Origin of the sequence: Pseudomonas asplenii, from assembly GCF_001293465.1 — a bacterium.
Classification (GTDB): Bacteria; Pseudomonadota; Gammaproteobacteria; order Pseudomonadales; family Pseudomonadaceae; genus Aquipseudomonas; species Aquipseudomonas fuscovaginae_B.
This window is the reverse complement of sequence record NZ_JSYZ01000007.1, coordinates 1-55,971: the sequence shown is the minus strand read 5'-3', so window position 1 is coordinate 55,971 and position 55,971 is coordinate 1. Positions and strand designations below refer to the sequence as shown.

48 protein-coding genes, 1 tRNA gene and 1 pseudogene (1 of these 50 only partly in view) are annotated in these 55,971 nt (G+C 65.2%); 35 read left to right on the top strand and 15 right to left on the bottom strand.

Annotation, left to right across the window (positions count from 1 at the left end; genetic code table 11):
- Both PF66_RS10000 and rtcR read right to left on the bottom strand, forming a co-directional pair.
- Positions 1–31, bottom strand: partial view of a CBS domain-containing protein gene (locus tag PF66_RS10000; protein WP_054056475.1) — the 5' portion only. It extends 413 nt beyond the left edge of the window; 31 of the gene's 444 nt are visible here — the first part of the coding sequence; its start codon is at positions 29–31; its stop codon lies beyond the left edge, outside the window.
- Positions 32–205: 174 nt separating this feature from the next.
- Positions 206–1,813 (bottom strand): RNA repair transcriptional activator RtcR, encoded by a 1,608-nt coding sequence (gene rtcR, locus PF66_RS09995; RefSeq protein ID WP_054062577.1) that lies wholly within the window; start codon positions 1,811–1,813, stop codon positions 206–208.
- A gap of 204 nt (positions 1,814–2,017) precedes the next feature.
- Here rtcR and PF66_RS09990 point away from each other — a divergent pair, with 204 nt between their 5' ends.
- The 4 genes from PF66_RS09990 to rtcA all read left to right on the top strand — a co-directional run bounded on the left by PF66_RS09990 (position 2,018) and on the right by rtcA (position 7,130).
- On the top strand, positions 2,018–3,565 hold the full coding sequence (locus tag PF66_RS09990) for a TROVE domain-containing protein (RefSeq protein ID WP_054056477.1): 1,548 nt from the start codon (positions 2,018–2,020) through the stop codon (positions 3,563–3,565).
- A 390-nt stretch (positions 3,566–3,955) separates the two neighbouring features.
- Positions 3,956–5,182 (top strand): RtcB family protein, encoded by a 1,227-nt coding sequence (locus tag PF66_RS09985; protein WP_054062576.1) that lies wholly within the window; start codon positions 3,956–3,958, stop codon positions 5,180–5,182.
- Between the two features lie 127 nt (positions 5,183–5,309).
- Entirely contained in the window at positions 5,310–6,098 is a 789-nt protein-coding gene (locus PF66_RS09980) for a nucleotidyltransferase domain-containing protein (RefSeq protein ID WP_054056479.1), read from the top strand.
- A 12-nt stretch (positions 6,099–6,110) separates the two neighbouring features.
- Positions 6,111–7,130: an RNA 3'-terminal phosphate cyclase gene (gene rtcA, locus PF66_RS09975; RefSeq protein WP_054056480.1), complete on the top strand. Its 1,020-nt coding sequence runs from the start codon at positions 6,111–6,113 to the stop codon at positions 7,128–7,130.
- A 232-nt stretch (positions 7,131–7,362) separates the two neighbouring features.
- Here rtcA and PF66_RS09965 read toward each other — a convergent pair whose 3' ends face one another.
- A complete protein-coding gene (locus tag PF66_RS09965) occupies positions 7,363–7,677 on the bottom strand; it encodes a hypothetical protein (protein WP_054056481.1) in 315 nt (104 codons plus the stop codon).
- A gap of 196 nt (positions 7,678–7,873) precedes the next feature.
- Here PF66_RS09965 and PF66_RS09960 point away from each other — a divergent pair, with 196 nt between their 5' ends.
- The 3 genes from PF66_RS09960 (at position 7,874) to PF66_RS09950 (ending at position 10,253) form a co-directional block, all read left to right on the top strand.
- The gene (locus PF66_RS09960) at positions 7,874–8,176 is read left to right on the top strand and encodes a hypothetical protein (protein ID WP_054056482.1); all 303 of its coding nucleotides are present in this window, start codon (positions 7,874–7,876) and stop codon (positions 8,174–8,176) included.
- A gap of 193 nt (positions 8,177–8,369) precedes the next feature.
- Entirely contained in the window at positions 8,370–9,344 is a 975-nt protein-coding gene (gene hemB / locus PF66_RS09955; protein ID WP_054056483.1) for a porphobilinogen synthase, read from the top strand.
- 66 nt (positions 9,345–9,410) lie between these two features.
- Positions 9,411–10,253 (top strand): PhzF family phenazine biosynthesis protein, encoded by an 843-nt coding sequence (locus tag PF66_RS09950; protein ID WP_054062574.1) that lies wholly within the window; start codon positions 9,411–9,413, stop codon positions 10,251–10,253.
- On the opposite strand, the gene PF66_RS09945 is transcribed toward PF66_RS09950, so the two are convergent.
- The 3 genes from PF66_RS09945 to PF66_RS09935 are packed head-to-tail and all read right to left on the bottom strand — an operon-like array spanning position 10,248 to position 12,035.
- Positions 10,248–10,763, bottom strand: a complete 516-nt coding sequence (locus tag PF66_RS09945; RefSeq protein ID WP_054062573.1) for an NUDIX hydrolase — start codon at positions 10,761–10,763, stop codon at positions 10,248–10,250. The two genes, PF66_RS09950 and PF66_RS09945, sit on opposite strands and share 6 nt — an antisense overlap.
- An 8-nt stretch (positions 10,764–10,771) precedes the next feature.
- Positions 10,772–11,488, bottom strand: coding sequence for an NUDIX hydrolase (locus PF66_RS09940; RefSeq protein ID WP_054059125.1), 717 nt, complete (start codon positions 11,486–11,488; stop codon positions 10,772–10,774).
- 1 nt (position 11,489) lies between these two features.
- A complete protein-coding gene (locus PF66_RS09935) occupies positions 11,490–12,035 on the bottom strand; it encodes an adenylyltransferase/cytidyltransferase family protein (protein WP_054059124.1) in 546 nt (181 codons plus the stop codon).
- 168 nt (positions 12,036–12,203) lie between these two features.
- On the opposite strand from PF66_RS09935, the gene PF66_RS09930 reads away from it, so the two are divergent.
- From PF66_RS09930 to nadE, 3 genes are read left to right on the top strand one after another with little or no spacing between them, the layout of a single operon-like run.
- Positions 12,204–12,857 carry an isochorismatase family protein gene (locus PF66_RS09930; RefSeq protein ID WP_054059123.1) on the top strand — a complete coding sequence of 218 codons (654 nt, stop codon included), beginning with the start codon at positions 12,204–12,206 and terminating at the stop codon, positions 12,855–12,857.
- A gap of 3 nt (positions 12,858–12,860) precedes the next feature.
- Positions 12,861–14,090, top strand: a complete 1,230-nt coding sequence (gene pncB / locus PF66_RS09925) for a nicotinate phosphoribosyltransferase (protein WP_054059122.1) — start codon at positions 12,861–12,863, stop codon at positions 14,088–14,090.
- Between the two features lies 1 nt (position 14,091).
- Positions 14,092–14,919, top strand: a complete 828-nt coding sequence (gene nadE / locus PF66_RS09920) for an ammonia-dependent NAD(+) synthetase (protein WP_054059121.1) — start codon at positions 14,092–14,094, stop codon at positions 14,917–14,919.
- Positions 14,920–14,925: 6 nt separating this feature from the next.
- Here the strand turns inward: nadE and PF66_RS09915 are convergent, their stop codons facing one another.
- Positions 14,926–15,522 carry an NUDIX domain-containing protein gene (locus tag PF66_RS09915; RefSeq protein ID WP_054059120.1) on the bottom strand — a complete coding sequence of 199 codons (597 nt, stop codon included), beginning with the start codon at positions 15,520–15,522 and terminating at the stop codon, positions 14,926–14,928.
- A 169-nt stretch (positions 15,523–15,691) separates the two neighbouring features.
- Positions 15,692–16,894 (bottom strand): MFS transporter, encoded by a 1,203-nt coding sequence (locus tag PF66_RS09910; RefSeq protein WP_054062572.1) that lies wholly within the window; start codon positions 16,892–16,894, stop codon positions 15,692–15,694.
- Between the two features lie 341 nt (positions 16,895–17,235).
- Here PF66_RS09910 and PF66_RS09905 point away from each other — a divergent pair, with 341 nt between their 5' ends.
- The 6 genes from PF66_RS09905 to PF66_RS09880 all read left to right on the top strand — a co-directional run bounded on the left by PF66_RS09905 (position 17,236) and on the right by PF66_RS09880 (position 23,659).
- Positions 17,236–18,027 carry an enoyl-CoA hydratase/isomerase family protein gene (locus PF66_RS09905; protein ID WP_054062571.1) on the top strand — a complete coding sequence of 264 codons (792 nt, stop codon included), beginning with the start codon at positions 17,236–17,238 and terminating at the stop codon, positions 18,025–18,027.
- An 18-nt stretch (positions 18,028–18,045) separates the two neighbouring features.
- Positions 18,046–19,206: an acyl-CoA dehydrogenase family protein gene (locus PF66_RS09900; RefSeq protein ID WP_054062570.1), complete on the top strand. Its 1,161-nt coding sequence runs from the start codon at positions 18,046–18,048 to the stop codon at positions 19,204–19,206.
- A 20-nt stretch (positions 19,207–19,226) separates the two neighbouring features.
- Positions 19,227–21,314, top strand: a complete 2,088-nt coding sequence (locus tag PF66_RS09895) for an acetate--CoA ligase family protein (protein WP_054062569.1) — start codon at positions 19,227–19,229, stop codon at positions 21,312–21,314.
- 128 nt (positions 21,315–21,442) lie between these two features.
- A complete protein-coding gene (locus PF66_RS09890; RefSeq protein WP_054062568.1) occupies positions 21,443–22,144 on the top strand; it encodes an NAD(P)H-dependent oxidoreductase in 702 nt (233 codons plus the stop codon).
- 47 nt (positions 22,145–22,191) lie between these two features.
- Positions 22,192–22,824 (top strand): TetR family transcriptional regulator C-terminal domain-containing protein, encoded by a 633-nt coding sequence (locus PF66_RS09885; protein WP_054056935.1) that lies wholly within the window; start codon positions 22,192–22,194, stop codon positions 22,822–22,824.
- A gap of 127 nt (positions 22,825–22,951) precedes the next feature.
- On the top strand, positions 22,952–23,659 hold the full coding sequence (locus PF66_RS09880) for a winged helix-turn-helix domain-containing protein (RefSeq protein WP_054062567.1): 708 nt from the start codon (positions 22,952–22,954) through the stop codon (positions 23,657–23,659).
- Position 23,660: 1 nt separating this feature from the next.
- Here PF66_RS09880 and PF66_RS09875 read toward each other — a convergent pair whose 3' ends face one another.
- Positions 23,661–29,297, bottom strand: coding sequence for a membrane-targeted effector domain-containing toxin (locus PF66_RS09875; protein WP_054062566.1), 5,637 nt, complete (start codon positions 29,295–29,297; stop codon positions 23,661–23,663).
- 277 nt (positions 29,298–29,574) lie between these two features.
- Here PF66_RS09875 and PF66_RS09870 point away from each other — a divergent pair, with 277 nt between their 5' ends.
- From PF66_RS09870 to PF66_RS09850, 5 genes are all read left to right on the top strand, one after another.
- Positions 29,575–31,206, top strand: a complete 1,632-nt coding sequence (locus tag PF66_RS09870; RefSeq protein ID WP_054062565.1) for a 5-guanidino-2-oxopentanoate decarboxylase — start codon at positions 29,575–29,577, stop codon at positions 31,204–31,206.
- Positions 31,207–31,356: 150 nt separating this feature from the next.
- Complete coding sequence (locus tag PF66_RS33665; protein ID WP_054060976.1) at positions 31,357–33,360, top strand: aminotransferase class I/II-fold pyridoxal phosphate-dependent enzyme; 2,004 nt, start codon at positions 31,357–31,359, stop codon at positions 33,358–33,360.
- Between the two features lie 27 nt (positions 33,361–33,387).
- A complete protein-coding gene (locus PF66_RS09860; RefSeq protein WP_054060975.1) occupies positions 33,388–34,170 on the top strand; it encodes a transporter substrate-binding domain-containing protein in 783 nt (260 codons plus the stop codon).
- Between the two features lie 167 nt (positions 34,171–34,337).
- Entirely contained in the window at positions 34,338–35,051 is a 714-nt protein-coding gene (locus PF66_RS09855; protein WP_054062564.1) for an ABC transporter permease, read from the top strand.
- Between the two features lie 5 nt (positions 35,052–35,056).
- Complete coding sequence (locus tag PF66_RS09850; RefSeq protein ID WP_054060973.1) at positions 35,057–35,755, top strand: ABC transporter permease; 699 nt, start codon at positions 35,057–35,059, stop codon at positions 35,753–35,755.
- Between the two features lie 41 nt (positions 35,756–35,796).
- On the opposite strand, the gene PF66_RS09845 is transcribed toward PF66_RS09850, so the two are convergent.
- A complete protein-coding gene (locus tag PF66_RS09845) occupies positions 35,797–36,432 on the bottom strand; it encodes a TetR/AcrR family transcriptional regulator (RefSeq protein WP_054060972.1) in 636 nt (211 codons plus the stop codon).
- A gap of 210 nt (positions 36,433–36,642) precedes the next feature.
- Here PF66_RS09845 and PF66_RS09840 point away from each other — a divergent pair, with 210 nt between their 5' ends.
- On the top strand, positions 36,643–37,659 hold the full coding sequence (locus tag PF66_RS09840; protein WP_054062563.1) for a succinylglutamate desuccinylase/aspartoacylase domain-containing protein: 1,017 nt from the start codon (positions 36,643–36,645) through the stop codon (positions 37,657–37,659).
- Positions 37,660–37,668: 9 nt separating this feature from the next.
- On the opposite strand, the gene PF66_RS09835 is transcribed toward PF66_RS09840, so the two are convergent.
- On the bottom strand, positions 37,669–38,805 hold the full coding sequence (locus tag PF66_RS09835; RefSeq protein WP_054062562.1) for an aKG-HExxH-type peptide beta-hydroxylase: 1,137 nt from the start codon (positions 38,803–38,805) through the stop codon (positions 37,669–37,671).
- A gap of 405 nt (positions 38,806–39,210) precedes the next feature.
- Between PF66_RS09835 and lexA the strand changes: the two genes are divergently transcribed.
- Genes lexA through PF66_RS09815 form a run of 4 tightly spaced genes read left to right on the top strand, consistent with a single transcriptional unit; the run spans position 39,211 to position 44,951 of the window.
- A complete protein-coding gene (gene lexA, locus PF66_RS09830) occupies positions 39,211–39,831 on the top strand; it encodes a transcriptional repressor LexA (RefSeq protein ID WP_054062561.1) in 621 nt (206 codons plus the stop codon).
- Positions 39,831–40,448: a translesion DNA synthesis-associated protein ImuA gene (gene imuA / locus PF66_RS09825; protein WP_054062560.1), complete on the top strand. Its 618-nt coding sequence runs from the start codon at positions 39,831–39,833 to the stop codon at positions 40,446–40,448. Before lexA ends, imuA begins: the two co-directional genes overlap by 1 nt.
- Positions 40,449–40,455: 7 nt before the next feature.
- Positions 40,456–41,874: a Y-family DNA polymerase gene (locus tag PF66_RS09820; protein ID WP_054062559.1), complete on the top strand. Its 1,419-nt coding sequence runs from the start codon at positions 40,456–40,458 to the stop codon at positions 41,872–41,874.
- The gene (locus PF66_RS09815; protein ID WP_054062558.1) at positions 41,871–44,951 is read left to right on the top strand and encodes an error-prone DNA polymerase; all 3,081 of its coding nucleotides are present in this window, start codon (positions 41,871–41,873) and stop codon (positions 44,949–44,951) included. The genes PF66_RS09820 and PF66_RS09815 overlap by 4 nt, the downstream gene beginning before the upstream one ends.
- 70 nt (positions 44,952–45,021) lie before the next feature.
- Here the strand turns inward: PF66_RS09815 and PF66_RS09810 are convergent, their stop codons facing one another.
- A complete protein-coding gene (locus tag PF66_RS09810) occupies positions 45,022–45,246 on the bottom strand; it encodes a YgdI/YgdR family lipoprotein (protein ID WP_054061542.1) in 225 nt (74 codons plus the stop codon).
- 132 nt (positions 45,247–45,378) lie between these two features.
- On the opposite strand from PF66_RS09810, the gene PF66_RS09805 reads away from it, so the two are divergent.
- Positions 45,379–46,077, top strand: a complete 699-nt coding sequence (locus PF66_RS09805) for a glutathione S-transferase N-terminal domain-containing protein (protein WP_054061541.1) — start codon at positions 45,379–45,381, stop codon at positions 46,075–46,077.
- 24 nt (positions 46,078–46,101) lie between these two features.
- Here the strand turns inward: PF66_RS09805 and PF66_RS09800 are convergent, their stop codons facing one another.
- Positions 46,102–46,941 (bottom strand): NAD-dependent protein deacetylase, encoded by an 840-nt coding sequence (locus PF66_RS09800; protein WP_054062557.1) that lies wholly within the window; start codon positions 46,939–46,941, stop codon positions 46,102–46,104.
- A gap of 141 nt (positions 46,942–47,082) precedes the next feature.
- Here PF66_RS09800 and PF66_RS09795 point away from each other — a divergent pair, with 141 nt between their 5' ends.
- A complete protein-coding gene (locus PF66_RS09795) occupies positions 47,083–47,538 on the top strand; it encodes a GNAT family N-acetyltransferase (protein WP_054057944.1) in 456 nt (151 codons plus the stop codon).
- A 5-nt stretch (positions 47,539–47,543) separates the two neighbouring features.
- On the opposite strand, the gene PF66_RS09790 is transcribed toward PF66_RS09795, so the two are convergent.
- Positions 47,544–47,888 (bottom strand): FKBP-type peptidyl-prolyl cis-trans isomerase, encoded by a 345-nt coding sequence (locus tag PF66_RS09790; RefSeq protein WP_054057945.1) that lies wholly within the window; start codon positions 47,886–47,888, stop codon positions 47,544–47,546.
- Positions 47,889–48,272: 384 nt separating this feature from the next.
- On the opposite strand from PF66_RS09790, the gene PF66_RS09785 reads away from it, so the two are divergent.
- The 4 genes from PF66_RS09785 (at position 48,273) to PF66_RS09770 (ending at position 52,756) form a co-directional block, all read left to right on the top strand.
- The gene (locus PF66_RS09785) at positions 48,273–49,349 is read left to right on the top strand and encodes a sensor domain-containing diguanylate cyclase (RefSeq protein ID WP_054057946.1); all 1,077 of its coding nucleotides are present in this window, start codon (positions 48,273–48,275) and stop codon (positions 49,347–49,349) included.
- Between the two features lie 152 nt (positions 49,350–49,501).
- Complete coding sequence (locus PF66_RS09780) at positions 49,502–50,521, top strand: branched-chain amino acid aminotransferase (protein ID WP_054062556.1); 1,020 nt, start codon at positions 49,502–49,504, stop codon at positions 50,519–50,521.
- A gap of 157 nt (positions 50,522–50,678) precedes the next feature.
- Positions 50,679–51,899, top strand: coding sequence for a putative DNA modification/repair radical SAM protein (locus tag PF66_RS09775; RefSeq protein WP_054057948.1), 1,221 nt, complete (start codon positions 50,679–50,681; stop codon positions 51,897–51,899).
- Positions 51,896–52,756 carry a TIGR03915 family putative DNA repair protein gene (locus PF66_RS09770; RefSeq protein WP_054057949.1) on the top strand — a complete coding sequence of 287 codons (861 nt, stop codon included), beginning with the start codon at positions 51,896–51,898 and terminating at the stop codon, positions 52,754–52,756. Before PF66_RS09775 ends, PF66_RS09770 begins: the two co-directional genes overlap by 4 nt.
- 25 nt (positions 52,757–52,781) lie before the next feature.
- Here PF66_RS09770 and PF66_RS09765 read toward each other — a convergent pair whose 3' ends face one another.
- The gene (locus PF66_RS09765) at positions 52,782–53,438 is read right to left on the bottom strand and encodes an oxygen-insensitive NAD(P)H-dependent nitroreductase NfsB (protein ID WP_054057950.1); all 657 of its coding nucleotides are present in this window, start codon (positions 53,436–53,438) and stop codon (positions 52,782–52,784) included.
- Between the two features lie 106 nt (positions 53,439–53,544).
- On the opposite strand from PF66_RS09765, the gene PF66_RS09760 reads away from it, so the two are divergent.
- The 3 genes and pseudogenes from PF66_RS09760 to PF66_RS09750 all read left to right on the top strand — a co-directional run.
- Positions 53,545–54,462: a LysR family transcriptional regulator gene (locus PF66_RS09760; RefSeq protein WP_054057951.1), complete on the top strand. Its 918-nt coding sequence runs from the start codon at positions 53,545–53,547 to the stop codon at positions 54,460–54,462.
- A gap of 261 nt (positions 54,463–54,723) precedes the next feature.
- Positions 54,724–54,810 (top strand) — tRNA-Leu (locus PF66_RS09755).
- Positions 54,811–55,131: 321 nt separating this feature from the next.
- Positions 55,132–55,914, top strand: a pseudogene (locus PF66_RS09750) (IS256 family transposase); the annotation flags it as partial.
- Between the last annotated feature and the right edge of the window lie 57 nt (positions 55,915–55,971).

Here is a 55,971-nt window from a genome sequence, read left to right as displayed (position 1 = left end):
TGAGTTTCAACAGTTCTGCGACGGTCTTCATGGATGGCTCTCTCTTGCGGTTTTCATCTGGTTCTTGTGTCGCGGCCACACTCCATGGCGACCGGTCTTACAGAATCGTAGACTGATCCCGCGAGGACGATACAGAAAGCGGCCTCCAGACGCGAAAAAACGTCATTTTCCGCTCATTTGAGCGCCTTTATCCCACGCAATGCCCTCAAGCGTCGTCCTTCAGCTGTTTCCAGTCCAGGTCAAACCGTGCCAGGTACTTGCGCAGGCGGTCGGCATCGTTCGGGTTGGCCTTGGCCTGGCGCGAGGCGTTGAACAGTTGTCGGCCGGCATCCGAGAGGCTGCTGGCACGGCGGCAGACCTCGATCACCGCCTTCAGTTGCAGGCGGTCGAACAGGTCGATATCCCCGGCGCCCTCGCCGAGCAGGCGCTCCACGGCGTCCGTGGCTTCCCTCAGGCCCCAGGCGCGGCGCAGGCGGCCGATCTCCTCCTCGACGCGGGTTTCGTCGATACGCCCGCTGTCGGCCAGGGTCGCCATGCGGGTGATCGAGGCCGACAGCTCGCGAAAGTTGCCCAGCCAGCTCGCTTCGCTGGAGCAGGCGAAGGCCAGGTAGCGGCGCCGCGCCTGCACGTTGAAGCGCGCCAGGTGGCCCTGTTCGCGGGCGTGGCGCTCCAGCTCGAAATCCAGGTTCGGCTCGATGTCTTCGCGGCGGTCCGCCAGGCCGGGCAGGTCGAAGGTCCAGAGGTTGATGCGGGCGTACAGGTCCTCGCGGAACAGGCCTTCGGCCACCCGGCTGCGCAGGTCGCGATGGGTGCCGGCGATGATCAGGAAATCGCTGTCGACCTCCTTGTCCGAGCCCAGCGGGAAGAAGCGTTTCTCCTCGATGGCCTTGAGCAGCATCGCCTGTTCGTCCAGGCCCAGCTCACCGATTTCGTCGAGAAACAGCAGGCCGCCATCGGCTGCCCGCAACAGCCCCTCGCGACTGTTCTGCGCGCCGGTGAACGCGCCCTTGGTGTGGCCGAACAGCGCCGACATGGCGCCATCGCCACGCAGGGTGGCGCAGTTGACCTCGACGAACCGGCCCTCGACCTGATGCCGGTTGCGCTTGAGTTCATAGATGCGTCGGGCGAGAAACGACTTGCCGGCTCCGGTCGGGCCAATCAGCAGCATTGGTGCACGTGAGCGCACGGCGACCCGCTCGATCTGCTCGATGGTGCGGTTGAAGGCGGCGTTGCGGGTGGCGATCCCGGACTTGAGAAAGGCCAGGCCCTCCAGGCGCCTGTCGCTGAAGCGCTTGGCGATCCGGTCGTAGCGCGACAGGTCGAGGTCGATCAGGGTGTGGGTGCCGGTGGCCCGGGCCTCTTCGTCCAGGCGTCGGGCCGGCGAAGTCTGCACCAGGCGTGCCGGCAGGTAGCGCGCTTCGGTCAGCAGGAACCAACAGATCTGCGCCACGTGGGTGCCGGTGGTGATATGCACCAGGTACTCCTCATGCTCGGTATCGAAGTGGTAGGCGTTGGTGAAGTCGTCCAGCGCGCCGTACACCTCCTCGAAATCCCAGGGGTTGCGCAGGGTCATGGGGTGCAGGCGCACCTCGGTTTCCGGCGATACCTGGCGGATGTCGTTGCGGATCCGCTCGGCCAGGCTGACATCGCGGGCATCGGTGCCGTGGATCAGTTCGAAGCGATGGACCAGCAGGTCGGGCTGCTGGCACAGGCCGATGCTGGGCCGCCAATGCCCCCAGCGGTTGGCGCCCTTGCCGACGCGATCGAGGTTGGAACCGATGAAACCGATGGTGACCGTACGCTTGCTGGACATGTTTATCTTTTTGGATAAATGACGATATCCAATGATAAATAAAAATCACGGGGTCGTCGGGTCATTGAGTTGGATTTTTTTGGGTTAAAATATTTTTATCAATAAAATCAATTGTTTATAAAAATATTGGGCGGGTTCTGGAAAGCTGGCACGTGCTCTGCAATATCTCTGGCAACGAACGAGACAACAGAGCGAGAAGCCAAGATGGCCAACACCCAACTGTTCCAGACCCGCACCCAGCCTGTGGCCTGTGATACCCACAATGCCTCCGGTGCTGCGGCATACGCCTACACGGCTCGCCATGCCCTGGCACAGTTGGCGGTGACCGGTTGCCTGAACCAGACCTACCATGCCAGCGCACAAGGTCAGCTGGACGAAGTGCTCAAGCGGGTGGCCGAGGTCGACAGTGCCTTCGTCGCCAAGGCGGCGATCTACGCTCGCCAGCACGGTCACATGAAGGATATGCCGGCCTTGCTGCTGGCAGCCCTGGCGGCCCAGCGGTCGGTGATGCTGCCGGTGGTATTCGCCCAGGTGGTGGACAGCGGCAAGATGCTGCGCAACTTCGTGCAGATCCTGCGCAGCGGTGTCACCGGGCGCAAGTCGCTGGGCTCGCAGCCCAAGCGATTGGTCCAGGAGTGGCTGAACAACGCCAGCGAGCGACAGTTGCTGCAGGCTTCGGTGGGTAACCAGCCGTCCCTGGCCGACGTGCTGAAGATGGTTCATCCCAAGCCGGCAGAGGCCTGGCGCGAGGCATTCTTCGCCTGGGTGATCGGCAAGCCGGTGGCGTTCGATGCCTTGCCGCCGCTGACCCGATCGCTGCTGGAGTTTCGTGGCGGGGCGAGCCGGCAACTGCCGCAGGTACCGTTCCAGTTGCTGGGCAACGAGGCACTGGACCCGCAGCAGTGGGCGGAGCTGGCGATGAACATGGGCTGGCAGGCCCTACGGATGAACCTGAACACCCTGGCCCGCCACGATGCTTTCAAGGTTGCGGGATGTGCCGCGGCGGTGGCCGCGCGGTTGTCGAGCCCGGAGGAGGTGGCCAAGGCGCGGGTTTATCCGTACCAGTTGCTCGCGGCCTACCGGATGATCGGCGAGGAGGTGCCGGCGGTGATTGGCGAGGCGTTGCAGGATGCCCTGGAGTTGTCGCTGGACAATGTCCCGGCCTTGCGCGGCTCGGTGGTGGTCTGCCCGGATGTTTCCGGTTCCATGCACAGCCCGGTCACCGGTTATCGCCAGGGGGCGACCACGGCGGTGCGCTGCATCGATGTGGCGGCGATGATCGCGGCTGCCGTGCTGCGCAAGACGCCGCAGGCGAGGGTGATGCCCTTTGAAAACGAGGTGGTGAAGGTGCAGCTCAACCCGCGCGACAGCGTCATGAGCAATGCCCAGAAACTGGCCGCGATCGGTGGCGGGGGAACCTGCTGTTCGGCGCCCCTGGCACAGTTGGTTCGTGAAAAGGCCAGGGTTGATACCCTGATCCTGGTCTCGGACAACGAATCCTGGATCGATGATCGCCGTTATGGCGCCAGTGAAACCCTGTTGCAGTGGGAGCGTCTGCGCCGGATCAACCCCGATGCGCGCCTGATCTGCATCGACCTGCAGCCCGGGGCGAGCACCCAGGCACCGGATCGGCCGGACATCCTCAATGTCGGCGGTTTCAGTGACGCGGTGTTCGATGTCATCGACCAGTTCACCGCCGGCACCTACAGTGCGCGGCACTGGGTGCAGGTGATCGACGAACTGCCGATCTGAACGAAGGAAAGCCTGCTCGCCCGTGATGGGCAGGGCGCGACCCTGTTGAATTTCGCGGCAACCGAATGCCGGTGGGACTACATCCAAAGACGTCTCATCACCCTCTTGTCGGTTGTCACGAAAGGTACGAATGCCAGTGGCTGTACATCTGAATGCCGGTCTGAATCCGGCCCGTGGCAACACGGATCAGTCACTTCCCTTGTCGTACCACCCTTTTGATGATTTACCCGGCGAATGCCGGTGGAACTACAGTACGCCGTGGTCGCGGGTTCGATTCCCGTACACCGCAAGGTGATAGCTCAATGGCAGAGCGTGGTGCAGGTTTCACCCCTCGTTGTCGCCGTCAAACCAGGACAAGGCCGAAGTTGCGGCCATCAGGAAATGAAGAATATGCAAGACCAGACCTACACCTTGCTCGAAGTCGCCAACGGCAAACCGATCAAACTCTGGACCCAGGGGGTTCCGGTCGAGCCCGAGGCTCGCCAGCAACTGATGAACACGGCGAAGATGCCGTTCATCTTCAAGCACATGGCGGTGATGCCCGATGTGCACCTGGGCAAGGGGTCGACCATCGGCAGCGTGATCCCGACGGTGGGCGCGATCATCCCGGCGGCGGTGGGCGTGGATATCGGCTGCGGGATGATTGCTGCCTGCACCTCGCTGACCGCCAGCGACCTGCCGGACAACTTGCAGGGCCTGCGTAGCGCCATCGAGCGGGCAGTTCCCCATGGTCGTACCAGCCCACGCAGTGGCCGTGATAAAGGCGCCTGGGAAGAGGTACCGAGTGTGGCCGACCTGGCCTGGTCGGAGCTGGAGCCGCGGTTCAAGGCCATTGCCGACAAGTACCCGAAACTGAAGAACGCCAACCATCGCAAGCACCTGGGAACCCTGGGGTCGGGTAACCACTTCATCGAGGTCTGCCTGGATGAGGCGAACCGGGTCTGGTTCATGTTGCACAGCGGTTCGCGTGGTGTCGGTAACGCTATCGGCAACCTGTTCATCGAACTGGCCCGTGCCGATATGCGCGGACACATCGCCAATCTGCCGGACCGGGACCTGGCGTACTTCGAGGAAGGCAGCCAGCACTTCGACGACTACGTCGAAGCGGTCGCCTGGGCCCAGGACTTCGCCCGGCAGAACCGTGCGGTGATGATGGAGGCGGTGATCGCCGCCACGCGCCAGGTGATTCGCAAGCCGTTCGACGTGGCGCTGGAGGCGGTGAACTGCCACCACAACTACGTGCAGAAGGAACGGCATTTCGGTGAAGAGGTGCTGGTGACCCGCAAGGGCGCGGTCTCGGCGAAGAAGGGTGAATTGGGGATCATTCCCGGTTCCATGGGGGCCAGGAGCTTCATCGTTCGCGGGTTGGGTAACGAGCAATCGTTCTGCTCCTGCAGCCATGGTGCCGGGCGGGTCATGAGCCGGACCAAGGCCAAGCAGATGTTCACGGTCGAAGACCAGATCCGCGCGACGGCCCATGTGGAGTGCCGCAAGGACGAAGCGGTGATCGACGAGATCCCGATGGCCTACAAGGACATCGACCAGGTGATGCACGCCCAGCGTGAGCTGGTGGAAGTGCTGCATACCTTGCGGCAGGTGGTTTGTGTGAAGGGGTAGGGCAAGGGGATGGGGTTGCCCAGGGGGACTCTGCTCCGTTGCAAAAGAAGGATGAAGATCATGTTGGACGGGGCGGCGCCTGTTGAGTGCATGGGTTGCCAGTGCAACCGGTTGAAAGGATAGGGAAATGGAACACTTCGAACGCCACCCGCTGGATGACGCCATGCGTGCCCGGGTGTTGCAGGAGCTGGCGCGGATAGAGCGCGAGCGCAATGTGAAGGTGCTGTATGCCTGCGAATCGGGCAGCCGCGCCTGGGGTTTTTCCTCGACGGACAGCGATTACGATGTGCGCTTCGTCTATGTGGAAAAGCCGGACTGGTTCATCCAGGTCAACGAGGCACGGGATGTGATCGAGCGGCCGCTGGACGATGAGCTGGATATCGGTGGCTGGGAGTTGCGCAAGACCCTGGGGTTGCTGCGCAAGTCCAACCCGACCCTGCTCGAATGGCTCGATTCGCCCCTGGTGTATCGCCGTGAGGAGGCCGCGACCCGTTCGTTGCGTGAATTGGCCGAGGCGTTCTACAGCCCGCCCGCCGCGCGCAATCACTACCTGTCGATGGCCAGGAAGAATTTTCGTGGCTACCTGCAAGGGGAAACGGTGCGCTTCAAGAAGTACTTCTACGTGCTGCGGCCCCTGCTGGCGGTGCGCTGGATTGACCTGGGACGGGGGCGGCCGCCGATGACCTTCGATGCGCTGCTCGGGACGGTCGACGATCCGATGCTGCTGGCGGAAGTCGATGAGTTGCTGCAACTCAAGCGCAGCGCCGACGAGGCCGCCCATGGCCCGCGTCGCCCGGCGTTGCACGGCTTCATCGAGGCGCAACTGGAGCGGCCGGTGCCGGTCTTGCCGCGCACCCATGAGAACAGTGAACGACTGGACCACTACCTGAGGGAGATGGTCCGTACTTATGCATGATTCAGGAAGCCTATGAAAAAGGACATGATCGAACTGGACGGCGCCATGGGCGGCGGCCAGGTGTTGCGCAGCGGCCTGAGCCTGTCGATGTTGACCGGGCGGGCACTGCGTATCGGTAACATTCGGGCACGGCGCAGCCGGCCCGGCCTGCTGCGTCAGCACCTGACGGCGGTGCTGGCGGCTGCCGAGGTTTGTGGGGCTCAGGTGGAAGGCGCACAGTTGGGTTCGCAAAGCCTGTATTTCGAGCCGGGGGCGATTCGGGGCGGGGATTTCCGCTTTGCCATCGGTACGGCCGGGAGTTGTTCGCTGGTGTTGCAGACCTTGCTGCCGGCCTTGCTGCGGGCGCCGGAGCCTAGCCGGGTGCTGATCAGTGGTGGAACCCACAACCCGTTGGCACCGCCATACGAGTTCCTCGAGCGCGCCTGGTTGCCGCTGCTGCGGCGGATGGGCGCAAAGGTCGAGTTGCAACTGCTGCGCCACGGCTTCGTGCCGGCCGGGGGTGGCGAACTGGAAGTGTTCGTCCAGCCTTCCACCTTGCAGCCCTTGTACCTGACCGAGCGCGGTGAAGTGTTGGCGCGTGATGCGCGGGTGCTGCTCGGCGGTATTGTCGAAGACGTTGCCCAGCGTGAGCTGGCCCGGGTAGCGAAGCGCCTGCACTTGCCCGAAGAGGCCTGTCGCACGGAGCGTATCGCGGCGGACAGCCCTGGCAACGTGTTGTTGCTGGAGTTTCGCTGCGAGCGGTTGAGCGAGGTGTTCTGCGCCTTCGGGCAGTTCAACGTGCGCTCCGAGGCGGTCGCCGATGCGGCGGTCGACGCGGCACGGCATTGGTTGAACAGCAAGGCGGCGGTGGGCGAGCATCTGGCCGATCAACTGCTACTGCCCATGGCGATGGCGGGCGGTGGGAGTTTTACCACGCCGCAGATGACCGGGCACCTGCAGAGCAACATGCGGGTGATCGAAGCCTTCCTGCCACTGGAAATGCGCTGCACGTCAGGCGCGGACGGTGTGCTGCACGTCGAGTGTCGGGCCTGACTAAGCGCGGCTGCCGCTGGCGCCGGAACTGACCGGTGGCAGGCCCTGGGGGCGAAGGCGCGGCCGCCCGTGGGGTTCTCCTCGATGGAATCGGGCCGCAGGTGATCGGCAATGACTTCAGTGTGGAAGAGAGGCGCTACGCTGAGCTGGGCAAATCCGGCAGGACTCTGGATTTTTGCACGTCGGTGGGAGTGAGCCCACCCATCATGGGTGGGCTCGATGGCTCAGGCCGTCAGGCGCTCTTGGCCAGCGCGTGATGGTGGGAGGCCCATTCGGCCTTCAGGGACTGCATGACGCGGCCCATGAAGTCCTTGTCCGCCGCCGCCTTTTTCCCGGTGTAGCCCTGACCGCGACGGTACATCACGAGGCAGGCCAGCAGGTTGGGCTGGGCGCGGCTGAAATGCTGCTCGTCGACATGGGACGCGCGGCGATCGAGCCTTACCTCTCCGGTTTCGCTGATCCAGAGGATATGGTCGTCGTGGCTGTCCTTGCGGGATGCGAACAGTTCAGCCAGTTGATCGAGAGTTGGATGATTGTTCAGATTCATGTTAAAGCCCCTTTGACCACTCGTTAATCTGTCTGGTTTACGCGTGTATCGTTGCCAAGACGGCGAATTGCTGAGGTGCCGCATGCGGGCAATACTGCCCGTGGAATGTGGCGCCAGCCCTGGTGATGATTCGTGTAGCGTGGGTTCAGGCCCGCTACACAGGACGTCTCGACGAAAAGAAGCAGCAGCGCGATCCTTGAACGGCGCCGACGACAGTAACGAAGTCAGCCACAAGCATTTTGAGGATGTTAGGCCGGTGCTTCTCGCCCGTTGGGACGATCACGACAGGTCAGCTTCATCAATCTGCCTTGTGGGCAGTACAGATCCGGAACAGCTCGACGGCTTGTCGAGCCTGTTGTCACAACAGCTTTTGCAGCACTCCCGATCGGGGAGTGGCTTCATCATGCAAGGGCAAAAAGCGCCCGTCAATGGTTTTGTAGTGATTTTTTTATCGCACTACATGTTGCAAATTCACCACCGCTGGCGGTTTGGCCAATAGGCCGGATGGCCGGAAAATGACCGGCAAGTCTTGATTTCGCGGTGAAAACCGCTGGTGCCGCGGGTCTTGTGGGCGGCAGACTGTTGCAGGGGGTGCAATAGAGCTTTCCTGATCTGCCGGTGTAAACCGCTGGTCGATTGACCTAAGCTCGGCAGCCTCTGAATCCGTCTCTGAATCTGCTTTGGGAAATTCCATGTCACAGCTATTCCCGACCACGCGCCTGCGTCGCCTGCGCCGTAACGAAAGCCTGCGCGGCCTGTTCCAGGAAACCGAGTTCAGCCTCAACGACCTGGTCCTGCCGATCTTCGTCGAGGAGGGCATCGATGATTTCGTACCCATCACCAGCATGCCCGGGGTGATGCGGATTCCCGAGAAGAAGCTGGCGAGCGAGATCGAGCGCTACGCCCGTGCCGGGATCAAGTCGGTGATGACTTTCGGGGTGTCTCACCACCTCGACGCGGATGGCAGCGACACCTGGAACGAGCAGGGCCTGGTGGCGCGCATGGTGCGGATCTGCAAGGATACCGTGCCGGAAATGGTGGTGATGTCCGATACCTGTTTCTGCGAGTACACCTCCCACGGTCATTGCGGCGTGCTGCATGGCGATGCGGTGGACAATGACGCGACTCTGCGCAATCTCGGCCGCCAGGCGGTGGTCGCGGCCCAGGCGGGGGCCGATTTCATCTCGCCGTCCGCGGCGATGGATGGCCAGGTCCAGGCCATCCGCGGTGCGCTGGATGCCGCCGGCTTTCTCGATACCTCGATCATGGCCTATTCGACCAAGTTCGCCTCGGCCCTCTACGGGCCGTTCCGCGAAGCCGGTGGCACCGCGCTGAAAGGTGATCGCAAGGCCTACCAGATGAACCCGATGAACCGCCGCGAAGCGGTGCGCGAGTCGCTGCTGGACGAGCAGGAAGGCGCTGACGCGCTGATGGTCAAGCCGGCCGGGGCCTACCTCGACATCATCCGCGATATCCGCGAAGCCTCGCGCCTGCCGCTGGCGGCCTACCAGGTCAGCGGTGAATACGCGATGATCAAGTTCGGCGCCCAGGCCGGTGCCGTCGACGAGCATCGCGTGGTGCGCGAGAGCCTGGGGGCGATCAAGCGCGCCGGCGCCGATATCATCCTGACCTACTTTGCGATGGACATTGCCCGCGACGGGATTTGAACGAGGGTTGTGTGTTGAAATGGCGCACTGACCACCGATCACGTTCTTTCGACAGGGAGTAGCGCCATGAGCCAGCACGATTTCAAGCAACTGGATGTGTTCAGTCGCCAACCCCTCAAGGGAAATCCGCTGGCCGTGGTGTTCGCCGCCGATGCGTTGACCGACGAGCAGATGCAGGCCTTCGCGACCTGGACCAACCTCAGCGAAACCACCTTCCTGCAGGTACCCCGCGACCCGCGGGCGGACTATCGGGTGCGGATCTTCACCTCCACCCGGGAACTGCCCTTTGCCGGCCACCCGACGCTGGGCAGTTGTCATGCCTGGCTGGAGGCCGGCGGTGTCCCCAGGGGCGACGAGATCATCCAGGAGTGTGGCGTCGGCCTGGTACGGATTCGCCGCCAGGGCGAGGACCTGGCGTTTCTTGCGCCACCGCTGCTGCGTGCCGGCCCGGTCGAGCCGGAACTGCGCGAGCGGGCCCGACTGGGCCTTGGCCTGGCGCCTGAAGACGTGCTCGAGGCCCAGTGGGTCGACAACGGGGCGGACTGGATGGTGCTGATGTTGCCCAACCGGAGGCGGGTGCTGGCGATCAGGCCCGACTACGTGCAACTGGCAGGCTTGACCGTGGGTGTCGTTGCGCCCTGGCATCCGGAACTCGATGGCGATGAGTGCCAGTTCGAGGTGCGGGCCTTCATCGCCGGCGACGGCATGCCCGAGGACCCGGTCACCGGCAGCCTCAACGCCGGCATCGCCCGCTGGCTGCTGGGCGAGGGGCGGGCGCCGCAGTCCTATCGGGTCAGCCAGGGTACGGCGATGGGGCGTGCCGGGCGGGTCCGGGTGGAGCAGGTCGGCGACGAGATCTGGGTCGGCGGTGCCGCCGTGACCTGCATCAGCGGCAGCGTGACGCTATAACGTCGGGCCGGGAGCCTGGGCGACCAGCATCATGGCGGCCGACAGGGTGTGGCCGTCGGTGATCCTGCCCGCGGCGATCATCGCCATCAGTTCCTGTCGGGTGACGAACAGTACCTTGTCGACTTCGCCATCGGTGCTTTCGCTGGCCGCCCCCTCGATGTCCACTTTGCACACGGCCACTGCGCTGGCGATCAGTGAGGTGTTGCTGTGCAGCAACCCCAGCTCCGTGACATTGCGCGCCGGCCAGCCCGTCTCCTCCAGCAGCTCGCGGGCCGCGGCATCGCGGGCGGTCTCGCCCGGGTCGATCGCGCCACGGGGAAACTCGATGGATTGCGCGCCGATGGCCCGGCGCTGCAGCACCGCCAGCATCAGGCGTCCGTCGGGCATCACCGGGATCGCCACCACGCCGTTGATGGCCTGGCGTTCCTTGACGATGAAATAGCCGCCTTGCTTGACCACGTCGAAGTAGGGCGTGTGCAACAGGCATTCGGATTCGGTATCGGGCTTCATGCGGGCTTTCACTCCAGGAAACAGCGGTCGAACAGGTAGAGGGCACCGGGCTTGAGGTTTTCCAGGGTGGCCTGCGGGCGGCCGCCGTCCCCCTGTTTCTTGCGCCCGGTTTCGCGCAGGTAACCGGCTTCGGTCATCTTCAGCAGGCGCTGGCGGGTGCTGGTCTTGAGCACCGGGCGCGCCAGCACCAGCGAAAAGATCGCAGTGGCCTCGGGGGCGCTGAACTCGGCGCCGAGGAAGGTCAACGGCAGGCTGCTGTAGAGCGACTTGGACAGCAGGCGTTCCTGGGTCGCCGCCACCAGCGTGTTGTGATCGAACGGCAGGCGCAACGAGCCGTCGGCAACGCTGTCGAGGGCGAACCAGGCCTGGTGTTCGTTCAGGCTCGGCGGTTCGGCGACGATCGCCAGGTAGTAGGTCGAGGAGGACCAGCAGCGGGGATCGCGGAAGGCATCGCCGACGGTACCGACCTGTTCGATCCAGGCCAGCGGCAGGTTGACCTTGTCGCTGGCGCGCAGGCGTTCCACCGCGTCGGCCAGTGTCAGGTCGGGCACCGCGCCGTTGACCACCAGGCCGGGCAGCGCCCAATGGCCCTGGAACGGCTCGGCCTCGCGCTTGTGCAGCAGGATCTGCAGCGCCTGCGTCTCGCGGCAGTAGAAAAGCACGCACAGGTCGACGGTGTGCAGGTAGTCGCTTTTCTTCGGTGAGCTGGGGATCGGGTCCGGCATGTCAGTTCCTGTGTGCGGCATAGAGTCCGTAGTCTACCGGATTCATCCCCGGTGCCATCCAGTGGGCGGGCAGTGTCTCGCCCAGGGCCAGCCGTTCGCGCAGCAGGGTGCTGCGCACTCCCACCTGTTCATCCACGCACAGCACCGAAAACCGTTCGAGCAGTTGCGTACCCAGATGGAAGTCCGGCAGTTGCGCGGCGACGTCATGCCCGACCACCAGGGCGATCTGTCGGGTTGGCAGTCTGGTGATGTCGGCCAGGGTGCAGAGCAGCCCATAGCTGTAGATCGGTGCGTCGGTCAGTCGGGCCAACTGTTGCTCGATCCGGCTCACCGAGATCGCCGAGGCGCAGGCCGGCCGCACCTGTTCGACGATTGCCTGCAACCAGCCCAGGCGCCGCTCGTATTCGGCCATGCGCTTGCCATGGGGGTGCCTGAAGGAGGGCACCACCCACACTGAACGTGCATGGCGCGAAGCCTCGATCATGACCTGGGCGTGACCGGCGTGGGGCGGGTTGAAGGCGCCGCCATAAATTGCGAGCTCGTACATGGAAGGTATCTCCTTTTTCTTAAAAGTACTTGTCATGTACTTATTGGTCAAGAAGGGTTCCTCGCGGTTTGTAGCTTTTAAATGGGTGATCTGAATATTTTTGAAATCGGGCTTGATTTGAAAGTACATGACATGTACCTTTGTCTCATCGCAAAGGGAGAACCTGCCATGACTGCTCAAGTGATCACGACCGCCGCCTTCGATGTCGATGCCCAAAAGGGCTTCACGCCACTCTGCCCGGATGAACTGCCGGTCGTCGGTGGCCACCTGATCGGTGCCGAGCTGAACTTCATGGCCTCGCTGGCCGGGATCCGCGTCGGCAGCAAGGACGCCCACAGTCCCCAGGCGCCTTGGGTGGTCGAGTCCCACGAGGACATGCTCAAGCCCACCGGCCTGGAACATGCCGACCTGACCTGGGTCAGCCACTGCGTCCCCGGTACCGAAGGTTTCACCCTGCTTGACGAACTGCCGGCGCCCCAGGACTACGACTACTTCGTCTGGAAGGGCGTGGAGCCGGCGCTGCACCCCTACGGGGCCTGTTTCCATGACCTCTACCACCAGCTCTCCACGGGGGTGATCGAGTACCTCAATGCCCGCGGGGTCCAACAGGTGATCGTCGGCGGCCTGGCCCTGGACTTCTGTGTCAAGACCACCGCGCTGCAACTGGCGGGGGCCGGTTTCAAGGTCATCGTCTACCTGCCGGCCTGCCGGGCCATCAGCGCCGAGGGCGCGCAGCAGGCCATCCACGACCTGCAGCAGGCGCGTATCGAAGTCGTCAACAGTCGCGAACAACTGGTCCGTGCGACCGGCCACAAGGAGTAATTCATGGAAAGCGCATTCAACCGCGAAGGCGGCGTCATCCAGGGCTTGCTGGATACCGACTACTACACCTTCACCATGATGCAGGCGGTGTTGCACCAGCACCCCAACGTCGAGGTGGAATACCAGTTCATCGTCCGTTCCCGGGAGAAGCTCGGCCACCTGATTCCCGAAGTGCGCACCGAGCTGGAAAAGCTCGCCGGCCTGCAGATGCGCGAAGGCGAGCTGCGCTTCCTGTTCAACCGGCGGTTTCGCGAGTACCTGACGGCGGACTTCGAGCAGTTCCTCGGCCTGTTCCGCTTCAACCTGCGCTACATCCACGTCAGCGAAGTGGATGGGCAACTGGCTATCCGCGTCCGCGGGCCAATGCTGCACTGCATCATGTTCGAGCAGCCGGTGCTGGCCTTGGTCAGCGAGTTGCGCAACCGCGAGAAGTACCCGGATGTGCTGCTGGAGGACGTCAGCCGCAAGCTCTACCAGAAGTTCGAATGGCTGGAGAAGAACCTCAGCCGCGAGGAACTGGCCGACCTGCGGGTGTCGGACTTTTCGACCCGCCGGCGGCTGTCGTTCCGCGCCCAGCGCGAGGTGGTGGACATCATGCGCCGCGACTTCCCCGGGGTGTTCGTCGGGACCAGCAACGCCCATCTGGCCTACGAGTTCGACCTGCCGCTGATCGGCACCATGGCCCACCAGTGGCTGATGGTGCACCAGCAACTCGGTCGCCTGCGCGAAAGCCAGAACGCAGCCCTGGAAAACTGGGTACGCGAGTATCGCGGCCGGCTCGGGATCGCCCTGACCGACTGCATCAGCACCGACTTTTTCCTCAAGGACTTCGACCTGTACTTCGCCAAGCTCTACGACGGCCTGCGGCAGGACTCCGGTGATCCGCTGGTCTGGGCCGACAAGGTGCTGGCGCGCTACCGGCAGTTGGGCATCGATCCGATGAGCAAGGAACTGATGTTTTCCGATGGCCTGGACTTCGAGAAGTGCCTGCCGATCATGCGCCATGTGCGGGGCAAGGCACGTTTCGGCTTCGGCATGGGCACCAGCCTGGCGTGCGACGTCGAGGGTGTCGAACCGCTGAGCATCGTGATGAAGCTGGTGCGGGTGCACGGCGAACCGGTGGTGAAGTTCTCCGACGACCCGGTGAAGAACGTCTGTGAAGACCCGTCGTTCCTGCGCTACGCGGCGCAGGTGTTCAAGGTGACTGAAATCAATCGGCAACTGGAGGTGTGAGATGGGAACCGCGACTCAGGATCGTATTGCCCAGGCACTCGGCGTGAACCGGCAACTGGCCGGTGGTGACGAGGCCGTGGAACTGGCCCGGCGTATCGACTTCATCAAGGCGACGCTCAAGCGTTCCGGCTGCCGGGCGTTGGTGCTCGGCATCAGTGGCGGGGTCGATTCGCTGACCGCCGGCCGGCTGTGCCAACTGGCGGTCGAGCAGTTGCGCGAGGAGGGCGTGGCGGCACGTTTCATCGCCATGCGCCTGCCGTACCGGTCCCAGGCCGACGAAAGCGATGCCCAGGCGTCCCTGGCGTTCATCCGGCCGGACGAGATCAGCAGCGCGAATATCTCGGCCTGTGTCGAGGGGCTGATGGACAGCCTCGACGTCGAGGCGTTGCAAGCCAGCCCGGCCCGGGTGGATTTCGTCAAGGGCAACGTCAAGGCCCGGGCGCGGATGATGACCCAGTATGCGCTGGCCAATTTCGTCGACGGGCTGGTGGTGGGCACCGATCATGCCGCCGAGGCGCTGATGGGCTTCTTCACCAAGTTCGGTGATGGGGCCTGCGACCTGGCGCCGCTGTCGGGCCTGACCAAGGGCCAGGTGCGTCGGCTGGCGTCGGCCATGGGCGCACCGGAGCACCTGGTGTTCAAGACGCCGACGGCGGACCTGGAGGAGCTGGTGCCGGGCAAGCCGGACGAAGCCGCCTATGGCTGCACCTACGCCGAGATCGACGCCTACCTGTTGGGCGAGCCGGTGGCGGCGCAGGTCAGTGCAATCATCGAAGCGGCTTACGCCCGGACCGCGCACAAGCGGGCCTTGCCGTACTCGCCGGTCTGAGGTGGATCAGCGCGGGGTATCGAGGGTGTTGTTCAAGGCCACGTACTGCAACAGCATGATGGTCTTGGCATCGACGATTTCCCCGCGCCTTACTGCCGCCAGGGCATCTTCCAGGGACAGCTCCAGGACCTCCAGGTCTTCACCCTCGGCCTCCAGGCCGCCGCCATGGCCGACCTTGCTGTCGCCGTCATACTCGCCCAGGAAGAAGTGCAGCTTTTCGGTGACCGAGCCGGGGCTCATGTAGGCCTCGAAGATCTTCTGCACATGCTGCACCCGGTAACCGGTTTCCTCCTCGGCCTCGGCGCGAATCCGCTCTTCGGGCGAGGCGTTCTCCAGCAGGCCGGCGGCGGCCTCCACCAGCATGCCGTCATGGCCGTTGACGAACACTGGGAAGCGGAACTGGCGGGTCAGCACCACGCTGCGTTTTTCCCGGTTGAACAGCAGGATGGTCGCGCCATTGCCACGGTCATAGGTCTCGCGGCTCTGGCGTTGCCAGGTGCCGTCGCTGCGCAGGAAATCGAAGGTGGTTTTCTTCAGCAGGTACCAGTCGTCGGAGAGGACGGTGCTGTCGACGATGCGAACCCGGTCTTTCGTTGCGGTCATGATCCACGCCCTGTGGTGAGCAAAATGTCGATCATACTTGGATTCGGTGGTGGCTGTGGGGGGGCGCCTTCGCGAATGACGTGCCGAGCCCAAATCCTGTGTGCGCCACAAAACCGGGAGCCGGATTCATCCGCGAAAGCCAAAGACCGGTCACCACCAATCCCGATGGTCAGGCCACCGCAGCCAGCCGTTTCTGCCGACCGGCCACCACCAGGAAGCTCAGCAGCGCCACCAGCGGCAGGGCGCTGCCCAGCGCCATGATCGCCGCCCAGCCACCTTGCTCGTACAAACTGCTGGCCACTGCCGAACCGATGGCACCGCCGATGAAAATGCTGGTCATGTACAGCGCATTGAGCCGCCCGCGGCTGGCCGCATCCAGGGCATACACCGAGCGCTGGCCGAGCACCATGTTCATCTGCACGGCGAAGTCCAGCAGCACGCCGGTCACGGCCAGGCCGATCACGCTATAGGCCGGGTGAACCAGCGCCGGAACGAAGCTCAGGGTCGCCAGCAGCATCGCCAGCAGTGAGGCGCGGTGGGTGTGTCCGGCATCCGCCAGGCGCCCGGCCAGTGGCGCGGCAATCGCGCCCATCGCGCCGACCAGGGCGAACAGCGCGATCTGCGACTGCGACAGGCCATGGACCCGTGACAACTCCAGCGGCACGGCGGTCCAGAACAGGCTGAAGGTGGCGAACATCAACCCCTGGTACCAGGCCCGCTGGCGAAGCACCGGCTGGTCACGGAACAGCTTGCCCAGTGAACCGAGCAGTTGCCCGTAGGTGGCGCTGTGGCTGGGTTGGCGCCTGGGCATGGTGGTCAGGATCACCAGCATGATGAACAGCATCAACACCGCGGCACCGATGAACACCGTGCGCCAGCCGAAGTGGTCGGCCACCACGCTCGACAGCGGCCGGGCCAGCAGGATGCCCAGCAGCAGGCCGCCCATGATCCCGCCGACCACCCGCCCGCGGGACGCCTCCGGGGCCAGGTGCGCGGCCAGGGGAATCAGGATCTGCACCGACACCGAACTGAAGCCGATCAGCAGCGACACCATCAGGAACACACCGGGCTGTCGCGACAGGCCGGCGGCCACCAGGCTGAGGGTCGAGACCACCACGGTGGCGATCATCAGCTTGCGGTTCTCCAGCAGGTCACCCAGCGGCACCAGGAAGAACAGCCCCAGGGCATAGCCGATCTGGGTCAGGGAGACGATCAGGCTGGCGCTGTGGGCGGAGATGCCCAGGTCCGGGGCGATCAGTTCGATGATCGGCTGGGCGTAGTAGATGTTGGCCACGATGGCACCGCAGCAGAAGGCGAACAGCATCACCAGGGCGCGGGTCATCACGGGCGTGGCGTGGGGGTGGGTCGACATGGTCGGGAAGCTCTGGAACGGGACGGGTAGGGCAGTTTAGTGATTGGGCCGAGGCGGTGTAAGGCGGTGGCAGGAATAGTTGATATCAGCGGTGTTGATGTTCTTTGGTCTGCTGCTGACGGCCCCCGGTCAACCCCTCCAGCGAGTTGTTCGAAGATGTAACAACTTCCCCTGCCGGCAGGCTTTTTCATCAAGATAAATTCATATAAATCAATAGATTGATGAATATTCCAAGAAATTGAATGAAGGACTTCAAGCGATTGCGACTCTACTGAACACTTGTTTAGTATCGCCCTCAATGTTCCACCTCACACCCAAGAACAATAAGCCGAGGGCCTTTCATGAGCTCCCAACCGACCCTGCTCGATACGGTGGAGGCCGGCATCGCCCGGATCACCCTCAACCGCCCCGAGCAACGCAATGCGTTGGACATCCCCACGCTCAAGTCGCTGATCGATCTGCTCGACCGGCATGCCGCCGACCCGGCGGTGCGGGTACTGCTGCTGACCGGCCATGGCCGCAGCTTCTGCTCTGGCGCCGACCTCGCCGAATGGGCCGACGCCGAACGCCGCGGCATCCTCGAAACCTATGGCTGGACCGAAACCGCCCATGTGCTGATGAGCCGCCTGCACGGTTTCGCCAAGCCGACCATTGCCGCTGTCAACGGCACGGCCGTCGGTGCGGGCATGGATTTGAGCCTGTGCTGCGATTTCCGCCTGGCCGCGCAAACCGCGCGGTTCAAGGCCGGCTACACCGGCATGGCCTACTCGCCGGACGCCGGGGCCAGCTGGCACCTGCCACGGTTGATCGGCGCGGAACAGGCCAAGCGCCTGCTGTTCCTCGACGAACTCTGGAGTGCCGAGCGGGCCCTGGCCGCCGGCCTGGTCAGTGAAGTCTGCGCCGATGAGCAACTGGCCGGCGCCGCCAATGAACTGGCCGCGCGGCTGGCATCCGGCCCGACCTTCGCTTTCGCCCAGACCAAGGCGCTGCTGCGCGAGGGCGCCGCTCGCAGCCTGGCCGAGCAACTGCAGGCCGAACAGGCCGCCGGCCTGCTCTGCGGCCGCAGCCGCGATGGCGTCGAGGCGCTGCGGGCCGCCGTGGAAAAACGTGCTCCCCACTTCATTGGCCAGTAACCGGACAGCAGGTAACCCATGAATTTCCAACTGACCCAAGAGCAGGACATGCTGGTCGAAGCGGTGCGCAGTTTTGTCGAGAAGGAACTGCTGCCCCACGAAGATGCGGTCGACCGCGCCGATGCCGTGCCGCCGGAGCTTGCCGCGCAGATCCGCGCCAAGGCCATCGCCGCCGGCTTCTATGCCTTCAACATGCCGGAGCAGGTCGGCGGTGGCGGCCTCGACTACCTGTCCCAGGCGCTGATCGAACGTGAGCTGTCCAAGGTCTCCTGGGCCCTGCACGTCTTCGTCGCGCGGCCGTCGAAGATCCTCATGGCCTGCCAGGGCGCGCAGATCGAGGACTACCTGCTGCCCTGCGTGCGCGGCGAGAAGATCGACTGTTTCGCCCTGACCGAACCCGGTGCCGGCTCCGACGCCAATGCGATCAAGACCCGCGCGGTGCGCGAGGGCGATGAGTTCATCCTCAACGGCAGCAAGCATTTCATCAGCCATGCCGGGCACGCCGACTTCGCCATCGTCTTCGCGGTCACCGACACCTACGAGCACAACGGCCGCCGGCGCAATGCCGTGACGTCCTTTCTGGTCGACTGCGACACCCCTGGCATGACCATCCGCCGTGGCCCCAAATGCGTGAGCAACCGTGGGTATCACACCAGCGAGATCTTTTTCGACGACTGTCGCGTCCCGGCGTCCAAGGTGCTCGGTGAGGTGGGCAAGGGCTGGGAAGTCGCCAACGCCTGGCTCACCGCCGGCCGGGTGATGGTCGCCGCCAACTGCGTCGGCCAGGCCCAGCGCGCGCTGGAGGCGGCCCTGCAGTGGGCGGCCGACCGCCGGCAGTTCGGCCAGCCCATCGGCAGCTACCAGGGCGTCTCCTTCAAGCTGGCGGACATGGCCACGGAAATCCGCGCCGCCGAACTGATGACCCTGCACACCGCCTGGAAGATGGACCAGGGCACCCTGACCGACGGCGAGGCCGGCATGGCCAAGCTGTTCGCCAGCGAGGTGCTGGGCCGTGCCGCCGACGAGGCGGTGCAGATCTTCGGCGGCATGGGCCTGATGGACGAGGGGCCGGTGGAGCGGATCTGGCGCAACGCGCGGATCGAGCGGATCTGGGAGGGCACCTCGGAAATCCAGCGCCACATCATTTCCCGCGAGCTGCTGCGGCCGTTGCTGCGCTGAGCGAACCAGGAGAGCACGGCATGTCCATTCGAGACAATCTCAAGCGTCTGCTGGCCCCTCGGCACCTGGCGTTCGTCGGTGGGCGCAGCATGGCGCGGGCGCTCAAGCGCTGCGCCGAAGGCGGCTTCCAGGGGCCGATGTGGCTGGTCAACCCGCAACATGCCAGCCTCGACGGAATTCCCTGCGTGGCTTCGGTCGCGGAATTGCCTTGCGCTCCCGACGCGGTGTTCATCGCCACCCACCGCGAACTGAGCCTGGCCTGCGTCGCCGAGCTGGCGGCCCGGGGCGCGGGCGGGGCGATCTGTTATGCCTCCGGCTTCGCCGAGACCGGTGCCGAAGGCCAGGCCCTGCAGGCGCAACTGTTGCAGGCGGCGGGCGAGATGGCGCTGCTCGGGCCCAACTGCTATGGCCTGCTCGACTACCTGCACAACGTCGCCCTGTGGCCAGTGGCCCATGGCGGCAAGACGGTGGAGAAGGGGGTGGCGGTGCTGACCCAGAGCGGCAACTTCGCCTACAACCTGTCCATGAGCGACCGTTCGTTGCCGCTGGCCTACCTGGCCTCGGTCGGCAACCAGGCGCAACTGGGCGTGGCCGAGCTGATGGACGTGCTGCTCGACGAGCCACGGGTCACCGCCATCGGCCTGCACCTGGAGGGCCTGAAGAACGTGCCGGGGTTTGCCCGCGCGGCCTGCAAGGCCCTGGAAAAGGGTATTCCGGTGATCGCCCTGAAGACCGGCGTGTCGCAGATCGGCGCCGAACTGGCGTTGAGTCATACCAGTTCCCTGGCCGGCTCCGACGCGCTCTATGACAGCCTGTTCGATCGCCTCGGGGTGATTCGCGTCAGCGGCCCGGTGAGCTTCATGGAAACCCTCAAGGCCGCCGCCTGCGGCAACCTGCCGATGGGGCCGAGCCTGACCGGGCTGGCCTGCTCGGGTGGCGATGCCGGGTTGATTGCCGACTACGCCGAACGCAACGGCCTGAAACTGCCGAAACTGGATGCCGGGCAGCGCGCGGAACTGGCGCAGGTGCTGCCCGGCTACGCCAACCTGGTCAACCCGCTGGACTTCACCACGGCGATCTGGGGCGACCGGGATGCGCTGGAGCGGATGCTCGACACCGCCCTGAGAACGCCGGCCGATGCCGCCCTGCTGGTGCTCGACTATCCGGCCGAGTTCACCGGCGAGCGCCAGGAGTGCGACCTGTTGCTCGAGCTCTACTGCCAGGCGCTCGAGCGTCATGGCAGGACCGGCTTCGTCGCCTCGGCGTTTCCCGAGCTGCTGCCGGCATCGGCTCGTGAGCGCCTGCACGCCCATGGGGTGGCGGCCTTGCAAGGGGTCGAGGACGGCCTGGCGGCCTGGGCACGGATCGCCCATTACCGCTCGCGCCGCGAAGGGCTGCTGGCCGATGGGCAGGCGGCCCTGGTGCCGATCTGCCCGCCGGCCACGGCAGGCTCAGGCCACCTGCTGGATGAGTGGCAGTCCAAGCAGGCTCTGCGGCCGTTCGGCCTGCCATTGCCGCAGGCGCGCATCGGCCATCCGCAGCAGGCGCTGCTGGAGGCCGGCAGCCTGGGGTATCCGCTGGTGCTCAAGGTGGTCAGCGCCGAGCTGCCGCACAAGACCGAGGCGGGTGGCGTCGCGCTCAATCTCCAGGACGAGGTCGCCCTGGCCAGTGCCCTGCAGACGATGCGCGAGCGTCTGGCCCGGCACGCGCCGCAAGTGCGCTTCGAACAGGTGTTGCTCGAACGCATGGCTGCGCCGCCGCTGGCCGAACTGATCGTCGGGGTCAAGCGCGAGCCCGGTTTTGGCCTGGCCTTGGTGATCGGTGCCGGCGGCATCCTGGTGGAATTGCTCAAGGACAGCCGCAGCCTGCTGCTGCCGACCACCGACCAGGCCATCGAGCAGGCCTTGCTGGGCTTGCGTTGCGCGCCGCTGCTCAGCGGCTTTCGCGGCGGCCCGGCGGTGCCGTTGCCGGCGTTGGTCGCGGCGATTCGCGCGGTGGCGGACTACGCCTGCGAGAACGCCGGGCAGTTGCTGGAACTGGATGTGAATCCGCTGCTGGTCAATGCCGAGGGGGCGCTGGCGGTGGATGCGTTGATTCGCCTGGCTTGAGCCGGGTTATGTCTGGACGGGCCCATTCGCGGCGGTGCGGCCTCCCGACAGGCCCGGCTCCCACAGAGTTTTGCGACCATTTTGGCGGCGCTGTTCCGGCCGCTTCGGCATCGCCATGAGGACCTTCCATGAACGTACTGATCATCCACGCCCACCCCGAACCCCAATCCTTCACCGCCGCCCTGCGCGACCAGGCGCTGCAGACCCTGCAGGCTCAGGGTCACAGCGTGCAGGTCTGCGACCTCTACGCGATGAACTGGAACCCGGTCGCCAGTGCCGGGGACTTTTCCAGCCGGGACAACCCCGACTACCTGGTCTATGCCCTGGAACAACGCGTGGGCGTGAAGAACGGCAGCCTGGCCGCGGATATCCGCCAGGAGCTGGAGAAGCTGCTGTGGGCCGACCTGCTGATCCTCAATTTCCCCCTCTACTGGTTCTCCGTACCGGCTATCCTCAAGGGTTGGATCGACCGTGTGCTGGTGTCCGGCCTCTGCTACGGCGGCAAGCGTTTCTACGACCAGGGTGGCCTGGTCGGCAAGAGGGCGCTGGTCACCGTGACCCTGGGCGGGCGCGAGCACATGTTCGGCGAGGGCGCGATCCACGGGCCGCTGGAGGACATGCTGCGCCCGTTGCTGCGCGGCACCCTGGCCTATGTCGGGCTGGACGTGCTGCCACCCTACGTGGCCTGGCACGTGCCCTACATCAGTGCCGAGGCTCGCGAACAATACCTGCTCGGTTACCATCGGCGCCTGGAAAGCCTCGACCAGGACCATCCGCTGGTGTTTACGCGCCTGGCGCAGTTCGACGAGGCGCTGTACCCCATCGGCTGATTCGGGCAGGTACCGTCAGTCATCGACCTTGAGAGGGCAGGAGCACTATGGCCGAGGAAGCACGTTTTCTACGGATGGACCCCCAATTGCGCAAGGCCAACCTGGTGGCCGCGACCTTGCGTTGCCTGAAGAAGTACGGCTTCGTCGGCACTTCGATCCGCAAGATCTGCGCCGAGGCCGGGGTGTCGGTGGGGTTGATCGGCCATCACTACGCCGGCAAGGATGAACTGGTGGCCGATGCCTACCTGCACATCACCGGGCAGGTCATGAGCCTGTTGCGCGAATCGGTGGCCAGGGCGGGCGAGGGCGCCCGTCGGCACCTGTCGGCGTTTTTCGAATCATCGTTTTCCCCGGCCATGCTCGACCCCGAGCTGCTGGAAGCCTGGCTGGCCTTCTGGGGCGCGGTGAAGACTGCCGATGCCATCGACCGCGCCCACGACCATTCCTACGGCGAGTACCGCACCATCGTGGGCAATGCCCTGAGCCTGCTGGCCGAGGAGGAGGGCTGGGAGGGCTTCGACAGCGACCTGGCGGCCATCGGCCTGAGTGCCTTGCTCGATGGTCTGTGGCTCGAATGCGGGCTCAATCCCAACACCTTCACCCCGGCCCAGGGCGTGCAGATCTGCGAGGCCTGGGTCGACGGCCTGCAGATGGGCGGCTACCGGCGTTTTCTGCGCTGAACGAGGATTCAGGGCACCCCGTCACGATTGTTGATCAAGTGTTCAATAGGCGTTAGAGTGCATGCCAGTCCCACCGCTTCGCATGATTCCAAGAACGGCCGCCCGCCGGCCGAACAGGAGCCTGGCAATGAAGAGCATGCCTCGTGTACTGGTGGTCGAGCCCGATCGCCTGATCCGTGAACAGTTGCAGGCCTGTCTCGCCGCCGAGGGGTATGGCGTCGACGGCGTCGCGTCCACCGAGCGGGCCGCGTGCCTGCTCGAGCGCCGGCCGGTGGCGCTGGTGGTGCTCAATATGCAGTTGCCGGCCTGCCTGCAACGGGTCCGTCAATGGCGAGCGAATTCGCAGGTAGGGATCATCCTGGTCGGTGGGCGCAATGACGAGGCCGAGCGGATCGCCGCGCTCGATTGCGGCGCCGATGACTGCCTGGGCAGCCCGTTGAATCCGCGGGAACTGCTGTGCCGCGCGCGCAACCTGCTACGTCGGATACAGCCGGACCAGCCGGCCGACTCCAGCCACCTCGCCCGTTTCGCCGAGTGGACCCTGGACACCGAGCGCCGTCGGCTCAAGGCCTCCGATGGCAGCGAGACGCTGCTCAGTCACGGCGAGTTCCAGTTGCTCAAGGTATTTCTGCGCAACAGTGGCCAGACCCTGAGCCGCGATCAGTTGATGGAGCAGTTGCGCAACCGCGAATGGTTGCCCAGCGACCGCTCCATCGATGTGCTGGTCGGGCGCCTGCGGCGCAAACTGCATGACAACCCGGCCGCGCCGGAACTGATCATCACCATTCACGGCGCGGGTTACCTGTTCACCGCCCGTACCTCGCGGGCGGCGTGAGTCACAGGTCGGTGGATTCGACCCAACGCACCAGCCCTCGTTCGCTCACCAGGGCCTGACTGAGGCTGTCGATGCTGTCGAACAGGCGGGCTTCGCTGAAGCCCCACCTCGGTTGATGGATATAGAACTGCCGGGTCCCGATCTTGATCCTGATGGGCGTGGCCTTCAGCGAGCGATCGACGGAGCGGCTGATCAGCACCGGCCCCTGGGGTGCCGTCTCGATGGTGAACATGCCCGGCCGGGTCAACTGTGGGTGGGTGTCGAGTACCGGCTGGCGCAGGTAGACGGCCAGGTCGTCGAGTTCCACCACCTGCTTCAGGCCGGATTGCTGGAGCCCCCAGGCCAGGTCGGCGAGGCTGTTGTATTCGGTACCGATGAGACGGCCGAGTTCCGGGCGCAACAACCCCGTCGGGTCCTCGATATGGAACACCTCGTAGCTGCGCCCCGAGCTGTGCACACGCCGGCTCTGCACGATGGGCTGGTCGAACACCACGAACGGCTGCGGCATTCCCGGGTCGATCAGGCGCCGGGACAGCCAGACCGCGTGATACTGCCCGCCACGTTGTTCGATCAGGAAGTCCCCTCGTGTTCTCATCAGCGCCCGATGGGGTTTCGGCACCTGTGGCAGGGGCAGGGGGGAGACGTTCACATCCAGTCGGGCATCGGCGCGCAGAAACCACAGCTGGCCGAACCTGTTCCGCGTGGAGTCTCCCGTATCCTGCAGGATCTGCAGGGGCAAGGGCTGCCCGCCGACATCGTTGGCGCGCAGGCTCACCGCGCCCATCAGGTCCGCCAGGCCGGCTTCACCCTTGAGGGTGGCGGCATGGATGTCCTGGACCAGTGCGATCCAGCGGCCCGGCCCGTGCTGCAACTGGTCGGCGTTGATCACTTGCCGGGCGTAGTACTTGAGGGGGCGGGTTCTGTTCGGGTTCGACTGGTTGAGGCCCAGGCGATAGCTGGCGACACAGTCGAGGGCCTGGACCCGGACACCATTTTCATGGGCCTCGCGCAGCAGGCGAAGGATTGACTGCAGGCCCTGGTGGTCGATTCCCTCGAGGATATCCAACTGGCGCAGCTTTTCCCTGAACAGCGGCGACAGGTAGCCGGTGCGGTTGAAGTCATCGAGATGGCTCGCCTGGTCGAGGTCGTTCATCAGGTTTTCCAGGTAGAGGGTCTTGAGCCGGTGGTCCCTGGCCAGTGAACGCATCTGCTCGATCAGGATCTTTCGACCGCCCTTGGCGCCATGGGGCACCCCAAGGACGATGCCGTCCTGGTGTCGATAGGCCCGCTCGAACAGTTGTGTCGCCGACCCGGCGCTCGCCAGGTCGGCGATGGGTGTCCTGGCAGGCAGGGCCGGGCCCTCGGCAAAGAAGCGCTCGGCGTGCGCCACCAATTGCTGGCGGCGTTGGGTGTATTGCAGGGCGGCCTGCCGCTGGCCTGCGGAAAGCCCCGGAGCGTTGGGGTCGATGGCGGCGCCGCTGTCGATGTAGGTGGCGATCGTCTGGCGATGGTCGGCCGGGATCTCATAGCGCGCGGCGCCGACCTGGTCCGACGCCTGGCGCATACCGCCCGACAGGCGGCCCATGGGCTGGGGCTGCCAATGCCTGCCAACCTGGATCAGTTCGATATCCTGCGTCCAATGCTGCTCCATGAGCACGTAGCGCCGGCCGGCACGGGTGCCGGTGCGGTACCACTTGCCCTCCAGTTGGATGTACTGCGTGAGGCGCGAGGCGCGGTCGACGAACAGGCCGTCGCGCAGGTACTCCAGTTCGGGGAGCCTGCGCACTTCATGCCGCCTGAGGTCCGAGGCCAGGTAGCGGATCGGCGTGACCGTCGAGGGCTCGGCGCTCAGTAGCGGTTGGCGCAGGCCGTCCTGGCCGGCCCGGGTGGTCCTGATCAGGCGGGACAGCTTCGAGGGCATCGAGGGAATCTGTCGCAGCAGCGGTTTTAGCGGTTGCAGGGGCAACGGCGCTGCGGCATCGGACAGTGTCCGGATCAGTCCATCGGCCGCTTCCTCATAGTGCCTCAGGGCCAAGGCCTGGCTGGCATGGGCCAGCCCGTACAGGCCGCGCAGCAGGTAGGCCGGCAGGCTCAGTTGCAAGGGGGCCAGGCCCAGCACGATCTCGGCGGCCAGGTGCAGGCCGGCATTGATCCAGTACCAGAGGGTGTCACGGTCCACCCGCTGGTTGCTCGCCGCGAAATATTCCACGCTGGCAATCACATGCCTGATCCGGGCATCGAACAGGGTGCTGAACAGATCGCCGGCGATGGGAAAGTAGCGTACCTGCGGGAACTGGCGCGCGAACAGTTGTTGCGGGTCCCATTGTTCGTTGCGCGCGGCCCGCGAGATGCAGTATTGCTTCCAGCCCGACTCGCGCAGCAAGGCTTCGAGCGCGGCAGGGTTGGCCAGTTCGCGCAAGGCCTTGCCGTCCGGTGCCTGGGGTGCGAGGAACAGCAGCGTGCTGGCTGGCGCGCTGGTGCTGATGACCAGCACTTCGTCCACGCTCATGCCATTGTGTGCCTCGCCGGTGCCGCCGAGCATCAGGTAGTTGGCATGGACTTCATGCCCATCGAGCAGCGGGCGCTTGCTGGCCGAGGGGTACCTGAGCAGATGCTCGATACGCCTGTAGCCGTTTTGTGACGGGCTGTCCTTGTCATCGAGCAGATCGCCACTCAGGTGCGCGACATAGGCATGCAGTTCCAGGCGGGCCCGTTCCCCCTCGACCCAGTCACGGCGCAGCGATGCCTGGTCCGGCCCCTGCAGTCTGTTTCTCAGCAGTGCCTTGTATCGACCCGGTGCATCCACGGTGCGGACGATGGTGGTGATGTCTCTGTTCGACAGGTTCAGCGGGCTGCCCGTCAGCGTGCTGGCCCTGGCCTTGAACGTGACGGACTCGCCCAGGCGCGAGCCGGGAATGTTCTCCAGTGCCAGGGCGGTCAGCGACAGGCTGCGATGGCGGCTGGTCACGGTCGATGGCAGGCTCTGCCAGGCGGGGCTCGGGTAGGTGCGGGTGTGGGTGACCTGTACCTCGGTGCTGTCGGGATCGATGGCGGCCTGGGGATAGTGCTGTTGCAGGTACGTGCGCAGCAGGCCGCTCGCATGGCTCCTGAGGGCGGGCAGATCGCCGAGGCTGGCGGGCACCGGGCTGGTCCTCAGGGTTGCGCGCCACAGCCTGGCCAGCCGGCTCTGTTCGTCTGCCGAAAGTTTTTCGAGGCGCCCGAGCAGGTCGCCGAACATCAGGTCGCGATTGCGGCGTTCCAGCACCGGGAAGATGTCCAGGCTTTTCGCCAGGTTGACGGAGTCGTTGAGTTGCCGGGCGAACTCGTCGGCATCATTGTCGAGCCCAGGCGCTCCCCGGACGAAGCGCCAGGTGTCGGCGAAATCCAGTTTCTGTTTGGCCAGCAGGCCATCGACCAGCACCTGCAGGGCGTCGCCCGTCTCGATCCGGTAGCTGAACGGCACCGTGCGCTCGGGCGGGTTGGCGGCAATCAGGGCGTGCTGCCGGTTGGGTAGCAGGTCGAGCAGCGCCTCGCGCTCGGTTTCGTCGCTCAAGCGTTGTACCAGGCTGCGCTTGAGGGCCTGCAATGTCACGAACTGCTCCAGGCCCCGGCCGACCTGATAGAGCACGGCCGGCAGCTTGTAGGTGTCCAGATCGGGACTGCGGGTGATGACCAGGCTGCCTTCCAGGGGCGCATCCTGCGCCTGCAGGACGATCCGATAGACATGGATCGGCCCGTCGGCGGGATGGGCTTTCAGGCGCTGGGCCTGGGTGGGATGGTCCAGCACCCGCTCCAGGTCCTGTCGATTGCTCTCGTCCAGGGTCAGGTCCAGCTCGCGCAACTGCGCTTCCTGGCGAATCTGCGTGCGCAGATTCTCCTTCAGCAGCGTCTCGGCGCCGTTCCAGAAATTGTCCAGCCGATCGGCGAACTGCGTGTCGAAGGTCTTGCCGGCCTTGTCCAGGGTACCTGCCAGTCGGTCCAGGTCCAGGCCGATCAATTGTTGCGGCGCATAGGCGTCGGTCGGGCTGGCATACAGCCCGCTGTGGGTCGTGTCGAACGTCTGGCGGTTGCCGGCCAGGTGCTGGACGAAGACTTCCTTCAGCGTGCGCGATTGCGTGACCCGGCGATAGAGCACCTGCTCGCCGGGTTCGCCCAGCTCCGACAAGGGCCGGTAGCGCGTCTGTTCGAAGGTGTTGAGGTAAATCGCATCGGGGGCCGTCGAGGCGGCCTGGGGGAAGTCCTGCGCCAGTTGCCGCCCCAGGAGCAGGTCAGCGAACCAGCGGAAGTTGGGCTGCTGTTGCGCCAGCAACAGGGTCCGTCCGTTGGTGGCCGCCAGGTTGTCGAAGAGGGCTCGCTGGCGTTGGGCAAGCTGGTCGGGGGAGACGAAGGCGACAGGCGAGGCATGCTGGAAACCATTGTTGTCGGGCAGGCGTTGCGGGGGTTGCATGGCGGGGATCTCCAGCAGGGTGCGCAGGTGGTCGCGTGAAAGGGCCGCCTGCTGCAGTTGGCGTCGGCTGGTTTCAGCGTCTGTCAGGCCGAGCTGGCTGCGCAGCGGTTCGGGCAGGCTCGCCAGGGCCGAGGGCAGGTCGGGCTCCGGGGCTGGCGCCGTGCCTTCGGTGACCGCCAGGGTGAAGTGGTCAGGGTGGCGCAGGATGATATGCCGCTGTCCGGCCTGGGAGGCGCCGATGCCGGCCAGCAATGGGCCGTCCGCCGTCTGGTCGCGCAGTTCCAGGCGAGCCCCCTCCGCAGGCCAGCCGGGCAGGCTGGCGACGCTGTAGAGCATCAGTCGCAGGCTGTCGCCATGGTGCTGTCGACTCTTGAGAAACAGCCCCTCATAGGCCTGGCTCAAGCGCTCTTCCTGCAGATACCAGCGGGCGTCCCGCACCTGGCGACCGCTCAGTTCACCCGTGGAAAAGCGCATTGCCTCAAGATCGCCTGCGCTGGCATTGACCAGCAGCTCGATGGCGGCCGACTTCGACAGGCGCGGCAGCCGCTGGCGCAGCCGATTCACCAGGGGATCATCGGAGCGCTGCCTGGCGGCGTGGAAACTGTCGAACAGTTCCTGCCGGTGCGAGCGCAGCAGGGGCCTGATCCTCTGCCTGAGCGCCGCCAACTGCGTATCGGCGGTGAGGTACTGGCCATCCAGCAGCCGCTCGCGTTGGTCCGGGGACATCTGCGCCAGGGCATGGCTCCACAGGGTGCCGTCGAGCAGGTGGGCACGTGCCACCCGTACCCTGGGCAGGTCAGGCGACAGGTCGGCGCCATATTCGCCCGCCACCGTCGCCGGTGGATCGTACACCTGCAGAACGCAGATCGCCGGCCAGACCAGTTCCAGGCCCGACAACTGCAACTGCCAGTGCACATGGGGCACCCCGGCGTTCGCCGGTGGGGCCGTGTCCAGCGTGTCGATGAAGTCGCCGATCTGCCGATCCAGCTCGAAGCGTGCGCGGGTGTCTTGCAGCAGTGCGGGGACCTGCGGGGATTCGGCGTAGGCGCTGCGCAGCGCCGGGCTGTCGATGCCGCTGACGAGGCGGATGCGCCGGGCGGTCTGCTCGGGCAGGTCGGCGAGAAAGTGCTCGATGGCCTGCTCCAGCGAAACGCTCGGGTCGGCTGTCTTCGAGGGGAGGGTGGGGCTCATGCCGGGTTCCTTGTCGTTGGGTGATGGCTGCCATTCAGCGCGCAAGCCCAGAGCCGGGAGCGGTAGTTAATGCTGGACGCGACAAGGATGTTCAAAGATGTAACAGGTCTGTGCCGGACGCATTTTTCGTCACAAAAAATAGCCTTTAAAAACAAGCTGATAGCTGTTCTTTTCGGTTTTTTGGCGGGGTTGGGTGATGATTGCCATGCTATTGAACAAGTGTTTAATATCTCTGCGCGGTCCCCATCACTCCACAACGACAAAGGCGAGGGCTGGCATGAACTCCCCATCGATCCCCGACGTTTCCTTGACCCCGCTCACCGGTGGCCAGGCCCTGGTGCGGCTGTTGGCCCGCTATGGTGTCGACACGGTGTTCGGCATTCCCGGCGTGCATACCCTGGAGCTGTATCGCGGGCTGCCCGGCAGCGGTATTCGCCACGTGCTGACCCGGCATGAGCAGGGGGCCGGTTTCATGGCTGACGGCTATGCCCGGGTCAGCGGCAAGCCGGGGGTCTGTTTCATCATCACCGGTCCCGGGGTGACCAACGCCGCCACTGCCATTGGCCAGGCCTATGCCGACTCGGTTGCGCTGCTGGTGATTTCCAGCGTCAATCACACCGCCAGCCTCGGCAAGGGCTGGGGTTGCCTGCATGAAACCCGGGACCAGCGGGCGATCACCGCGCCGATCACGGCGTTTTCCGCGGTGGCGCTGAACACCGACGACCTGCCGGAACTGGTTGCCCGCGCCTTTGCCGTGTTCGACAGCGAGCGGCCGCGGCCGGTGCACATTGCGGTGCCGCTGGATGTGCTGGCCGAGCCGGTCAGCCGCGACTGGAGTGCCGAGGTGGTACGCCGTCCGGGGCGTGGGCTGCCCAGTGCCCAGGCGCTGGAGAAGGCCGCCACGCGGCTGCAGCAGGCCCGGCGGCCGATGATCATCGCCGGCGGCGGTGCCCTGGCGGCCGGGGACGAGTTGCGGGCCCTGAGCGAGCGTCTGGCGGCGCCCCTGTTCACCAGTGTCGCCGGCAAGGGCCTGCTGGCCCCGGAGCTGGCGCTCAATGCCGGTGCCAGCCTGTGCGTCGAGCCCGGCTGGCAACTGATCGGGCAGGCTGACGTGGTGCTCGCGGTGGGCACCGAAATGGCCGATACCGACTACTGGCGCGAACGGCTGCCGCTGAGCGGCGAGGTGATCCGGGTCGATATCGACCCGCGCAAGTTCAACGATTGCTATCCCTGCCGCGTCGCGCTGCACGGCGATGCGCAGCAGACCCTGGCGGCGTTGCTGGCGCGACTGCCGACGGCGTCGCGCGATGCCGCACAGGCGAGCCGGGCGGTCGCGGCCTTGAAGGCCGCCATCCGCGAGGGGCACGGCGCGTTGCAGAGCCTCCACCAGCGGATTCTCGATCGCATCGCGGCGGTGCTGCCGGCCGATGCCTTCATCAGCAGCGACATGACCCAATTGGCCTACACCGGCAACTACGCCTTCGCCAGCCGCACCCCGCGCAGTTGGCTGCACCCCACCGGCTACGGCACCCTCGGCTACGGCCTGCCGGCGGGGATCGGTGGCAAGTTCGCCGCACCGCAACGTCCCGGGCTGGTGCTGGTGGGCGATGGCGGCTTTCTCTACACCGCCCAGGAGCTGGCCACGGCCGTCGAGGAACTGGACAGCCCGCTGGTGGTGCTGCTCTGGAACAACGATGCCCTCGGCCAGATCCGCGACGACATGCTCGACCTGGATATCGAGCCGATCGGCGTGTTGCCGCGCAATCCGGATTTTCAACTGCTGGCCCGGGCGTTCGGCTGCCGGGTGGCCGAGCCGCAGAACCTGGAGGCGCTGGAGCGTGATCTGCGCGCCGGGTTCGCACATGCCGGGGTGACGCTGATCGAACTCAGACACACCTGTGTGCGTTAGGGCACTGTCGTGAAAACGACCTGTTTGCGCTGAACGCGAAGCTCACGGCTTTCTGCTATTGAACGACTGTTCAGTCTTGGCTATGTTAGCTCCAGCACCCTCGGGTGGCTTGCGGGCTTGCGTTTCTTCAACTTCGAACGAGGCACTGGCATGCGGTTTTCACCCTTTGTCGAACGGATCAGTGGCCAGGGCGTCGCCGCCTGGGATATCCATCATGCGGCGTTCGAAGCCCAGCGCCGTGGCGAGGATGTGATCATCCTCAGTGTGGGCGACCCGGATTTCCCCACCCCCGATTTCATCACCGAGACGGCCATCGAGGCTCTGCGCGAAGGCGATACCCACTACACCGAGATCGCCGGCCGCCTGGCCTTGCGCGAGGCCATCGCCGCCCGCTACGGCCAGCGTTTCGATCGGCCGTTGCAGGCCGCGAACGTGATCACCGTGGCCGGGGCACAGAATGCGTTGTTCATCACCTCGCTGTGCCTGCTCAATGCCGGCGACGAGGTGATCGCCCTGGACCCGATGTACGTCACCTACGAGGCCACCCTCAAGGCCTCGGGTGCGACCCTGGTACGCGTGCCCTGTGCCGCGGACGCCGGGTTCAGGCTCGATGCCGCGTTGCTGGCCAAGGCGATTACCCCACGTACCCGGGCGATCTTCTTTTCCAATCCGAACAACCCCACCGGCGTGGTGCTTGGCCGAGAGCAATTGCAGGCGATCGCCGAGCTGGCCATCGCCCATGACCTGTGGGTGGTGGTGGACGAGGTCTACGAGAGCCTGGCCTTCGAGCGCGAGCATGTCAGTCTCGCGCTCTTGCCAGGCATGGCCGAACGCTGCGTGACCATCGGCAGCCTGTCCAAGTCCCACGCCATGACCGGTTGGCGCATCGGCTGGATCGTCGCCGACGCCACCCTGGTGAGCCACGCCGAGACCCTGGTGCTGAGCATGCTCTACGGCTTGCCCGGCTTCGTCATGGAGGCCGCGCTCAAGGCGGTGCAGGCCCATGACGAGGTGACCCAGGGCATGCGCGACATCTATCGCCGGCGCCGTGACCTGGTGGTACAGGAATTGTCCGGATGCCCGCGGCTCGCGGTGCTCAAGCCCGACGCCGGCATGTTCGTGCTGCTCGATGTGCGCCAGACCGGTCTCACCTCGCTGGAGTTCGCCTGGCGACTGTTGCGCGAAGCCGGGGTTTCGGTGCTCGACGCGGCGGCGTTCGGCGAGCCGGCACAGGGCTTCGTGCGCCTGTCCTTCACGCTTGGCGAGGAACGCCTGGCCGAGGCTTGCCGAAGGATTCGCGAATTCGTCGGGCGGCTGGCCGACGAGCCGGCCCGTCCGCTGATCGAGCCGGTGACGGTGCAGGGCACGGTGCAAGTGGAGGTGACCCGACCGATGATCGAAGTCGACCGCCTGCACAAGCGCTTCGGCAATATCGAGGTCCTCAAGGGCGTCTCGCTGACCGCCCGTGAAGGCGAGGTGATCTCGCTGATCGGCGCCAGCGGCTCGGGCAAGAGCACCTTGCTGCGCTGCATCAACCTGCTCGAAGTACCGGACCAGGGCCGCATCCTGGTGGATGGTGAAAGCCTCCGGCTCAACTATGACCGCCCCGGCGCGCCGCTGGTGGCCGATGCTCGGCAACTGGTGCGCATCCGTTCGACCCTGGGCATGGTGTTCCAGAACTTCAACCTCTGGCCCCATCGCACGGTGCTGGAGAACCTGATCGAAGCGCCGACCCAGGTCCTGCGCGAGAGCCGCGCCGAGGCCACCGAACGGGCCGAGGCGCTGCTCGAGCGCGTAGGACTGGCGGCCAAGCGCAACGAGTACCCGGCGTTTCTCTCCGGGGGCCAGCAACAACGGGTGGCCATCGCCCGGGCCCTGGCCATGCGGCCCAAGGTCATGCTGTTCGATGAACCCACCTCGGCCCTCGACCCGGAGCTGGTCGGCGAAGTGCTGCGGGTGATCCGCTCCCTCGCCGAAGAAGGCCGGACCATGATCCTGGTGACCCACGAGATGGCCTTCGCCCGCGATGTCTCTTCCCGGGTGGCTTTCCTGCACCAGGGGCTGATCGAGGAAACCGGTTCGCCGGATGAAGTGTTCGTACACCCACGCAGTGAGCGCTGCCGGCAGTTCGTCAACGCTCATCAAACTCGCTAACGCAACATAAGAAGACGGGGCAACATCATGGGATATCGACGTTTGGCAAACTGGTTGGCCGGTGCGGCCTGCATCCTCCTGGCCGGCATGAGTGCTGCACAGGCTCAGCCCATCCGCTTCGCGGTCGCGGCAGAACCCTATCCGCCGTACACCGAGAAGCAGGCCAACGGGGAGTGGAAGGGCTTCGAGGTCGACCTGATCCACAAGCTGTGCAGCGAAATGAAGGCCGAGTGCGAGATCAGGGAGGTGGCCTGGGACGGGATCATCCCGTCGCTGCTGGCGAAGAAGATCGACGTGATCTTCTCCTCGATGTCGGTGACCGAGGAACGGGAAAAGCAGATCGCCTTCAGCAAGGCCTACTACGACTCGGCGATCGCCATCGTCGGCCCGAAGGGGGCTTCGGTGAAGCAGTACCCGGATGATCTGAAGGGCAAGATCATCGGCGTGCAGAACTCCACCGTCAGCGCCAGCTACCTGAAGGCCTACTACGAGAAGATCGCCGAGGTGAAGTACTACGACACCCAGGACTCGGCCAACGCCGACCTGATCGCCGGGCGCATCGACCTGATGATGGCGGACGGCACGGCCATGACGGCCTTCGTCAAGACCCCCGACGCCAAGGACCTGGCCTACCTCGGCTCGGTGCCCTACGACCCGATCTTCGGTCGCGGTGTGGGCGCCGGGCTGCGCAAGGACGACACCGAACTCAAGGCCCGCCTGGACAAGGCCATCACGACCCTGCTGGCGAGCAGGGACTATGACGAACTCTCCCGGAGCTACTTCGGTACCAGCGTGAAACCGGCGTTCTGAACACCGTTCCCGGTACACCACCGCCCCTTGTAGGAGCAGGGCTTGCCCGCGAAGGCGTCCCCGGGATCGCTGAAAGGCTTCGCGGGCAAGCCCTGCTCCTACAGGACGGTGCCGATTTCAGAAACGGCGGTAGGTGCGAAGTTTGAGGTCAGTGACTGGAGAGTGAAATGCCAGCAATGTTCGAATTGATCGATTTCAGCGAGCAGGGATGGGGCAGTGCGCTGCTCAAGGGGCTCTGGATGACCCTGCAGATTTCCGCCGGGGCCTTCGTCGTCGGGCTGTTGATCGGCCTGCTGGTGGCCTGCCTGAAAGTCGGCGGGCCGCGGCCGGTGGCGGCGCTGATGCGCGGCTACACCACCCTGTTCCGCGCGGTGCCGGAGCTGTTGCTGATCCTGCTGCTGTACTACGTCGGTTCCATGCTGCTCAACTCGCTGCTGGCCCATTTCGGGCAGGCGGCGGTGAATGTCAGCGGGCCGCTGGCGGCGATCCTGGTGCTGGGGCTGGTGCAGGGCGCCTATGCCTCGGAGATCTTCCGCGCGGCGATCCAGGCGATTCCCTACGGCCAGATCGAGGCGGCCAGGGCCTATGGCCTGACCGGGCTGGCCCTGTTCCGGCGGGTGACGCTGCCGATCATGGCGCCCCATGCCCTGGCCGGCATGGCCAACCTGTGGATCAACCTGATCAAGGACAGTGCGCTGATCAGCGTGGTCGGCACCAACGAGCTGTTGTACACCGCCAAGCAGGGTGCGGGTTCGACGCGGCACTACCTGTTGTTCTACCTCACTGCCGCCGCGCTGTACTACGCGGTGACGCTGGTGTCCAACTACCTGTCGGGACGGCTCGAGCGGCGCATTCGTCGCTGGATGCCTTTGGCTGAGTGAACGCAATGATTCCAGCGTGGATATTCGAGTACACGGCACTGCTGGGGCGCGGCTTGCAGACCACCGTCGGCATCCTGCTGATTTCCAGCGTGCTGGGCTTCATCCTGGCCGTGCTGGTGGCCCTGGCGCGGTTGTCGAAGAACCGCCTGCTGGCCAGGGCCAGCCTGTTCTACACCAGCGTGCTGCGCGGCACGCCGCTGCTGATCCAGATCTACATCTTCTACTACGGCCTGGGCAGCCTGTTCGCGCAGTTCCCGCCGATTCGCGGCAGTTTTCTCTGGCCTTATCTGCGCGACGGCTACTGGTACATCGTCTTCGCCCTGGTGCTGTCGGTGGGCGCCTATGTCGGCGAGGTGATCCGCGGTGGGCTGCTGGCGGTACCCAAGGGCGAGATGGAGGCGGCTTCGGCCTTCGGCATGACGCCGCGCCAGGCACTGTTGCGGGTGCGTCTGCCACGGGCCCTGCGGTTGCTGCTGCCGACCCTGGCGGGGGAGACGGTGATGCTGCTCAAGTCCACGGCGCTGGCCTCGACCATCGCGGTGATCGACCTGCTGGGGGCTGCCAACGTGGTGCGCGCGCAGACCCTGCAGGTGTACCAGCCGCTGCTGCTGGTGGCCGGCGTCTATGTCTGTCTGACGTTCCTGATCGAGGCGCTGTTCGCCTTCGCCGAACGGCGCGGCACACCGCTGCGCAGGTCGGTGTGATGAGCCGGCCCCGGGGTGACGCCGGCCTGGTTGAGCCTGCCTCACGGGACGTCGTCGGTGTCGAATGCGCCGTTTCGCAACCCCTTTATCCAGCACCGGCAGATGTGCAGGCCGTTGGCGGGGCTGAAGGTCTCGGGGTTCAGGCACCACTCGAGCCAGAGTCCGTCGAGCATCGCCGATAGACCGATGGCGGCCAGGCGGGTGTCACGGATCACGAAGCCTTCGCTGTCGGCCAGGTCGTCGAGCAGGCGATGGATCAGGTCGAGGTAGGCGCCGTAGCTGCGTTCGTGGGACTGGCTGACGTGTTCGGAATGGCGGATCAGGCTCCAGAACACCACCCAGACGCCCAGCAGTTGCGGGTCCAGGACCCTGGGTGAGAAGGAACCGACCAGGAACGCCTCGAGTTTTTCCGCGGCGCTGCCGGCCTGGTTGACTTCGTCGAGCAGGCTGCTGGTCAGCTCGCTGGCGAGCTTGTGGTAGGTGTCGGCGATCAGGGCGTCGAGGGTGCCGAAGTGGTGATTGAGCAGGCCGACGGAGACCCCGGCCTCGCTGGCGATACGTCGCACCGAGATGCCGGCATGACCGTCCCGGGCCAGGCAGCGCAGGGTGGCGGCGATCAGCAGGTCGCGACGCTCGTCGGGTTCGGCACGGCGGAATTTGGGAGAGGCGGTTGGCACGCGATGTTCCTTTGTTCGAGAGAGCGGATGGGCGGGTGCCTCACGGCGGTCCGGCAAGCCGCTGCCAGAAGTATCCAGTGGGCACCGGATGTGCGGCGGGCGCGACCACTGCAGGAACGGGCTTGCCCGTGAAAGCTTAGTTGAACGAATGTTCAATTTCCACTGTCGACGGCAACGATTTTCAACCTTCAATGAAGGGAGGGCGAGGGCATGGCGCAGGATGTTTCGTTCAGTGTGCGCAACAACAACGGCGATCCGGTCCGGGTCGGCGCCTGGCGCTTCGGCGAGCCTGGCGACGGCCTGAAGGTGCACCTGCAGGCCGGGGTCCATGCCGATGAGATCGCCGGCATGCTGGTGCTGCACCTGCTGCTGCAACGCCTGGCCGGCGCCGAGGCCGCGGGCCGGCTCCGGGGCAGTGTGACCGTGGTGCCGCAGGCCAACCCGCTGGGCATCGGGCAGTTTCGCCAGGGACGGATCCTCGGGCGTTTTCACGAGGCCACCGGGCAGAACTTCAACCGCGGGTTCGACCAGTCGGCGGTGTTGGGGCGGTGCGCGACCAATGTCCAGGCATGGCAGCGCCAACTGGTGGAACTGGCGGCTCCGGCGGATGTGGTGCTGGACCTGCACACCGATGACGAGGCGCTGCCCTACCTCTACCTGCACCGCAGCTTCTGGCCTCGCGGCCGGACCCTGGCGGCCGCGATGAAGATGGACGTGGCAATCATCTGGGACGATGGCGGCGACGGTTCCTTCGAGGAAACCCTCATCGCCCCCTGGTTGCGGGCCGGCGAGACGGCCGGGCGCATGGCGGCGACCCTGGAGTTGCGCGGGCAGGGCGATGTCGCCGACCGTTTCGCCGAGCAGGATGCCGCCGGCCTGTATGCCTGGCTGTGTGCCCAGGGGGTGATCGCCGAGGACCTGGCGGTGGCTGACTGGCCGGTGGCGGCCATGGAAATGGGACACATGGAAACCATCCTGGCACCGTGCCCCGGCGTGCTGGTGTTTGAGCGGGAACTGGGCGAGCAGGTCGAGGAGGGCCAGCGGTTTGCGCGGATCATCGGTCGCCCGGGGGACCCGTCCTCGGAGGTGGTGCTGTATGCCGAGCAGGCCGGCCGCATGCTGACGCGCCATCGCGACCGGCTGGTGCCCCAGGGCATGGTGGTGGCGAAGTTCACCGGCAGTCGCCTGTCGCGCAACTGGGCCGGTGGTTTGCTGGACCCAAACTGAGCGGCGCGTTCAGACCGCCAGGCGCAGGTCGTACAGCTGGCCGCTGCGAGCCAGCAGGTTGGCGTGATGCCGCTCCAGCGCCAGGACCTCCTCGGCCAGGTTGTCCAGCAGCAGGCGGCCACGGGCGGTGAGTTCGCGGCTGCCGGTCAGCGTCGCCAGGGCCCGGCCCAGGCCGCGCAGGATGAACACCAGGTGGTGCTCGGCGCGCTGCATTTCGCTGGCCGGGCGCTGGCGCACGCGCTCCAGGTACTTGAGCCGCATGAGCTGGGCGAAGAACGCCTGGAAATATTCGGCCAGGCCACAGGGGCGGTTCGACCAGGGCAGGAAGTACAGGCGTTCCTCATCGGCCTGGGGATCGACGATCGGGCAGATCTCCTCGATGCAATACAGCAACTGGTGGGCGGTTTCGCGCACCAGTGACTCTTCGACCTCGAGCAGCGAGTGGTCCCTGGCCGAGAGCAGGATCGCGCCGCTGTAGCGCCTGGCCGAGCCGCTGCGCAAGTGACTGTCCGGCAGGTAGCAAATGAGCCGGACCAGGTGACGGAACTGCTCGTGACAGCCGGGCCAGGTCAGGGCGATGCGCGACAGCGCGACATTCACCACATCGCTGAAGAAATGGATGGAATAGCCAGTGTTCTCCAGGCGCTGGCGGGTCGCCTCGTCGCTCGGGAATTCGTAGCAGGGCGCGAGTTCGGCGGCGATCAGCGGGTCGATATCGAAGCGGCGCACGGGTGGGCGGTTGGCGTGCTGGTGCTCCGCGGCTGCCCGGGCGAGGCGCTGCAGCAGCTCCGGCAAGGCCCGCAGGCTCTCCAGCAGGACCCCGCGAGCCGATTGCAGGCCGTCGAGGACCTGGTAGGTCAGGCAGACGCAGCGGCGTGCCCAGATCTGGAAGGCCGGGTCATTGAGGGTTGCCCGTCGCTCGACGGCTGGCAGCAGGATCAGGCTGGCCGTGCTGGCGAAGAACCCGCCGAGTTCGGGCGTGGCGGGAAACAGGCGATAGGCTTCGGCATAGAGGGTGGCGAGGGTGGTGTAGCGGTCCTGGTCGATCTGGTCCAGCAGGCGACTGAAACGGTTGGGCGACGCGTCGGGCATGAAAGTATTGTGCTGGAACAGGTTGTCGAGTTCAGCCGGATGTTTTGGATGCATGCGGGATGGCCTCCTGGCACAAGTTTCCGTTTTTATCGTGAAAGTCCATTTGCTGGACTTGGCCTTATGACTTGCCTTTTTGATCTGTGGTTGCTGAAGCTTTGGATTCAAAGGGTTGTAGAGGGGGTTCGCTATTTGCCGGGTTTGAATATAACGGCTGGATTTCCATTTTCAATATTCTTTAGGTTTCTTTGGATTAAATGAGGTTTGTTGTTTTTATTCTGGTTATTCAGGTGTTTTCTTACATGTAGTTGGCTGGTGAGATAAGTCTGTAGGTCGGTTCGGTTCATGGCGTTTTCAGTGATTCGCTGGAGCGGGTTCCGCAGCCTGGGTGACGGCCTGGGAGCGATCCATGGCCGGCGAGCGACTGGCGGCTCTTGTCAGGAAAATCCCACAGGAGTACAAATGTACTCCATGACGAATCTGACTCCCCGCCGTTCCGCCATCCTGACCTTCATCCGCGAACGCATCGCGGACCACGGCCAGCCCCCGAGCCTCGCCGAGATCGCCGAGGCCTTTGGTTTCGCCTCGCGCAGTGTGGCGCGCAAGCACGTGGTGGCTCTGGCCGAGGCCGGCTTCATCGAGGTCAATGCCCATCAGGCGCGGGGCATCCGCCTGCTCAACCAGCCCGCACGTCCGGCCCTGCTGGAAATCCCGCTGCTGGGGCGGGTGGCGGCGGGGCGGCCGATCGATGTCGATGCGCAGGTTCACGAGCGCCTGTGGCTCGACCCGGCGCTGTTTTCCCGCACGCCGGACTTCCTGTTGCGGGTCCAGGGTGATTCGATGATTGGCGACGGCATCCTCGATGGCGACCTGGTGGCGGTGCGGCGCAATGTCGAGGTGCGCAACGGCCAGATCGTCGTCGCCCGACTCGATGGCGAAGTCACCATCAAGCGTTTCGAACGCAGTGCGACCGGTATCCGCCTGCTGGCCCGCAACCCGGCCTATGCCCCGATTGTCGTCGACCCTGAACACCAGGAACTGGCCATCGAAGGGGTGTTCTGCGGCCTGGTGAGGCAAGGCTGATGGGTGCCGTGGTCGCGCTCGATTCGCTGCTCGATGAGCGGCGGGTCTGGAAGGGCCGGCCGGCGGTACAGGCCGCCCGCCTGCCGTCGACCGGGCATGCCCGGCTGGATGCGGTGCTGCCCGGCGGTGGCTGGCCGGAGTCGGCGTTGACGGAGATCCTCATCGCCGGCGAGGGCGTGGGCGAGTTGCAACTGCTCTGGCCGACCCTGGCGCGCCTGTCGGCCAGCGGTGAGCGAGTCGTGCTGGTGGCGCCGCCCCATGTGCCTTACCCCCAGGCCTGGCTCGGCGCTGGCGTGGACCTGCGGCAGTTGTCGGTGATCCAGGCCGCTCCCCGTGATGCCCTATGGGCCGCCGAGCAGTGCCTGCGCTCCGGCAGTTGCGGTGCCGTGCTGTGCTGGCCGCAACAGGCCGATGACCGGGCGCTGCGGCGCTTGCAGGTGGCGGCGGAAAGTGGCCAGACCCTGGCATTCGCCTATCGCTCGCTGGAGGAGGCGATCAACCCGTCGCCCGCTTCCCTGCGGCTCGCCATCGATGGCAGGCCCGCGCAGTTGCGCGTGCTCAAGTGCCGGGGTGGGTTGGCCTATCCGGCACCGATCGCCTTCGGCGCGGGGCATTGAGGTTGGCATGCGCTGGGTCTGCATCGTATTCCCGCAATTGGCGCTGGACGGCGTGCTGCGGCGCATCCCCGAGCCCGACGCGCCACTGGCGCTGCTGAGCGGTTCGCCGCAACGGCGGGTGCTGCAGGCGGTGAACGCCTCGGCCCGGGCCCTGGGCCTGCGCCCCGGACAATCGCTGACGGCCGCCCATGCGCTGACCAAGGCGTTCGCCACGGCCGAATACGACCCTGCCGAGATCGAGCAGTGGCAGCAGTTGCTCGCCGCCTGGGCTTACGGCTTCAGTTCCCAGGTCAGCCTGCGTTATCCCCGGGCCCTGCTGTTCGAGATCGAGTCCAGCCTGGGCCTGTTCGGCCCCTGGCCGCAGTTGGAGGCGCGCCTGCGCAGGGAGTTGACCGAACTGGGTTTTCGTCACCGGATCGTGGTTGCGCCCCATCCGGCGGCGGCCAGGGTGTTGGCCAATGCCTACGATGGCCTGGCCCTGGCCGACGAGGCCGCCCTGCGACAGGCCCTGGGGCAGATGTCCATCGACCGGGTCGGGCTGGAGCAGGGCGCGGCCACGGCCTTGTCACGCATGGGCCTGCGCACCCTGCAGCAGGTGCTGGCGTTGCCCCGGCACAGCCTGGCCCGGCGCTTCGAGGCGTCGTTGCTCAAGCATATCGACACCCTGCTGGGCGAGCGGCCGCTGGCCCTGGCGTTCTACCAGCCGCCGGATCGTTTCGCCGCGCGGATCGAACTGAACTTCGACGTGACGTCCCACCAGGCCTTGCTGTTTCCTCTGCGGCGGTTGACCGGCGACCTGGCGGCGTTTCTCTGTGGCCGCGACAGCGGTGTGCAGCGCTTCGACCTGCTGCTGGAACATGCCGAAGGCGTCGACACGCGGATCAAGGTCGGTCTGCTCAGTGCCGAGCGTGACCCGGCGATGCTGTTCGAACTGGCCCGTGGGCGCCTGGAGCAGATCCAGGTCGAGTCGGCGGTGCGCGGTTTTCGTCTGGAGGCCGAGGACCTGCCGGCGTTCGTCCCCCAACACCGCGAGCTGTTCGACGAACGCCCGCAACAGTCCTTGCCCTGGGAGCAACTGCGCGAACGCCTGCGCGCCCGGCTGGGCGACGAGGCCGTGCAGGGCCTGTGCTTCCAGGCCGACCACCGTCCCGAATGCGCCTGGCAGCCGCTGGCCGCCAGTACGCCGGGCCCACTGTCCCAGGCCGGGCCGCTGCGTCCGGGCTGGTTGCTCAGGGAACCGCTGCCGCTGCCCGAGCAGGCGGCGCGGGTGTTGCTCGGGCCGGAACGCATCGAGTCGGGCTGGTGGGACGGCGCGGATGTGCGCCGTGACTACTATCGGGTCGAGATCCGTGGCGGCCGGCAGGGCTGGGCCTATCGTCCGGCAGGTGAGGGCGGCCCGCTGCTGCTGCAGGGCTGGTTCGCATGAGTGGCGAATACGCCGAATTGCATTGCCTGTCGAACTTCAGCTTCCAGCGCGGTGCTTCCAGTGCCCGGGAACTGTTCGAGCGGGCTCGTGAGCAGGGTTATCAAGCCCTGGCGATTACCGACGAGTGCACCCTGGCCGGTATCGTGCGTGCCTGGCAGGCAGCGCAGGACACCGGCTTGCCGCTGATCATCGGCAGCGAGATGCGGATCGCGAACGGCCCCCGTGTCGTCCTGCTGGTGGAGGACCTGGCGGGATACCAGGTGCTCTGCCGGTTGATCACCCAGGCCCGGCGGCGGGTGGAGAAGGGCCGATACCAGGTGCTGCGCGAGGATTTCGAACAGGCGCTGCCGGGGCTATTGGCCCTGTGGCTACCGGGCCCGGACCTGGCCGAGGCCGATGGGCGCTGGTTGCGCGAGCGTTTTCCCGAACGGCTGTGGCTGGCGGTGGAGCTGCATTGCGGCGAAGACGATGAAGGGCGCCTGACCCGCCTGCAGGCCCTGGCCGCGACACTGGCGATCCCTGCCGTGGCCAGCGGCGACGTGCATATGCATGTGCGTAGCCGCCGTGCCTTGCAGGACACCATGACCGCCATCCGCCTGCACGTGCGCGTGGCCGATGCCGGGCAGCAGTTGTATCCCAATGGCGAACGGCATTTGCGCAGCCTCGATGTCCTGCGCGGTCTCTATCCGCCAGCCTTGCTGGCCGAGAGCCTGGTGATTGCCCGGCGTTGCCGCTTTACCCTCGACCAGCTGAATTACCAGTATCCCCGCGAGCTGGTACCCGAGGGGCAGACTCCGGCTTCCTGGTTGCGCCACCTGACGGAGCAGGGGCTTCGCCGACGCTGGCCCGAGGGGATCAGCCAGCGGGTCCGGGACCTGATTGAAAAGGAACTGAAGCTGATCGCCGAACTGGACTACGACAGCTATTTCCTGACAGTGCAGGACATCGTCCAGTTTGCACGTAGCCAGGGCATCCTCTGCCAGGGTCGTGGCTCGGCGGCGAACTCGGTGGTCTGTTATGCCCTGGGGGTCACCGAACTGAACCCGGACCGCACCAACATGCTGTTCGAGCGCTTCCTGTCCCGCGAGCGCAACGAGCCGCCGGACATCGACGTCGACTTCGAGCACGAACGCCGCGAAGAGGTGCTGCAGTACGTCTTCCGTCGTTACGGCCGCGGGCGGGCGGCATTGACCGCGGTGGTCAGCACCTATCACGGCGCGGGGGCGGTGCGCGATGTGGCCAAGGCGCTGGGCCTGCCCGCGGACCAGGTCAATGCCCTGGCCGATGCCTGCGGCCGCTGGAGCGACGAGCCGCCGTCGGCCGAGCGGCTGCGGGAAAACGGCTTCGACCCCGACAGCCCGGTGTTGCGCCGGGTGCTGGGGTTGACCCGGCAACTGATCGGTTTTCCCCGGCACCTGTCGCAGCACCCGGGCGGCTTCGTGATTTCCGAGCAGCCGCTGGACACCCTGGTGCCGGTGGAAAACGCCAGCATGGCCGAGCGGACGATCATCCAGTGGGACAAGGACGACCTGGACAAGGTCGGGCTGCTCAAGGTCGATGTACTGGCCCTGGGCATGCTCAGCGCCTTGCGCCGCTGTTTCGACCTGGTGCAGCAGTATCGCGGCGGGCCGCGCTGGACCCTGGCGAGCATTCCGGCGGACGATGCGGCGACCTACGAAATGATCGGCCGGGCCGACACCATCGGTGTGTTCCAGATCGAGTCGCGGGCGCAGATGTCGATGCTGCCGCGGCTCAGGCCGAAGAACTTCTATGATCTGGTGATCGAGGTGGCGATTGTCCGTCCGGGGCCGATCCAGGGTGGCATGGTGCATCCGTACCTGCGTCGGCGACACGGCCATGAGCCCGAGACCTATCCGTCAGATGATCTCAAGGAAGTCCTGAAGCGGACCCGGGGCGTGCCGCTGTTCCAGGAGCAGGTGATGCAGATCGCGGTGGTCGCGGCAGGCTATACGCCCGGCGAGGCCGACCAGTTGCGCCGCTCCATGGCGGCCTGGAAACGCCACGGTGGGCTTGAACCCCATCGTCAGCGACTGGCCGATGGTATGGCGGCGCGTGGCTACAAGCCGGAGTTCGCCGCGCAGATCTTCGAGCAGATCAAGGGCTTTGGCAGCTACGGTTTTCCCGAGTCCCATGCCGCCAGTTTTGCCCTGCTGACCTATGCCAGTTGCTGGCTCAAGTGCCATGAGCCGGCGGCGTTCGCCTGTGCGCTGATCAACAGTTGGCCGATGGGCTTCTACAGTCCGGACCAGATCCTCCAGGATGCCCGGCGTCACCGCTTGCGGATTCGTCCGGTGGATGTCCGCGCCAGTACCTGGGATTGCAGCCTGGAGCCGGACGAGGGGCCGCAGCCGGCGCTGCGCCTGGGGCTGCGGATGATCCGCGGCTTTCGCGAGGAGGATGCGCGGCAGATCGAGGCGGCCAGGCAGGGCAGGGGCTTTGCGGATATTGCCGACCTGATCGAGCGGGCGCGGCTCGATGGCCGGACCCGTGAGCTGCTGGCGGATGCCGGCGCCCTGCGTGGCCTGGCGGGCAATCGTTACCGGGCCCGCTGGGAGGTAGCCGGGGTCGACCCGCAACTGGGCCTGTTCGCCGGCTTGTCACGGGAGGCCGAGACCGCCGTGGCCCTGCCGCGGCCAAGTGTCGGCGAGGACCTGCAGGCCGACTATGCCAGCCTGGGCACGACCCTCGGACCGCATCCGCTGGCCTTGCTGCGTGGGCAACTGCGTGCCTTGCGCTGCCGCAGTTCGCGGGAACTGCTGGCGCTCGAACATGGGCGGCCGGTGAGCATCGTTGGCCTGGTGACCGGCCGCCAGCGTCCGGGTACGGCCAGCGGCGTGACTTTCGTCACCCTGGAAGACGAGTTCGGCAACACCAACGTGGTGGTCTGGCGCGACCTGGCCGAACGCCAGCGACAGGTGCTGGTGGGTTCGCAATTGCTGAGGGTGGATGGGCGCCTGGAAACCGAGGGCGAGGTGCGCAATGTGATTGCCGGGCGCCTGAGCGACCTGAGTCCGATGCTGGCGGACATCACCGTGCGCAGCCGGGATTTCCGCTGATCTTTCTGGCCTTGTGCGACCCTCTCTGCGGGCAGGGCTTGCCCGCGGACAGCCCCCCGGAGTCGACGCCTCAATCCTCCGCCTTGACCGTCGCCACATCGTCGGCCTTGACCCGCACCTTCTTTCCGGAGATGTCCCGGAACTCATAGAACCCATCGGCACCGTGGGTCTTCGGCATGTCCCTGGTCAGGTACTGGGTGCCGTTCTGCAAGGTCACGACCGTGGGCGTCGAGCAGCCGCCCAGGGCCAGCAGGGCTGCCGTCAACAGTGACAGGCTCAGGGTTCTCGCTTTCATGGGTATCTCCAGACTCACGGGTTGATGATCATCCGTATCGCAAATTGCCGGCTCAGACAGGGTGAGCGGACCCGCAGGCTGTGCCTATAATCGGCTCGAACGTTGTTCCCAGTCGCCAGCCGGAAGCCTTTCATGACCGATCTTTCGTCGTTCGCCATCACGCAAAAATGGCCCGCTCAACATCCAGACCGCCTCCAGCTGTATTCGTTGCCGACCCCCAACGGCGTCAAGGTGTCGATCCTGCTCGAAGAGCTGGGCCTGCCCTACGAGCCGCACCTGGTCAGCTTCGCCACCAACGACCAGTTGACCCCGCAGTTCATGTCGTTGAACCCCAACAACAAGATCCCTGCCATTATCGACCCGGATGGCCCGGGCGGCCAGCCGTTGCCGCTGTTCGAGTCCGGGGCGATCCTGGTCTATCTCGCCGAGAAGACCGGTCGTTTCCTCTCCGTGGACCCGGCCACCCGCTATGAAACCCTCCAGTGGCTGATGTTCCAGATGGGCGGAATCGGCCCGATGTTCGGCCAGCTCGGCTTCTTCAACAAATTCGCCGGCAAGGACTACGAGGACAAGCGGCCACGCGACCGTTATGTCGCCGAAAGCAGGCGCCTGCTGGGGGTGCTCAACCAGCGCCTGGAGAACCGCCGCTGGATCATGGGCGACGACTACAGCATCGCCGATATCGCCACCTTCCCATGGATTCGCAACCTGATCGGCTTCTACGAGGCCGGCGAGCTGGTGGGCATCCAGGACTTCCCCCACGTCACCCGCGCGCTGGAGGCGTTCCTCGCCCGGCCGGCGGTGATCAAGGGGCTGACCATTCCGGGTTGAGTCGACTGTGCGAAGCCTGGCCGGTCAGCCCAGGCGTTCGGCAAGCAAGGGCAGCAATTGCTCGCAGGAGGCTGCGAATTTGTAGTCCAGCAGTTCATCGGCGCGGGTCTTGCCCAGGTTGATGGCAATCAGCGGCTTGCCGCGTTCGGCCACGCGCTTGCACAGGCGAAAGGCCGAATAGGCCATCAGCGACGAGCCGACCACCAGCAGCCCCGCCGCCTGCTCGGCGCAGGCCAGGGCGCGGCTGGCGGTCGCCGGGGCGACGTTTTCGCCGAAGAACACCACATCCGGTTTCAGCCGCTCGCCCTGGCAGTGGGGGCAGCGGGGGACCTGGAAGTCCGACTCGAAATGGGCATCGAGCAGGGTGTCGCCATCGGGCGCCTGGTCCGCCTCGATCTCCAGCAGATAGGCGTTCTGTGTTTCCAGCGCGTGCTGCACGGCATCGCGCTCCAGGCGGATGCCGCAATCCAGGCACAACACCTTGTGCAGGCTGCCATGCAGCTCGATCACGTCATGGCTGCCGGCCTGGTCGTGCAGGGTATCGACATTCTGCGTGATCAGGCCGCTCAGGTGCTGGCCTGCCTGCAGGCTGGCCAGCGCCCGGTGGGCGGCATTCGGCCGTGCCTGGCGCACCCGTGGCCAGCCGAGCATGGCCCGGGCCCAGTAGCGACGGCGGGCCTGGGGCGAACCGAGAAACTCCTGGATCATCATCGGCGCCTTGCCCCGGCGTACGCCGGCGCTGTCGCGGTAGTCGGGGATGCCGGAGGAGGTGCTGATGCCGGCACCGGTCAGCACCAGAAAGGGTTGCCCGGCCATCAGGGGCAGCAGGGTTTCCAGGGCGCTGTCGACTTGCGGGTCGGGCATGAGGTCATCTCCGGTGGGCGAAAGGCGGGCGGCAAACCAAGCATAGTCGCAGGGTTTCCCGGGGAACAAGCTTGCCCTTGCGCACTGGTCGCGGCGCGTAGGATAGTGCCTTCAGTGAACGGATGCTTGAGGTTCAGCCCCATGGTGTACAGCATTCGCCTGGCCCGTGACGAGGATGCCGAAGCCATCAGCCAGGTGATCATCCAGGCTCTGCGTGAGAGCAATGCCGCGGATTATCCGGCAGCGGTGATCGACCGCGTCGAACAGCGCTTCGGCCCGCAGGATGTGCGCAGCCTGCTGGGCATTCGGAGCATGCTGGTGGCCCAGCAGGGAGAGCGGATCATCGGCACCGCCAGCCTCGATGGCGAGGTGGTGCGCAGCGTGTTCGTGGCGCCGCGGGCCCAGGGCTCTGGCGTCGGCCGGGCCCTGTTGGCCGAGGTGGTCCGGCTGGCCCGGGAGGCGGGTGTCGGGTGGTTGAAGGTGCCCTCGACGGTGACCGCCGAAGGCTTTTACGCACGGCTGGGGTTCGAGGCTGTGCGTGATGTCTGGCACGGCGAGGAACGCACCATCGTCATGCAACTGCGGCTGGTCGCCTGAGCGCCTCAATCGTCGCGGGTCAGCACTTCCAGCAGTTCGATCTCGAACGTCAGGTCGGCACCGGGCGCCACCCGCGAGCCCATGCCGCGCTCGCCATAGGCCAGGTGCGCCGGCACGAACAGCCGGCGCTTGCCGCCGACCTTCATGCCCATCAGGCCGATATCCCAGCCCTTGATCACCCGGCCGGTGCCGATCACGCACTGGAACGGCTTGCCGCGGCTGTAGGAAGAATCGAATTCGCTGCCATCGGCGAGTGTGCCGCGGTACTGGGTGGTGATCAGCGCGCCCTTGACCACAGCCTTGCCGTCGCCTTCGAGCTGGTCGGTGACCTGCAGTTCTGTCTGTGTCATGACGTCTCCAGGGGGGCTACCCCATGAATGATTTCCAGCTCGGCGCGCCGAGGGCGTGGTGGATGTCGAGCAGGGCGAATTCGCCGAGCAGGCGGGGCGTGGCGGTCCGTTCGGATCAACACAAGCAACATGCGGGAGAGGCGCCTGTTATTGCGGGTGAAAAACAGCGTGCAGGTATAGCAAAATCGACTCTCTCGAACAAGAAGAGTGACGGGCGTCGACGGGCTGTCTTTACGCGGCGCTTGCCGGCGGCCGGCGTGACCTCGGTCGAGGGTCGAGGCACATTGCCACTAAACCGCTATGGCGCACCTTGAGCATGGATTAAGATAGCCACTGGCTATTAACCTTTTGCGTGCCCATGTTCAAGTTGACTGGTTTTCAGGGATGAGCGAGTGGATCGAGGCGTTTGTCGCGGTGTCGATGGTTGCCCTGATCGTCGTGTTCTGGTGGCGCGGGCGCCAGGCTCGTCGGGAGCTGGCTGAGTGCCGGACGCTCTTGCACCGGTTGAGCGAGTGCAGCCGGCGTGGCGAGACCGGTGACGATGCCGAGCGTTTCCGGCGCAGCCAGTATTTCGCCCGGATCGGCACCTGGGACTGGGATGTCGATACCGAGAAACTCTACTGGTCGGAAGCCATCTACGGCATGTTCGGCTACAAGGTCGACGAAGTGGTGCCGTCCTACGAACTGTTTTGCGCCAGCGTGCACCCCGATGACCGGGACAGGGTACGTGCCGGCGAGTTGCGCTGCATCGAGACCGGTGAGAACCACGATGAGGAATACCGGGTGATCTGGCCGGATGGCAGTATCCACTGGCTGCGCGAGACCGGTAACGTGGTGAAGAACGTCCACGATTCGGTGGTCAAGATGATGGGTGTGGTCCGCGACATCACCGAGGAAAAGGCCTGGGCCAGCCAATTGCATACCCTGGCCCACAACGATGCCCTGACCGGGCTGCCCAATCGCCTGGTACTGGAGGAACGGCTGTGCCGGGCCCTGGAGCGTGCCCGTGATGGCGGAACGCGGGTGATCCTGGTGTTTCTCGACCTGAACGGCTTCAAGGAAATCAACGATGCCCATGGTCACGCCGCCGGCGACCAGATCCTGATCGCCACCGCGAACCGCCTGAAGAACCTGATGCGGGTCTCCGATACCGTGGCGCGCATCGGCGGCGACGAGTTCGTGCTGATTTTCGAGGGGTTGGCGCAACAGGGGATTGGCCTGTCGGAAGAGATTCATCGCCTGTGTGGGAAGGTGCTGATCGAGCTGTCGGTACCGATCAGCCTCGACGAACAGCCGATTCGTATCGGTTCCAGCCTGGGCGTGGCGGTTTTCCCCGATCATGCCGTGAGCATGGACACCCTGATCCACATCGCCGACCTGGCGATGTACGACGCCAAGCGCAGTGGCAACAACCAGTATCGCCTGGGCCGATCGGCCGTGCTGGCGGCCGGTATCGACTGAATATCCGCACGTCGTGGGAACCACGCATAAACGCATGTAGGACATGCACATCGTCCAGGCTGCGATTTCCTGTCCGAATAGAGTATTGTGGTGGTCTGCGCAAAAAAGTCATAAACCCGGGGTATCCGGGCAGTTATCAGATTGAGGGTGTCATGGGTCAGGAAAGCATCAACTGGGACAAGCTGGGTTTCGACTACATCAAGACCGACAAGCGCTACCTGTCTTACTTCCGCAAGGGGGAGTGGGACAATGGCGTGTTGACCGAAGACAACGTCCTGCACATCAGCGAAGGCTCGACCGCGCTGCATTACGGCCAGCAGTGCTTCGAGGGCCTGAAGGCCTACCGTTGCAAGGATGGTTCGATCAACCTGTTCCGGCCTGACCAGAACGCCGCACGCATGCAGCGCAGCTGTGCCCGCCTGCTGATGCCGGCGCCGTCGACCGAAGCCTTCGTCGAGGCCTGCCGCCAGGTCGTCAAGGCCAACGAGCGTTTCATTCCGCCGTACGGCACTGGCGGTGCGCTGTACCTGCGTCCGTTCGTGATCGGCGTGGGTGACAACATCGGCGTGCGTACCGCGCCGGAGTTCATCTTCTCGATCTTCTGCATCCCGGTCGGCCCGTACTTCAAGGGCGGCATGAAGCCGCACAACTTCGTGATCTCCAGCTACGACCGCGCAGCTCCCCAGGGCACCGGTGCAGCCAAGGTCGGCGGCAACTACGCGGCCAGCCTGCTGCCGGGCTCCGAAGCCAAGAAAAATGGCTTCGCCGACAGCATCTACCTGGATCCGCTGACCCATTCGAAGATCGAGGAAGTGGGTTCGGCCAACTTCTTCGGCATCACCGCCAACAACGAGTTCGTCACGCCGAAGTCGCCTTCGGTACTGCCGGGTATCACCCGTCTGTCGCTGATCGAGCTGGCCGAATCGCGCCTGGGCCTGAAAGTGATGGAAGGCGATGTGCTGATCGACAAGATCGGCGACTTCACCGAAGCCGGTGCCTGCGGTACCGCCGCGGTGATCACGCCGATCGGCGGCATCGAGTACCAGGGCAAGCTGCACGTGTTCCACAGCGAAACCGAGGTCGGCCCGGTGACCCAGCGCCTGTACAAGGAACTGACCGGCGTGCAGACCGGTGACATCGAGGCGCCAGCCGGTTGGATCGTCAAGGTCTGATCGACTACTGAGCCCGGCTGTCTGAAAGCCCGGGGCGAGTGATCGCCTCGGGCTTTTCTGTTTTTGCGACGTGCTGAACGGGCCTTTTGCCGGGTGGCGCTTGCATGTGGCGTGATCTCGGAATACTGTATGGATAATCAGTATTCGAGTATGTCCCATGCAACTCATCGCCAAGCTCGGCATTCTCGCCGACGCCGCCAAATACGATGCCTCGTGCGCCAGCAGCGGCGCGCCCAAGCGCAGTTCCCGTGGCCGTGAGGGGCTCGGTGCCACCGACGGCATGGGCATCTGCCATAGTTTCACCCCGGACGGCCGCTGCGTCTCGCTGCTCAAGGTGCTGCTGACCAACTTCTGCCTCTACGATTGCCAGTATTGCGTCAACCGCCGTTCCAGCAATGTGCCGCGGGCACGGTTCACGCCGGAGGAGGTGGTGCGCCTGACCCTCGATTTCTACCGGCGCAACTGCATCAGCGGGCTGTTCCTCAGTTCCGGCATCATCCGCTCGGCCGACTACACCATGGAGCAACTGATCCGGGTGGCGCGGCTGTTGCGCGAGGAGCACCAGTTCCGTGGCTACATCCACCTCAAGACCATTCCCGACGCCGACCCGCTGCTGATCGAGGAGGCCGGGCGCCTGGCGGACCGCCTGAGCGTGAACATCGAGCTACCCACCGAGGCCAGCCTCAAGCGCCTGGCGCCGGAGAAGCGGGTGACCACCATCCGCCAGGCCATGGGGACCATCCACCTCGGCCAGCAGGCGGTGGCGGGCGAGGCCAGGGCGCCGCGTTTCACCCCGGCCGGGCAGAGCACCCAGGTGATCGTCGGCGCCGATGCCACGGACGACCGCACCATCCTGCGCAACGCCGAATCGCTCTACCAGGGCTATGGCCTCAGGCGCGTCTACTACTCGGCGTTCAGCCCGATCCCCGACAGCCCCGACAGCGTACCGCTGGCTGCGCCCCCCTTGCTGCGTGAACACCGCCTGTACCAGGCCGACTTCCTGATGCGCGGCTACGGCTACAAGGCGGGCGAACTGCTGGAGCAGTCGAGCAACCTGGCGCTGGACATCGACCCCAAGCTCGCCTGGGCGCTGGCCAACCGCGAGGTCTTTCCGCTGGACGTGAACCGTGCCGAACCGGCGTTGCTGGCACGCATTCCGGGGATCGGCCTGCGCAGCGTGCAGCGCATGGTCGCGCTGCGGCGGGAGCGGCGCATTCGCTACGACGACCTGATCCAGCTGCGTTGCGTGCTGGACAAGGCCCGGCCGTTCATCGTCACCAGCGACTATCGGCCGTCCCAGGCGGAAGCCTGCAGCGGCCTGCTGCGCAGTCGCTTGCGCGAGCCCCAGGCACCCCTGCAGATGGGGTTGTGGGGATGATCGCGCTGGACTGTGACGATGATTTCGCGACCTGGCGTGACCAGGCGCGGGTGCTGCTCGGTCATGGTATCGACCCGGTCGACGTGACCTGGAGCCAGGGGCCGGTGGCCGACCTGCTGGCCGGATCCACCCCGTTGCCCACGGGCCCGGGGGTGTTCTGTGCGCGGGTGCCGGCGGCCTTGCTGGCGCAACTCGAACAGGCCGCCCGCTACCGTGGCGAGCAGCGCTGGAATCTGCTCTATGAGGTGCTTTGGCGGGTCGCCCATGGCGACCGCACCGCCATGCTCGCCGGCGACCGCCTGGGCAGCGAGTTGCAACGACGGATCCGCCAGGTTGGTCGCGAGGCCCATCACCTGCATGCCTTCGTGCGCTTCGTGCCGCTGCCCGAGGCCCTGGCCGAGCGACTGCAACTGGACCTGGTGGCCTTTCATGAGCCGGCCCATGACATTCTCGCCAGTGCCAGCGGGCATTTCGCCGAACGACTGGGCCGGCAGCGCTGGCTGATCGCGACGCCGCGTGATGGCATCCGTTTCGATGGCGAAACCCTCGACTACCGGCGCCACTGCCCCGAGCAGTGGCGCCAATGGGCCCGGCATGCCGATGATCCCGGTGCTGAATTGTGGCTGACCTACTACCGGCACATTTTCAACCCGGCCCGGGTCAATCCCGATGCGATGCGCCAGCACATGCCGGGGCGTTTCTGGCGGCATCTGCCGGAAGGGCCGCTGATTCCCCGGCTGGTGGGGCAGGCGCGACAGGGCAAGCAGCGCGACGGGCAGGCGCAGGAGGTGGGGTTGCAGGAGGGCAAGCGGATTGCGGGCCGCAAGGGCTCGCCAGGCCATGGCCTGGCAAGCTGAGGCAAACCGGTTTGGCTGAGCCCGATCAGTCGAGGTGAGTGAACAGATAGTCTTCCGGCAGGCGCGACTTCGGCAAGCTGGCATTGAAGTCGCTGTCGCTGCGATAGCCCAGGCAGACCAGTACCACGCAGGTGAGGCCTTGTGCATGCAGGTTCAGTTCGGCATCCACCGCCTTGGCATCGAAGCCTTCCATCGGCGTGGCATCGATACCCAGCGCGGCGGCACCGAGCAGCAGAGTGCCAAGGGCCAGGTAGGTCTGCTTCTCCATCCAGTGCTGCAGGTCTTTCTGCTCATAGCGGTGCAGGTCGACGAAGCCCGAGCGGATCTGTTGCTGGCCGCTTTTGGCGGTATCGCTGGCGAAGCGTCCGTCGGCCTGTTCCTGCTGCAGCACCTTCTCCAGGTGGCTGTCGCTCATGCCGGTGCGGGTACACAGGGCGATCACGTGGGAGGCATTCAGGATCTTCGGTTCGTTGTAGGCGAAGCGTCCCTCGGCGCCCTTGGCCAGGCGCGCCTTGCCCTCGGCGGTGGAGGCCACGATGAAGTGCGAAGGTTGCGAGTTGACCGATGAAGGGGCGTTGCGCAGCAGGGTCAGCAGTTCGTCGATGGCGGCCTGGGGAATGCGTTTCGAGGCGTCGAAGGCCTTGGTGGTGTAACGCTGGGCGGTGATGTGCGCGAGGTTCATCAGGAACTCCATGGAAGCGGGATGAGGGATTGGCGCTGATTCTGATCTTCGTGCTCGGAGAGATAAAGGGGTAAGATCGGTTAGCTCTTTCACTCCGGGTGTGAAAATGATCCGATTCGATGACCTGGCGCTTTTCGTTCGCTCCGCCGCCCTGGGCAGCTTCTCCAATGCCGCCCGCGAGGTGGACCTGCTGCCTGGCCAGGTCAGCGCGGCGATCCAGCGCCTGGAACGTGAGCTGGACATCTGCCTGTTCGCCCGCTCGACCCGCAGCCTGCGCCTGACCGCCGAAGGCGAGCGCTACCTGCCGTATGCGCGCGGTGTGCTGGAGACCCTGCGCGAGGGGCGCGAGCAACTGCATGTCGAGTGCCTGGAGTTGCAGGGTACCCTGCAGATGGCGGTTTCCTCCGACCTCGGGCGCAACCTGCTGTCACCCTGGCTGATCGAGTTTCGCCGCCTGCATCCGCGGTTGATTCTGCGCCTGTCCGTCTCCGACCAGATTTCCGACGTCTTCCGTGATCCCGTCGATGTCGCGATCCGTTACGGTCAACTCGAGGATGCGAGTTTCGTCGCCTTGCCCCTGGCGGAAAATCGCCGGGTGCTGGTGGCGGCCCCGTCCTACCTGAAAGCCCACGGGCGCCCGCGCAGCCTCGATGAGCTGGCCGGACACAATTGCCTCTGCTACGTGCTGCAAGGTCGCTACTACGACAAATGGGCGTTCTACAAGGACGGCCAGCGTCGGGACGTCTCGGTGACGGGCACGCTGTTCAGTGACGATGCCGATGTGGTGCGGCACTGGGCGCTGGCGGGTGAGGGCATCATCTACAAGGCCTGGCTGGAAGTACGCGCCGACATCGCGGCCGGGCGCCTGGAACTGTTGCTGCCCGAATATCATGGCGAGAACACCCGGCTGCAGTTGGTGTGTCCTCATCGTCGGCAGATTTCCGCCTCGGTGCAGGCCCTGTATCAGTTTCTCCAGGGAAAATTCCGTGAGTTGGATCGGCAGGGACCGATGCTGCCGCCCTGAAAACGGGTAGTGCCGGCAATGAAAAAGCGGGAAGATGACGGGCAAGTGTTTCCCTGATTCACCGCTTCATCCGAACCAGAACGCAATCCCTTGAAAATCATAAGCTTGCGAAATGTGTCGAATACGGGAAATTGGCGCCGGTGAACTTGCTTCAAGGGGAGGGGATGTATATATTCGTGCCCTTGTCGCACCGGTGTCGAGAGGCCTTGAGCTGCTCCTGCTCCGCATGAGCCACCGTGTCGACCGCTTCACCGCGCTGCCGCCCGAATGGCGAAATTGGTAGACGCATGGGACTTAAAATCCCCCGTTCGTAAGGACGTGCCGGTTCGACCCCGGCTTCGGGCACCATTTGACATTCCATAGAAAGCTTGCAGGATCTCTGGAAGCCTTGAAAAACCTGCCTTCTGGCGGGTTTTTTCGTTTTTTACGGTCCATCGGATTCCAGACTCATTCACGGAAATCCAGTCGTTTTAGGGGTACAACAGCCAGTTCGATAAAGGGGGTGTACCCTTATGTCGCGTACAACTGTTCCGCTTTCTGATGATCGTGTCCCGAGAAGTGGTGTAACTGAACCAACCGAAGGCGCCCTGCGGGCGAAAGAGGATGGTCATCGTGGTTCTTGGCTAACGTTGAGTTTGCGAAGACCTAACGAACACTAGGGAAACCACGATGCCCAAGCCCACTATCGCATTGACCGAGTTGGTTGAGAAAGGGGCAGATGCTGATCTGCTCAGGCAAATGATCCAGTTCGTTGCCTAGCGCATGATGGAGTTCGATGTCGAAGGCCTGTGCAACGCCGGCTTCGACGTCAAAAGCCCTGACCGGACAAACAGCCGCAACGGCTACCGTGATCGCCTCTGGCAAACCCGCACCGGTGATGTTGATCTGAAGATTCCCAAGCTGCGCCAAGGCAGCTATTTCCCAGGCTTCCTGGAGCCACGGCGCACTGCCGAAAAGGCCATGGTAGCGGTCATTCAGGAGGCTTACATCCAAGGCGTCTCGACGCGTTCGGTCGATGAACTGGTCAAGGCCATGGGCATGACCGGCATCTCCAAGAGCCAGGTGTCACGGCTGGCTGGCGAGATCGACGAACGCGTCCACGCCTTTCTCGACCGCCCCCTCGAAGGCGACTGGCCCTACCTCTGGATCGACGCGACCTACGTCAAAGTGCGGGAGGCCGGGCGTATCGTTTCGGTCGCCGTCATAATCGCCGTGGCCGTGAACACCAATGGCGGGCGTGAAATCCTGGGCATGCGGGTCGGTCCATCGGAGGCAGAGCCGTTCTGGACGGACTTCCTGCGCAGCCTGATGCGACGGGGCCTGCGGGACGTAAGGCTGGTGATCTCCGATGCCCACGAAGGCCTCAAGGCCGCCGTTTCCAAGGTTTTCCACACCACCTGGCAGCGCTGCCGCGTGCACTTCATGCGCAACGCCATGGCCCATGTCGGCAAGATCCTGGTCACCACGTTATGCTGACCCTCTGTATCTGTCACCGCCAATGTAAAACTG

What these genes read in the sequence shown, in the direction of transcription:
- rtcR (WP_054062577.1), bottom strand. Translation starts at nt 1,813, where the DNA reads ATGTCCAGCAAGCGTACGGTCACCATCGGTTTCATCGGTTCCAACCTC.
- PF66_RS09990 (WP_054056477.1), top strand. Translation starts at nt 2,018, where the DNA reads ATGGCCAACACCCAACTGTTCCAGACCCGCACCCAGCCTGTGGCCTGT.
- PF66_RS09985 (WP_054062576.1), top strand. Translation starts at nt 3,956, where the DNA reads ATGCAAGACCAGACCTACACCTTGCTCGAAGTCGCCAACGGCAAACCG.
- PF66_RS09980 (WP_054056479.1), top strand. Translation starts at nt 5,310, where the DNA reads ATGGAACACTTCGAACGCCACCCGCTGGATGACGCCATGCGTGCCCGG.
- rtcA (WP_054056480.1), top strand. Translation starts at nt 6,111, where the DNA reads ATGAAAAAGGACATGATCGAACTGGACGGCGCCATGGGCGGCGGCCAG.
- PF66_RS09965 (WP_054056481.1), bottom strand. Translation starts at nt 7,677, where the DNA reads ATGAATCTGAACAATCATCCAACTCTCGATCAACTGGCTGAACTGTTC.
- hemB (WP_054056483.1), top strand. Translation starts at nt 8,370, where the DNA reads ATGTCACAGCTATTCCCGACCACGCGCCTGCGTCGCCTGCGCCGTAAC.
- PF66_RS09950 (WP_054062574.1), top strand. Translation starts at nt 9,411, where the DNA reads ATGAGCCAGCACGATTTCAAGCAACTGGATGTGTTCAGTCGCCAACCC.
- PF66_RS09945 (WP_054062573.1), bottom strand. Translation starts at nt 10,763, where the DNA reads ATGAAGCCCGATACCGAATCCGAATGCCTGTTGCACACGCCCTACTTC.
- PF66_RS09940 (WP_054059125.1), bottom strand. Translation starts at nt 11,488, where the DNA reads ATGCCGGACCCGATCCCCAGCTCACCGAAGAAAAGCGACTACCTGCAC.
- PF66_RS09935 (WP_054059124.1), bottom strand. Translation starts at nt 12,035, where the DNA reads ATGTACGAGCTCGCAATTTATGGCGGCGCCTTCAACCCGCCCCACGCC.
- PF66_RS09930 (WP_054059123.1), top strand. Translation starts at nt 12,204, where the DNA reads ATGACTGCTCAAGTGATCACGACCGCCGCCTTCGATGTCGATGCCCAA.
- pncB (WP_054059122.1), top strand. Translation starts at nt 12,861, where the DNA reads ATGGAAAGCGCATTCAACCGCGAAGGCGGCGTCATCCAGGGCTTGCTG.
- nadE (WP_054059121.1), top strand. Translation starts at nt 14,092, where the DNA reads ATGGGAACCGCGACTCAGGATCGTATTGCCCAGGCACTCGGCGTGAAC.
- PF66_RS09915 (WP_054059120.1), bottom strand. Translation starts at nt 15,522, where the DNA reads ATGACCGCAACGAAAGACCGGGTTCGCATCGTCGACAGCACCGTCCTC.
- PF66_RS09910 (WP_054062572.1), bottom strand. Translation starts at nt 16,894, where the DNA reads ATGTCGACCCACCCCCACGCCACGCCCGTGATGACCCGCGCCCTGGTG.
- PF66_RS09905 (WP_054062571.1), top strand. Translation starts at nt 17,236, where the DNA reads ATGAGCTCCCAACCGACCCTGCTCGATACGGTGGAGGCCGGCATCGCC.
- PF66_RS09900 (WP_054062570.1), top strand. Translation starts at nt 18,046, where the DNA reads ATGAATTTCCAACTGACCCAAGAGCAGGACATGCTGGTCGAAGCGGTG.
- PF66_RS09895 (WP_054062569.1), top strand. Translation starts at nt 19,227, where the DNA reads ATGTCCATTCGAGACAATCTCAAGCGTCTGCTGGCCCCTCGGCACCTG.
- PF66_RS09890 (WP_054062568.1), top strand. Translation starts at nt 21,443, where the DNA reads ATGAACGTACTGATCATCCACGCCCACCCCGAACCCCAATCCTTCACC.
- PF66_RS09885 (WP_054056935.1), top strand. Translation starts at nt 22,192, where the DNA reads ATGGCCGAGGAAGCACGTTTTCTACGGATGGACCCCCAATTGCGCAAG.
- PF66_RS09880 (WP_054062567.1), top strand. Translation starts at nt 22,952, where the DNA reads ATGAAGAGCATGCCTCGTGTACTGGTGGTCGAGCCCGATCGCCTGATC.
- PF66_RS09875 (WP_054062566.1), bottom strand. Translation starts at nt 29,297, where the DNA reads ATGAGCCCCACCCTCCCCTCGAAGACAGCCGACCCGAGCGTTTCGCTG.
- PF66_RS09870 (WP_054062565.1), top strand. Translation starts at nt 29,575, where the DNA reads ATGAACTCCCCATCGATCCCCGACGTTTCCTTGACCCCGCTCACCGGT.
- PF66_RS33665 (WP_054060976.1), top strand. Translation starts at nt 31,357, where the DNA reads ATGCGGTTTTCACCCTTTGTCGAACGGATCAGTGGCCAGGGCGTCGCC.
- PF66_RS09860 (WP_054060975.1), top strand. Translation starts at nt 33,388, where the DNA reads ATGGGATATCGACGTTTGGCAAACTGGTTGGCCGGTGCGGCCTGCATC.
- PF66_RS09855 (WP_054062564.1), top strand. Translation starts at nt 34,338, where the DNA reads ATGCCAGCAATGTTCGAATTGATCGATTTCAGCGAGCAGGGATGGGGC.
- PF66_RS09850 (WP_054060973.1), top strand. Translation starts at nt 35,057, where the DNA reads ATGATTCCAGCGTGGATATTCGAGTACACGGCACTGCTGGGGCGCGGC.
- PF66_RS09840 (WP_054062563.1), top strand. Translation starts at nt 36,643, where the DNA reads ATGGCGCAGGATGTTTCGTTCAGTGTGCGCAACAACAACGGCGATCCG.
- PF66_RS09835 (WP_054062562.1), bottom strand. Translation starts at nt 38,805, where the DNA reads ATGCATCCAAAACATCCGGCTGAACTCGACAACCTGTTCCAGCACAAT.
- lexA (WP_054062561.1), top strand. Translation starts at nt 39,211, where the DNA reads ATGTACTCCATGACGAATCTGACTCCCCGCCGTTCCGCCATCCTGACC.
- imuA (WP_054062560.1), top strand. Translation starts at nt 39,831, where the DNA reads ATGGGTGCCGTGGTCGCGCTCGATTCGCTGCTCGATGAGCGGCGGGTC.
- PF66_RS09820 (WP_054062559.1), top strand. Translation starts at nt 40,456, where the DNA reads ATGCGCTGGGTCTGCATCGTATTCCCGCAATTGGCGCTGGACGGCGTG.
- PF66_RS09815 (WP_054062558.1), top strand. Translation starts at nt 41,871, where the DNA reads ATGAGTGGCGAATACGCCGAATTGCATTGCCTGTCGAACTTCAGCTTC.
- PF66_RS09810 (WP_054061542.1), bottom strand. Translation starts at nt 45,246, where the DNA reads ATGAAAGCGAGAACCCTGAGCCTGTCACTGTTGACGGCAGCCCTGCTG.
- PF66_RS09805 (WP_054061541.1), top strand. Translation starts at nt 45,379, where the DNA reads ATGACCGATCTTTCGTCGTTCGCCATCACGCAAAAATGGCCCGCTCAA.
- PF66_RS09800 (WP_054062557.1), bottom strand. Translation starts at nt 46,941, where the DNA reads ATGCCCGACCCGCAAGTCGACAGCGCCCTGGAAACCCTGCTGCCCCTG.
- PF66_RS09795 (WP_054057944.1), top strand. Translation starts at nt 47,083, where the DNA reads ATGGTGTACAGCATTCGCCTGGCCCGTGACGAGGATGCCGAAGCCATC.
- PF66_RS09790 (WP_054057945.1), bottom strand. Translation starts at nt 47,888, where the DNA reads ATGACACAGACAGAACTGCAGGTCACCGACCAGCTCGAAGGCGACGGC.
- PF66_RS09785 (WP_054057946.1), top strand. Translation starts at nt 48,273, where the DNA reads ATGAGCGAGTGGATCGAGGCGTTTGTCGCGGTGTCGATGGTTGCCCTG.
- PF66_RS09780 (WP_054062556.1), top strand. Translation starts at nt 49,502, where the DNA reads ATGGGTCAGGAAAGCATCAACTGGGACAAGCTGGGTTTCGACTACATC.
- PF66_RS09775 (WP_054057948.1), top strand. Translation starts at nt 50,679, where the DNA reads ATGCAACTCATCGCCAAGCTCGGCATTCTCGCCGACGCCGCCAAATAC.
- PF66_RS09770 (WP_054057949.1), top strand. Translation starts at nt 51,896, where the DNA reads ATGATCGCGCTGGACTGTGACGATGATTTCGCGACCTGGCGTGACCAG.
- PF66_RS09765 (WP_054057950.1), bottom strand. Translation starts at nt 53,438, where the DNA reads ATGAACCTCGCGCACATCACCGCCCAGCGTTACACCACCAAGGCCTTC.
- PF66_RS09760 (WP_054057951.1), top strand. Translation starts at nt 53,545, where the DNA reads ATGATCCGATTCGATGACCTGGCGCTTTTCGTTCGCTCCGCCGCCCTG.